46 protein-coding genes (1 of these 46 only partly in view) are annotated in these 43,757 nt (G+C 65.3%); 19 read left to right on the top strand and 27 right to left on the bottom strand.

Annotated features, from left to right (window positions below):
• Positions 1-624, bottom strand: a 624-nt coding sequence (locus G8O24_RS02585) for a DnaB-like helicase N-terminal domain-containing protein (RefSeq protein WP_283815485.1), incomplete at its 3' end; no start/stop codon positions are given.
• Between the two features lie 760 nt (positions 625-1,384).
• The gene (locus G8O24_RS02580) at positions 1,385-2,635 is read right to left on the bottom strand and encodes a cyclopropane fatty acid synthase (RefSeq protein WP_188096162.1); all 1,251 of its coding nucleotides are present in this window, start codon (positions 2,633-2,635) and stop codon (positions 1,385-1,387) included.
• 274 nt (positions 2,636-2,909) lie between these two features.
• On the opposite strand from G8O24_RS02580, the gene G8O24_RS02575 reads away from it, so the two are divergent.
• From G8O24_RS02575 to G8O24_RS02565, 3 genes are all read left to right on the top strand, one after another.
• Positions 2,910-3,902, top strand: coding sequence for a PspC-like choline-binding domain-containing protein (locus tag G8O24_RS02575; protein ID WP_188096160.1), 993 nt, complete (start codon positions 2,910-2,912; stop codon positions 3,900-3,902).
• Positions 3,903-4,006: 104 nt separating this feature from the next.
• A complete protein-coding gene (locus tag G8O24_RS02570; protein ID WP_188096158.1) occupies positions 4,007-4,618 on the top strand; it encodes a TetR/AcrR family transcriptional regulator in 612 nt (203 codons plus the stop codon).
• Positions 4,615-5,082: a PaaI family thioesterase gene (locus G8O24_RS02565; protein WP_188096156.1), complete on the top strand. Its 468-nt coding sequence runs from the start codon at positions 4,615-4,617 to the stop codon at positions 5,080-5,082. Before G8O24_RS02570 ends, G8O24_RS02565 begins: the two co-directional genes overlap by 4 nt.
• 38 nt (positions 5,083-5,120) lie before the next feature.
• Here G8O24_RS02565 and rplI read toward each other — a convergent pair whose 3' ends face one another.
• The 4 genes from rplI to rpsF all read right to left on the bottom strand — a co-directional run bounded on the left by rplI (position 5,121) and on the right by rpsF (position 7,625).
• Positions 5,121-5,720 (bottom strand): 50S ribosomal protein L9, encoded by a 600-nt coding sequence (gene rplI / locus G8O24_RS02560; protein WP_188096154.1) that lies wholly within the window; start codon positions 5,718-5,720, stop codon positions 5,121-5,123.
• A 50-nt stretch (positions 5,721-5,770) separates the two neighbouring features.
• The gene (locus G8O24_RS02555) at positions 5,771-6,739 is read right to left on the bottom strand and encodes a DUF2232 domain-containing protein (protein ID WP_188096152.1); all 969 of its coding nucleotides are present in this window, start codon (positions 6,737-6,739) and stop codon (positions 5,771-5,773) included.
• A gap of 143 nt (positions 6,740-6,882) precedes the next feature.
• Complete coding sequence (gene rpsR / locus G8O24_RS02550) at positions 6,883-7,122, bottom strand: 30S ribosomal protein S18 (RefSeq protein WP_007592020.1); 240 nt, start codon at positions 7,120-7,122, stop codon at positions 6,883-6,885.
• A 5-nt stretch (positions 7,123-7,127) separates the two neighbouring features.
• The gene (gene rpsF, locus G8O24_RS02545; protein WP_188096150.1) at positions 7,128-7,625 is read right to left on the bottom strand and encodes a 30S ribosomal protein S6; all 498 of its coding nucleotides are present in this window, start codon (positions 7,623-7,625) and stop codon (positions 7,128-7,130) included.
• Between the two features lie 349 nt (positions 7,626-7,974).
• Between rpsF and G8O24_RS02540 the strand changes: the two genes are divergently transcribed.
• The 9 genes from G8O24_RS02540 to gmk all read left to right on the top strand — a co-directional run bounded on the left by G8O24_RS02540 (position 7,975) and on the right by gmk (position 16,688).
• A complete protein-coding gene (locus G8O24_RS02540; protein ID WP_188096148.1) occupies positions 7,975-8,679 on the top strand; it encodes a TetR/AcrR family transcriptional regulator C-terminal domain-containing protein in 705 nt (234 codons plus the stop codon).
• Between the two features lie 3 nt (positions 8,680-8,682).
• Positions 8,683-9,708, top strand: coding sequence for a fatty acid desaturase family protein (locus G8O24_RS02535; protein WP_188096146.1), 1,026 nt, complete (start codon positions 8,683-8,685; stop codon positions 9,706-9,708).
• 188 nt (positions 9,709-9,896) lie between these two features.
• The gene (gene fabD / locus G8O24_RS02530; protein WP_188096144.1) at positions 9,897-10,856 is read left to right on the top strand and encodes an ACP S-malonyltransferase; all 960 of its coding nucleotides are present in this window, start codon (positions 9,897-9,899) and stop codon (positions 10,854-10,856) included.
• Positions 10,857-10,926: 70 nt separating this feature from the next.
• Entirely contained in the window at positions 10,927-11,664 is a 738-nt protein-coding gene (gene fabG, locus G8O24_RS02525) for a 3-oxoacyl-[acyl-carrier-protein] reductase (RefSeq protein ID WP_188096142.1), read from the top strand.
• A 311-nt stretch (positions 11,665-11,975) separates the two neighbouring features.
• Positions 11,976-12,215, top strand: coding sequence for an acyl carrier protein (locus tag G8O24_RS02520; protein ID WP_008130699.1), 240 nt, complete (start codon positions 11,976-11,978; stop codon positions 12,213-12,215).
• Positions 12,216-12,323: 108 nt separating this feature from the next.
• Entirely contained in the window at positions 12,324-13,589 is a 1,266-nt protein-coding gene (fabF, locus tag G8O24_RS02515; protein WP_188096140.1) for a beta-ketoacyl-ACP synthase II, read from the top strand.
• Between the two features lie 125 nt (positions 13,590-13,714).
• Complete coding sequence (gene mltG, locus G8O24_RS02510) at positions 13,715-14,992, top strand: endolytic transglycosylase MltG (protein WP_188096138.1); 1,278 nt, start codon at positions 13,715-13,717, stop codon at positions 14,990-14,992.
• Positions 14,993-15,137: 145 nt separating this feature from the next.
• On the top strand, positions 15,138-16,025 hold the full coding sequence (locus tag G8O24_RS02505; RefSeq protein ID WP_188096136.1) for a YicC/YloC family endoribonuclease: 888 nt from the start codon (positions 15,138-15,140) through the stop codon (positions 16,023-16,025).
• A 3-nt stretch (positions 16,026-16,028) separates the two neighbouring features.
• Positions 16,029-16,688, top strand: a complete 660-nt coding sequence (gmk, locus tag G8O24_RS02500) for a guanylate kinase (protein WP_188096134.1) — start codon at positions 16,029-16,031, stop codon at positions 16,686-16,688.
• Here the strand turns inward: gmk and G8O24_RS02495 are convergent.
• The 14 genes from G8O24_RS02495 to lptF all read right to left on the bottom strand — a co-directional run bounded on the left by G8O24_RS02495 (position 16,621) and on the right by lptF (position 29,937).
• The gene (locus G8O24_RS02495; RefSeq protein ID WP_188096132.1) at positions 16,621-17,823 is read right to left on the bottom strand and encodes a hypothetical protein; all 1,203 of its coding nucleotides are present in this window, start codon (positions 17,821-17,823) and stop codon (positions 16,621-16,623) included. The two genes, gmk and G8O24_RS02495, sit on opposite strands and share 68 nt — an antisense overlap.
• A gap of 153 nt (positions 17,824-17,976) precedes the next feature.
• Complete coding sequence (locus tag G8O24_RS02490) at positions 17,977-18,471, bottom strand: hypothetical protein (RefSeq protein ID WP_188096130.1); 495 nt, start codon at positions 18,469-18,471, stop codon at positions 17,977-17,979.
• A 25-nt stretch (positions 18,472-18,496) separates the two neighbouring features.
• On the bottom strand, positions 18,497-19,843 hold the full coding sequence (locus G8O24_RS02485; RefSeq protein ID WP_188096128.1) for a caspase family protein: 1,347 nt from the start codon (positions 19,841-19,843) through the stop codon (positions 18,497-18,499).
• 118 nt (positions 19,844-19,961) lie between these two features.
• Positions 19,962-20,210 carry a hypothetical protein gene (locus G8O24_RS02480; RefSeq protein WP_188096126.1) on the bottom strand — a complete coding sequence of 83 codons (249 nt, stop codon included), beginning with the start codon at positions 20,208-20,210 and terminating at the stop codon, positions 19,962-19,964.
• A 58-nt stretch (positions 20,211-20,268) separates the two neighbouring features.
• A complete protein-coding gene (locus G8O24_RS02475) occupies positions 20,269-20,445 on the bottom strand; it encodes a hypothetical protein (RefSeq protein ID WP_188096124.1) in 177 nt (58 codons plus the stop codon).
• A gap of 36 nt (positions 20,446-20,481) precedes the next feature.
• Complete coding sequence (locus G8O24_RS02470) at positions 20,482-20,688, bottom strand: hypothetical protein (protein WP_244645698.1); 207 nt, start codon at positions 20,686-20,688, stop codon at positions 20,482-20,484.
• Positions 20,689-20,921: 233 nt separating this feature from the next.
• Entirely contained in the window at positions 20,922-21,149 is a 228-nt protein-coding gene (locus G8O24_RS02465) for a hypothetical protein (RefSeq protein ID WP_188096122.1), read from the bottom strand.
• Between the two features lie 73 nt (positions 21,150-21,222).
• Positions 21,223-22,281 (bottom strand): alcohol dehydrogenase, encoded by a 1,059-nt coding sequence (locus G8O24_RS02460; protein ID WP_188096120.1) that lies wholly within the window; start codon positions 22,279-22,281, stop codon positions 21,223-21,225.
• A 25-nt stretch (positions 22,282-22,306) separates the two neighbouring features.
• Complete coding sequence (rsmA, locus tag G8O24_RS02455; RefSeq protein ID WP_188096118.1) at positions 22,307-23,161, bottom strand: 16S rRNA (adenine(1518)-N(6)/adenine(1519)-N(6))-dimethyltransferase RsmA; 855 nt, start codon at positions 23,159-23,161, stop codon at positions 22,307-22,309.
• A complete protein-coding gene (pdxA, locus tag G8O24_RS02450) occupies positions 23,161-24,186 on the bottom strand; it encodes a 4-hydroxythreonine-4-phosphate dehydrogenase PdxA (RefSeq protein WP_188096116.1) in 1,026 nt (341 codons plus the stop codon). Before pdxA ends, rsmA begins: the two co-directional genes overlap by 1 nt.
• Entirely contained in the window at positions 24,186-25,118 is a 933-nt protein-coding gene (locus tag G8O24_RS02445) for a SurA N-terminal domain-containing protein (protein WP_188096114.1), read from the bottom strand. The genes pdxA and G8O24_RS02445 overlap by 1 nt, the downstream gene beginning before the upstream one ends.
• A gap of 69 nt (positions 25,119-25,187) precedes the next feature.
• Positions 25,188-27,674 (bottom strand): LPS-assembly protein LptD, encoded by a 2,487-nt coding sequence (locus G8O24_RS02440; RefSeq protein WP_188096113.1) that lies wholly within the window; start codon positions 27,672-27,674, stop codon positions 25,188-25,190.
• Positions 27,674-28,771 (bottom strand): LPS export ABC transporter permease LptG, encoded by a 1,098-nt coding sequence (gene lptG, locus G8O24_RS02435; protein ID WP_188096111.1) that lies wholly within the window; start codon positions 28,769-28,771, stop codon positions 27,674-27,676. Before lptG ends, G8O24_RS02440 begins: the two co-directional genes overlap by 1 nt.
• Entirely contained in the window at positions 28,768-29,937 is a 1,170-nt protein-coding gene (gene lptF, locus G8O24_RS02430; RefSeq protein WP_188096109.1) for an LPS export ABC transporter permease LptF, read from the bottom strand. The genes lptG and lptF overlap by 4 nt, the downstream gene beginning before the upstream one ends.
• A 342-nt stretch (positions 29,938-30,279) precedes the next feature.
• On the opposite strand from lptF, the gene G8O24_RS02425 reads away from it, so the two are divergent.
• From G8O24_RS02425 to G8O24_RS02415, 3 genes are all read left to right on the top strand, one after another.
• Positions 30,280-31,779, top strand: a complete 1,500-nt coding sequence (locus G8O24_RS02425) for a leucyl aminopeptidase (protein WP_188096107.1) — start codon at positions 30,280-30,282, stop codon at positions 31,777-31,779.
• A gap of 6 nt (positions 31,780-31,785) precedes the next feature.
• On the top strand, positions 31,786-32,238 hold the full coding sequence (locus tag G8O24_RS02420) for a DNA polymerase III subunit chi (protein ID WP_188096105.1): 453 nt from the start codon (positions 31,786-31,788) through the stop codon (positions 32,236-32,238).
• Positions 32,239-32,403: 165 nt separating this feature from the next.
• A complete protein-coding gene (locus G8O24_RS02415) occupies positions 32,404-32,898 on the top strand; it encodes a hypothetical protein (RefSeq protein ID WP_188096182.1) in 495 nt (164 codons plus the stop codon).
• Positions 32,899-32,930: 32 nt separating this feature from the next.
• Here the strand turns inward: G8O24_RS02415 and G8O24_RS02410 are convergent, their stop codons facing one another.
• Complete coding sequence (locus G8O24_RS02410) at positions 32,931-33,623, bottom strand: class I SAM-dependent methyltransferase (RefSeq protein ID WP_244645697.1); 693 nt, start codon at positions 33,621-33,623, stop codon at positions 32,931-32,933.
• 85 nt (positions 33,624-33,708) lie between these two features.
• Between G8O24_RS02410 and G8O24_RS02405 the strand changes: the two genes are divergently transcribed.
• A complete protein-coding gene (locus G8O24_RS02405) occupies positions 33,709-35,175 on the top strand; it encodes a YncE family protein (protein WP_188096103.1) in 1,467 nt (488 codons plus the stop codon).
• A 28-nt stretch (positions 35,176-35,203) separates the two neighbouring features.
• Here G8O24_RS02405 and G8O24_RS02400 read toward each other — a convergent pair whose 3' ends face one another.
• The 3 genes from G8O24_RS02400 to G8O24_RS02390 form a co-directional block, all read right to left on the bottom strand.
• Entirely contained in the window at positions 35,204-37,066 is a 1,863-nt protein-coding gene (locus G8O24_RS02400; RefSeq protein WP_188096101.1) for an ABC-F family ATP-binding cassette domain-containing protein, read from the bottom strand.
• A gap of 46 nt (positions 37,067-37,112) precedes the next feature.
• Positions 37,113-37,286 (bottom strand): hypothetical protein, encoded by a 174-nt coding sequence (locus G8O24_RS02395; protein WP_188096099.1) that lies wholly within the window; start codon positions 37,284-37,286, stop codon positions 37,113-37,115.
• A 214-nt stretch (positions 37,287-37,500) separates the two neighbouring features.
• Positions 37,501-37,758 (bottom strand): sulfur globule protein precursor, encoded by a 258-nt coding sequence (locus tag G8O24_RS02390; protein WP_188096097.1) that lies wholly within the window; start codon positions 37,756-37,758, stop codon positions 37,501-37,503.
• Here G8O24_RS02390 and G8O24_RS45095 point away from each other — a divergent pair.
• From G8O24_RS45095 to G8O24_RS02380, 3 genes are all read left to right on the top strand, one after another.
• On the top strand, positions 37,757-37,879 hold the full coding sequence (locus tag G8O24_RS45095; protein WP_283815484.1) for a hypothetical protein: 123 nt from the start codon (positions 37,757-37,759) through the stop codon (positions 37,877-37,879). The two genes, G8O24_RS02390 and G8O24_RS45095, sit on opposite strands and share 2 nt — an antisense overlap.
• Before the next feature lie 189 nt (positions 37,880-38,068).
• A complete protein-coding gene (gene ndk, locus G8O24_RS02385; RefSeq protein WP_128965856.1) occupies positions 38,069-38,491 on the top strand; it encodes a nucleoside-diphosphate kinase in 423 nt (140 codons plus the stop codon).
• 39 nt (positions 38,492-38,530) lie between these two features.
• A complete protein-coding gene (locus G8O24_RS02380; RefSeq protein ID WP_188096095.1) occupies positions 38,531-39,388 on the top strand; it encodes a TerC family protein in 858 nt (285 codons plus the stop codon).
• A 3-nt stretch (positions 39,389-39,391) separates the two neighbouring features.
• Here G8O24_RS02380 and ppx read toward each other — a convergent pair whose 3' ends face one another.
• From ppx to G8O24_RS02365, 3 genes are all read right to left on the bottom strand, one after another.
• Positions 39,392-40,894, bottom strand: a complete 1,503-nt coding sequence (gene ppx / locus G8O24_RS02375; RefSeq protein WP_188096093.1) for an exopolyphosphatase — start codon at positions 40,892-40,894, stop codon at positions 39,392-39,394.
• Between the two features lie 15 nt (positions 40,895-40,909).
• Complete coding sequence (locus tag G8O24_RS02370) at positions 40,910-43,099, bottom strand: RNA degradosome polyphosphate kinase (RefSeq protein ID WP_188096181.1); 2,190 nt, start codon at positions 43,097-43,099, stop codon at positions 40,910-40,912.
• A gap of 154 nt (positions 43,100-43,253) precedes the next feature.
• A protein-coding gene (locus G8O24_RS02365; RefSeq protein ID WP_188096091.1) for a P-loop NTPase family protein crosses the window boundary here: on the bottom strand, positions 43,254-43,757 show its 3' portion. The gene runs 174 nt beyond the window's last position; only the last 504 of its 678 coding nucleotides appear in the window; the start codon falls outside the window, past its right edge; its stop codon occupies positions 43,254-43,256.

Below are 43,757 nucleotides of genomic sequence, written 5' to 3'. Positions count from 1 at the left end.
GTCGCGCATGCCCGTCGAGATGCCCGACAGCTTGCCGTCGCGCTGGAACGCCTTGGCCGCGAGATCGACGGCGACAGCCAGCGCCTGCGAGAACTTCTGAAAGCCGCCGTCATAGCGGCCGGACTCGGCGAGTTCGTAAAGCTTTCGCTCGGCGTCCTCGATCTGCGCCCGTGGCTGGAAATCGACCGGGGCGTCGTAGGCGACATTGACCATGTCCTCGCCGATGCCGATCAGGTCGCGACGCAGCGACAGGTCGTAGATGGTACGGCCATAGTCCTGCGCGTTGATGATGGTGGTCGCTTCGGCGGCAAGACGCGCAAGATATTGTCCGATGGTCATGCCGCCGACGTCGGTATCGGCGGGCAGGAACGTCTTCAGCGTCACGGGCGTGGCGATCTTGCCCATCCGGATCAGGCTGCCGGCGGTCTCGAAAATGGTCTGGTGCAGCGGCTCGAAGAAATGTTTTGCCTCCAGGAAGTCGGAGACGCGGTAGAAGGCATCGTTGTTGACCAGGATCGCGCCCAGAAGGCTCTGTTCCGCCTCGATATTGTGCGGCGCGCTCCGATAGGCGGGAGTTCCCGGTTCGGGCGCAAGTTTGAGGACGTTCGAATCAGTCAGGGCCATGGTCGGACGTGCTTAGCAATTTTCATGGGCGGATGCGGGGCCGGGATAAAGCGCCGCCTTACGCCAAAGCGGAAGCAAAAGCTCGCCGCTATCAACCGATCTTAAAAGCGGTGGATGATTAGCAGCCGCAGCACGCGCCGCGCTTGACGGATTTTCACGAAACGCAGGCTGAACCGGAAGTCACCGCGGTCACGCCACGGAAAAATCCGGACGGGGTGAACCTAATGGATTGCGAGCAGACGTATTCAAAAGCGCGCGAAACGGCGCGCTGGCGCTTCCGGGACCGCTTTAGACCAGCAGGAGGTAGACCAGCGCAACCAGCGCAGCGCCGACGCCGGTGGCGATCAGGGCGTAATCGGTGCGGAGGTCGTCCTGCACGTCGAATGAGGTCTGGGTCTTTTTGCTCATGTCGACGGTCTAAGGCAGGGCCGTCGAGAGGAATGTGAACCAGATCACATCTCCCCGGATTCTTTCGGGAGTAGGACTGGGAACAGGCGGGCGGGCCGGGGATTGTCTCTCGCACCCGGCAACAGGGAACGAGGCGAGCGATGCGGCCAGAACGGCAGCACCAGATTTGGCGAAGCGAGGCGGCCAGCCGACTTTGGCTGTCCGGGCTGATCGCGGCCATGCAGCACGCCGAACGGCCCGAAAGCCGGCGTCAGCCGGTCGCACCCGAGGTCATTATGGAACTGCGGGCGCAATTGGCGTTAACGGCGTCTTACCGCACAACGCAAATCTCGACTCTGCGCCACTAGGGCCTCTATTCGCCGGCGAGCTTCAGCTTCGGCCGAGCGCCACCCTCCAGGGCGCGGAGCCGGGCTTCCTCGTGCGCGATATAGTCGCGGGTCATCGGCACCACGCCCTGGCGTTTGGTGAGCTGGATCTGGAAGTTCATCATGCCTTGCTTACGGAACGTCATCTCGCAGGCGGCAAGGTAGAACTCCCACATCAGCGCGAAGCGCTCGTCATAGAGCTGCACCGCTTCCTCGCGCCTCGCCATGAAACGTTCCCGCCACGCTTTCAATGTCTCGGCATAATGCAGGCGCAGGATCTCGATGTCGCAGACCAGCAGCCCGGCCCGCTCGATCGCGGGCAGCACCTCCGACAGCGAAGGGATGTAGCCGCCAGGGAAAATGTACTTCGCGATCCACGGATTGGTGGAGTCAGGGACCTGCGAACGGCCGATCGAGTGCAGCAGCATGACGCCATCGTCGCTCAAGAGCTCGGCGCAGCGCTGGAAATAGGTGTCGTAGAACCTGGCGCCGACATGTTCGAACATCCCGACCGAGACGATCCGGTCGAACGGGCCTTCGACGTCGCGGTAATCCTGGAGCAGGAAACGGGCCTGTCGCGTCAGGCCCTTCTCGGCGGCGCGTGCATTGGCGATCTGCAACTGCTCCGTCGACAACGTCACGCCGGTAAGGTCGGCGCCCGCGACCTCCGCGAGATAGAGGCCAAGGCCGCCCCAGCCCGAGCCGATGTCGAGCACGCGCTGGCCACGACTGACCAGCAGCTTTGCGGTTATATGCCGCTTCTTGGCGAGCTGGGCGTCGTCGAGCGTGGTGTCCGGCGTCTCGAAATAGGCGCAGCTATATTGCTTGTCGGCGTCGAGGAAGAGCGAATAGAGCCGTGCATCGAGATCGTAGTGATGCGCGACGTTGCTGCGCGAGCGGGCCCGCGGGTTGAACTGCCGCAGGTGCCGCACGAGATAGCGCAGGTGCCACCAGGGTTTTGCCCAGTGCGGCAACAGGTCGGGTTGATCGAGCAAGATCGCGAGGGCATCAGCGATGTTGCCGCGCGCGACCACAAACTCGCCGTTCATATAAGCCTCGCCAAGCCCGAGCTCGGGGTTGATGAGGACTTTCCTCTGTGCGTCGGCCGTAACGAAGCGGACCTCGACCGGCTCGCCGGAGCCATCTCCGACGCTGAATGTCATTCCGCCAGCCGTGGTCACCGTCATCGACCCGCGGCGGATGAATTGAGACAAGAACCTACGCAACAAGCGGTCCATAGACACCAACCTCTCGAGCGAGCCCGAAAAGATGCGACTACCCGGCCGTCACACCGACGCTTGGAATGTGGAAATGGTTCCCATGCGTTCGCATGTAAATCTAGGCAGCCTATTCCCGTCCCGCTATTGCGTTGTGTTCAAAGCCGATATTCGAAAATCGCGTGTTCACATGCTTGCTGAGTGCGCTTCCATTCGCAGCGCAATCGGCTAAAAGGTGACCGCCGCCGCGCGGGATGCCGGCCGTATCTGTCGGAATTCAATGGAGATGATGGGAATGTCGAGCCGAGCGCTCAGCCTCGCCACGGTGCTGTTTCTGATCGGCTTCGGTGCCTCCGATGCCGTCCTGGCGCAGGCGACGAACCTCGAGGCCGGCAAGGCCCCGTCCCAGCTCTTCGCGCAGACCTGCAATGCCTGCCACAAGAGCCCACGGGGTCTGTTGAAGACGGTTTCGCCGAGCGCGCTGCCGGGCTTTCTGCGTCAGCACTACACCACCAGCCCCGACATGGCCGGCGTGCTCGCCTCCTATCTCGTCTCCAATGGTGCCAGCGACACCCGCTACCAGGCCAAGGACGGGAAGGACGGCAAGGACAGGAAGGACGGCGCCAAGGAGAAGGATGCCAGCACGAGCTCAGGGCAGCCCGAGCATCAGGGGCGCCGTCAGCGCCCGCAGGAGGCAGCCCGGCCCGAGGGCGAGGGCGCTCCCCCTGCACCTGAAGGCCGTCAGAAGCGCGCGGCGCGGCCGAGCGAGGAGGGCGTCAAGGACGGCGCCAAGCCGGAGGTCGCCACCGAGCAACCGCCCGAGGGCCGCAAGGGCAAGCGGCTGAGCAAGCGTGGCAAGCCGGCGACGGACGACGCGGCCGCGCCGAAGGTTGAACCCAAGGTCGATTCCAAGACCGAGCCGAAGAACGAGAGCGCCAAGGTCGAGTCCGGTCGCGACGAAGCCAAGCCCGAAAGCGCCAAGCCCGACAGTGCCAAGCCCGCGGAGAAGCCGGTCGAGACCAAGCCAGAGAGCGCCAAGGTCGAGCCGAGCGGCAGCGACGCGCCGGCATTGCGCCCGGATCCGGTGCCGCAAGTCACGCCGGCGCCTGTCGCCAAGCCGGCCGAGCCGGCTGCCTCCAAGCCGGCGGAAGCTGCCGCGTCCAAACCGGCCGAGCCCGCGCCCAGTGCGGAACCGGCAGCCAAGCCGGCGCCGTCTGCGCCTGCCGCAGCTGCCTCGCCAGCGCCCGCCGAGTCCTCCGGTCCGCCGGCTCCGCCGATCTCGCGATAAGCAAAACATCCGGGTGATCAGCGAAGGTCGCGCCCGGCGCGGCCTTCGCATCGTATTGACCTCCAATAGAGTAATACTCTAGAGTGTTACTCTAGGAGGCGCCGATGTCATCCGGTGTGCGCGACGATTTGTTGGCGGCGGGGCTCGCGGTGTTCGACCGGTCGGGCTTCGAGGGCGCGACCGTCGCAGCGATCCGCGCCAAGGCCCGTGCCTCCAATGGCAGCTTCTTTCACGTGTTCGGCTCCAAGAAGGAGCTTGCCGGTGCACTGTTCCTGGAGGTGCTGCGGCATTATCACGCCGCGATGCTCGCCGCGCTCGATCCCGTCCCCGATGTGCAGCTGGGCATCGATCGCCTGATCCGCGCCCATCTCGACTGGGTCGTGCTGAGCCGGCGCGAGGCGCGCTACCTGTTCGAGATCTCGCGCAACGAATGGGGCGATGACATCAGAGATGCCCAGCGCGCGCAGAATGCGCGGCTCGCCGAAGGTCTCGAGCGCTGGCGTGCACCGCTCGTCGCACGCGGTGATCTCCTGCCGATGGCACCGGTGATGTTCGTCAGCCAGCTGATCGGGCCGGCACAGATCTTCTGCCGCGCCTTTCTCTCGGGGCGCGACCGCACCGATCCGCGCAGCGAGGCCGATACGCTGATTGCCTGCGCCATCCGTGCGCTGGTGCCGGCCGGGCGTGCCAACAACAGGGACGGAGTGGCGTCATGAGCAACGAGGCCGATCTCGACTTCATTCCGATTGCGGAGCGCATCCACGCCAATGTCGGTCGCCAAGGCTTCATGAATCTGGTCGGTGCCGAGCTCGCAGAGATATCACGCGGGACCTGCACGATAGCCGTCGAGCGCCGGCCGGAGTTGTTGCAGCAGCACGGCTTCTTCCACGGCGGCGTCACTGCTTTCCTGGTCGACAATGCCACGACCATCGCGGCGGCGACCTCGCGCGGCCAGCCGGCACTGACCGCGGAATACAAGCTCAATCTCTTGTCGCCCGCCGTCGGCGAAAAATTGATCTGCCGTGCCAGGGTCATCAAGCCGGGCCGTCAGGTCGCCGTGGTCGCGGCCGATGTGTTCTGCGTCAGCGACGGCGTCGAGAAGCACACCGCGACAGCGCTCGCCTCGATCGCGATGCTCAGCGAGGATGTCGGTGCAAAGACGAAAAGCCCGGCCGCCTGAGGCAGCCGGGCTTCGATACCTTGCGTAAACGGCGAGGCTTACTTCTCTTCCGCAGCCGGGGCCGGCGCGACGTCGTCGTGCTGGGCTTCCGGATCGAAGAACTCGCCGGCGGCGGCGATCGCCTCGGCGGCCGCGTCGCGGTCCTCGTTGCGGGTGGAGATGTCCTCGCCGCGGTTGATGCGCTCGGCTTCGTCCTGGCTGCGCGCAACAGTGACAGTGATTTCGACCTCGACCTCGGGGTGGACGGCGACGGTGATCGAGCGCTTGCCGATGGTCTTGATCGGCGCGTCGAGCTGGATCTGCGGGCGGGCCAGCGAGATGCCGTCGGCTTCGAAGGCGACGACGATGTCACGCACGTTGACCGAGCCGAACAGCTGGCCGGCTTCCGAGGCCTGACGGATCACGATGATGTTCTTGCCCTCGATCTTCTCGGCGACCTTGGCGGCCTCGCCCTTCGAGGCGAGGTTGCGGGCTTCGAGCTCGGCCTTCATGCCGTCGTACTTGGCCTTGTTGTCCGCAGTGGCGCGCAGCGCCTTGCCGCGCTTGAGCAGGAAATTGCGGGCGTAGCCGTCGCGAACCTTCACGACCTCGCCCATCTGGCCGAGCTTGCTCACGCGTTCAAGCAAAATGACTTCCATATTCGTTCTCCTTTGAAGTGGTCTTGACGTTTTCAGGTTTCGGGGTGGACTTAAGAGGTCGGCAATGGCGGCGGTTGCCGGTTGCGCAGGAAGCGCTCGCGGAAGCCGAACACGGCATCCGCGAGCCCAAGGGCGGTCAGCAGGACAAGGCTCACGCTGAACATGAAGACGATGACGTAGGCGGCGGCGAGCCAGAACGCGCGATTGGCGAGGCCGCGCGTGATCGTGTGCAGAACGGCAAGGCCGACCAGCGCATAGGCCACCATCAAAACGGTGGTGACGATCACGGCGACAATGCCGATCATTCCGCCGAAGAAGCTGAAGGCCAGCGCGATGCAGAGCGCCACGAGGGTCATCGGCGGCAGGCTCGTGCTGCTGAGATCCGGCCATGGCCGATGCAGCCGCCCTGAAACGGCGGCGACCTTGGCCGCGAGCCACAGATTCAGCGTCAGCGTCGTCATCTGCGATGCCGCGAGCAGCACCGGCGTGATCGTGACCATCAGGCTGACGCGAGGATCATTCTCGGTGACGTTCGTCTCGCCCATCAGCGAGAGAACCCTGGCGAAGCCGCGGCGCATCGCCTCGTTGATGGACGAGGCGTCACTTCCCAGCGAAAACAGCGATCCCGCGGTCAGAAGCGTCGCCAGCGCGGCGATCCAGAGCAGGATGCGCCCGGTCGGATACCATTCGACCTGGAGCCGGGCCGCATCGCTGTCGCTGGCGCCGTCCGCCAGGGGCCGTCCGAGCATGGCGAGATGGCCGAGCCACCAGGCCGGTCCTGCGATCGCGAGACCGTAGCCGACGCCAAGGGGTAGGCCGAGCGCGCCGCCGATGAGGAGTGTCGCGACCAGACCACCAAGCGCGGCGCAGAGCGGCCCCCAGGCGATCGCGACCAGCATCAAGGGCAGGGGGGCGAGGCAAATCAGGACGAGCGAGATCAGCGCGCCCGACACGATCGAGGCGAACATCAGGGCCGACGCAGCGCCGGCGATCAGGGCTATCAGTCCAAATACCATCATCAGCTGTCCCGCTCCCTTCGAGCGGTTAGAGGCGCCTTGCCCCAACCATCGGCGACCGGACGACCCGGAAGCCTTATGAGTTCAGAAAGTCGAGTTCGAAAAAGTCGCGGCCGGCGGGGATGTCGCCGCCGGCCGAATTCGTCTTAGCGAATGACGTAGGGCAGAAGGCCCAGGAACCGCGCGCGCTTGATGGCGCGGGCGAGCTCACGCTGCTTCTTCGCGGACACCGCGGTGATGCGGCTCGGCACGATCTTGCCGCGCTCGGAGACGTAACGCATCAACAGCTTGGAGTCCTTGTAGTCGATCTTCGGCGCATTGGCTCCCGTGAACGGGCAGCTCTTGCGGCGACGGAAAAACGGGCGACGTGCACCAGCTTCAGCCATTGTTCTTACTCCCCATCCGTCGTTTCAGCTTCGTCGCGCGGACGGCGCGGGCCGCGATCGCCGCGGAAGCCGCCACCGTCGCGATCACCACCACGGAAACCGCCTTCGCGGTCGCCGCGGAAGCCGCCGCCTTCGCGATCACGGAAACCGCCGCCGCGGTCGTCACGCTCGCGATCACGATCGGCCTTGCGCATCATCGCGGACGGGCCTTCCTCGAGCTCTTCGACGCGGACGCTGAGATAGCGAATCACGTCTTCGCTGATGCGCTCCTGGCGCTCGATCTCGGCGATCGCCGCGGACGGCGCGTCGATGTTGAGCAGCACGAAGTGCGCCTTGCGGTTCTTGTTCATGCGGTAGGTGAGGGAGCGAACGCCCCAATTCTCGGTCTTGGTGACCTTGCCGCCGAGACCCTCGACGATGCCGGTCATCTGCGCAGTCAGCTCTTCGACCTGCTGCGTGCTCGCGTCCTGGCGCGCGAGAAAAACATGCTCATAGAGAGCCATATCAGTCCTTTCCTCGTGTTGGCGCATTGCCCGGCGTCAAGCCCTTAAGAGACCTTCGGAAAGGACTCTGGGATGAAGCTCAGAAGGCGGAAACACGGGACGACGGGCCGACTGGCCCTGCCACACCAAAATCACTGAGGATTTGCTGAGACCGTCCGTTCAGCTCCCGGCCGGGGTCTGCGGATGCGCGCCTTATACGGATTTTGGCCGGCTTTGCAAGGTTTGCGGCCGGCCTTGTCAGCCTGGATGGGTCCGCAGCGCCGCCGCCCGTGGGAACCGGTCCTCCCATACCACATCCAGCTTGATTTATTTGTTTGTATGTCATACAAATAACTGAGAGAGGCGTCTGATGGCAGAAAAGTCGGTCCAGGAGCCGTTTGAGGTGGCAGGCGATCCGAAGCATGCGGCGCGAGCCACCCGCTCGGCCGGTCGCAAGATGCGCTCCCTGTTGCTGGATGCGGCGAGCCCGCTGTTTCGCGAGCGGGGGCTGTCGGGCACCGCGATCACCGACATTGCGACCGCGGCGGACGCGTTTCCGAGCCAGATCACCTATTACTTCCGCACCAAGGAGGCGCTGTTCGTCGAATGCGCCTGCCGCGATCTCTTGTACCTGGCGCGTGCGACCGAGCAGGCGGCGCTGAAGGCGCGTACGCCGCGGGAGTACACCCATGCGCTCGCCGAGACCGTGACCGCAAGCGATTCGATCGCGTTCTTCGCCGAGGCGCTGACGCTGACGCGCCGGCGCCAGGATCTGGCGCCGCTGGTCGAGCGCACCATCGAACGCCTGCACGCCGAAGGCGCACGCGCCTATGCGGGCCAGGTGGCGCGCCATGGCTGGCGCTCGTTGCGCGCCCCTGACGAAAGCTCGCGGCGGTTCTGGGCCGTCGCCATCGGCGTCATTCTCGAAGGTTACGCGATGGGCCGTTCGCCGGAGGCGCTGTGCGCCGAGATGCTGCGTGTGCTCGGCGAGCAGGCGAAATCCACCGGTGAGGCCGCGCGTCTGCGTCTCGTCGACGAGCGCGATGGATCGAGCCATCAGAACGAGGAGGAGTAGGTCATGACCGCGCTTCGCATGCGGGCCCGCGATTTCCTGACCGACGATCAACTCGCCGATGTGCGCCAGCGCGTGACCTGGAAGGGCGTCGCGATGATCGCCCACGCCTGGGCGCTCATCCTTGGATCAATTGTGCTCGTTGCATGGTGGCCCAATCCGCTCACTTACATTCTTGCCGTCGCCATCATCGGCTCGCGCCAGCTCGGGCTTGCGATCCTGATGCATGATGGCGCGCATGGCTGCCTGTCCGCGGACGAGAAGACCAATCTGGCCTTGAGCCAGTGGCTTTGCGCCTATCCGCTGTTTGCGGAGACGCGCAGCTATCGGCGCTATCACCTGCAGCATCACGCGCGCACCCAGCAGGAGGACGATCCCGATCTGGTCCTGTCGGCGCCGTTTCCGATCACCAGGCTGAGCTATCGCCGCAAGTTCATTCGCGACATCACCGGGCAGACCGGCTACCAGCAACGCAAGGCGCAGTTGCTCAATGCGCTCGGGCCGAAGGACTGGCCGTGGCGCCGGCGCGCCGCGCATTTCTGGGACAAGCTCGGCCCGCAATGCCTCGTCAACGCCGCGATGTTTGCTGGCCTCGCGGCGGCCGGGGTGTGGTGGGCCTATCCGTTGCTATGGCTGGTGCCGCTGTTGACCTGGATGATGGTCATCACCCGCATCCGCAACATCGCCGAGCACGCTGTCGTGCCCGATAGCAGCGATCCCTTGCGCAACACGCGGACCACGCACGCCAACTTGCTCGAGCGTCTGTTCATCGCGCCGTACTACGTCAACTATCACCTCGAGCATCATCTGCTGTTCTACGTGCCCTGCTACAATCTGCCGAAGGTGCATCGCCTGCTCAGCGAAAGCCGGCATGCGGGCCGCATGGAGGTGCAGCCGGGCTATGCGGCGGTGCTGCGACTTGCAACCGCGAAGCCCGACCGGGACGACCGTCCGGGGCAAGTGGTGAACAGCGCCCGTCGCGCGCAGGCGGGCGCCGCGGTCGATGCCAACCAGGCCAATGGTGGGTTCTAGGGGCTGCATCCCCCGGTGAATGCGGGTCGACCTTCCCATCTCGGCTTGACATTCCAGCCCCGGACAGTGTCTACGGCCCCCTTTGGTGCATGATCCGGAACCATGGCCCAAGGAACCACGGCCTAAGGCCGCGCGTCATCGGCTGCCGGTTCTCGACAGGGATCACGCCCGACAAGCAGGGAGCGCCGATGACGGCAGCATTCACATTTCCGGGGCAGGGTTCCCAGGCAGTCGGTATGGGCAAGGCTCTTGCTGACGCCTTTCCGGTGGCGCGTGCCGTGTTCGACGAGGTCGACGCCGCGCTTGGGCAGAAGCTGACGGCCACGATCTGGGATGGTCCGGCCGAAACCCTCCAGCTCACCGAGAACGCTCAGCCCGCCCTGATGGCGGTATCTGTCGCCACGCTGCGCGTGCTGGAAGCCGAAGCGGGATTTTCCGTCGGACGGGATGCGGCCTTCGTGGCCGGTCACTCGCTCGGCGAATATTCCGCGCTTGCTGCGGCCGGCAGCCTGACCATCTCAGACACTGCGCGGCTGCTTCGCACCCGCGGTCTTGCAATGCAAAAAGCCGTGCCCGTCGGTGCCGGCGCCATGGCCGCACTGCTCGGCCTCGACTACGACGCGGCCCTGGAGGTCGCCAAGGAGGCGGCGCAGGGCCAGGTCTGCCAGGCCGCCAATGACAATGGTGGCGGGCAGGTGGTCGTCTCCGGCGACAAGGCGGCGGTCGATCGCGCCGTCGAGATCGCCAAGACCAAGGGTGCTAAGCGCGCGATGCTGCTGCCGGTGTCCGCGCCGTTCCACTGCCAGCTGATGCAGCCCGCGGCCGACGCCATGGCCGAGGCGTTGTCCAAGGTCACGATCAAGGCGCCGGCTGCGCCGCTGGTATCGAACGTGCTGGCATCAGCCATCACCGATCCCGACGAGATTCGCCGCCGGCTGGTCGAACAGGTGACCGGCACCGTGCGCTGGCGCGAGTCGGTGGCCTATATGGCGGGGCAGGGCGTCACCCGTTTCTTCGAGATCGGCGCGGGCAAGGTGCTGACGGGACTCGTCAAGCGCATCGCGGACGGTGCCCTCGGCGTTGCGGTTGGCGGTCCGAACGATATTGCCGCCGCCAAGGATGCATTGGCCGCTGCGAAGCAGGCTTGAGTTTGCGCACGATCTCTCCGGAAAACCGCTGCACGCTTTTCCGGGTCGTGCTTAGGAGGAGTTGCTATCGATGTTCGACCTGACAGGCAGAAAGGCGCTCGTCACTGGCGCGACCGGTGGTATCGGCGGCGCAATCGCGCAGGCGCTGCACGCGCAGGGCGCCACCGTCGCGATCTCGGGGACGCGCAAGGACGTGCTGGATGAGCTTGCCGGCAAGCTCGGCGAGCGCACCCATGTACTGCCTTGCAATCTGTCCAAGGCCGATGAGGTCGAGGCGCTGGTCCCGGCCGCGGAAGCCGCGCTGGGCCAGGTCGACATTCTCATCGCCAATGCCGGCATCACGCGCGACAATCTGTTCGTCCAGCTGCGCGACGAGGATTGGGACGAGGTCATCAACGTCAACCTGACCGCGACCTTCCGCCTGGCGCGTGCCGCCACCAAATTGATGATGCGCAAGCGCTTCGGCCGCATCATCGCGATCACCTCGATCGTCGGCGTCACCGGCAATCCCGGGCAGGGCAATTACACCGCGTCGAAGGCCGGCCTGATCGGCATGATCAAGACGCTCGGCGCCGAATACGCCAAGCGTGGCGTCACCGCGAACTGCATCGCGCCGGGCTTCATCAAGACGCCGATGACCGATGCGCTCAACGACAAGCAGCGCGAGACCATCCTGGCCAAGGTTCCGGCCGCCCGCCTGGGCACGCCCGAGGACATCGCGGCCGCAGCAGTCTACCTGAGTTCGAACGAAGCGGCCTACGTCACCGGCCAAACCATCCACGTCAACGGCGGCATGGCCATGATCTGACAGCTCGTTCCGCACTGCCCACATGGCGGGGCAGGATGCGGCAAACGGCCGTTTCCGGAGCGAAATGAGGCTTGTAGTCAAGGCAGTTGAAGTATGATAACCGGACCATCAACGGATGGGCAAAGAACGCCATTGCAGGTTTTTGAAACCCTGTATATTGGCGATGCGGAGCCTTGGCCGTCGTTCGCCGGGCCCTGGATCGGTTTGGATGGGGCCAAATCAAGTTCGTAAGCAAAGGCAAGTAACACGACCACGACGGCTCGTATCGTCCCGGGGGGTCGGGTCTACAGGGAACAACACGAGGTTATGCAATGAGTGACATTGGCGAGCGGGTTAAGAAGATCGTGGTCGAACACCTTGGTGTTGAACCCGAGAAGGTTGTCGACGCAGCGAGCTTCATCGATGACCTCGGCGCCGACAGTCTGGACACCGTCGAGCTGGTGATGGCGTTCGAAGAAGAATTCGGGTGCGAGATTCCTGATGACGCCGCTGAGACGATTCTTACCGTCGGCGACGCCACGAAGTTTCTCGAGAAGAACGCGAAGAGCTAAGGCTCTTCATTTTCGCGGGGACAACATTGAAACCGGACGGGCCGCTTCACGGCGGTCAGCCGGTTTCTTGTTATTGGCCGTGAATCTTTCGATGCGGAGTTTTCGGATATGAGGCGGGTTGTCGTCACTGGTCTCGGCATGGTGTCGCCGCTCGGCTGCGGCGTCGAGCCGACCTGGAAACGCATCCTCAACGGCGAGAGCGGTGCGCGCAGGATCGAGAGCTTCGACGTCTCCGATCTCCAGACCAAATACGCCTGCACGGTCGTCCGCGGCGATGGCAGCAACGACAGCTTCAATCCGGACAAGTGGATGGAGCCGAAGGACCAGCGCAAGGTCGACGACTTCATCATCTTCGGCATGGCCGCGGCCGGCCAGGCGCTCGACGATGCCAATTGGCATCCCGCGACCGAAGAGGACAAATGTGCGACCGGCACCATGATCGGCTCGGGCATCGGCGGCCTCAACGGCATCGCCGACACCGCGATCCTCCTGAAGGAGCGGGGACCCCGTAAGGTATCGCCGTTCTTCATTCCGGGCCGGCTGATCAATCTCGCCTCCGGCTACGTGTCGATCAAGCACGGGCTGAAGGGACCGAACCATTCGGTGGTCACGGCCTGTTCGACCGGCGCCCATGCGGTCGGCGATGCGGCCCGGCTGATCGCGCTCGGCGATGCCGACGTGATGGTTGCCGGCGGCGCCGAGTCGCCGATCAGCCGCATCGGCATTGCGGGCTTCAACGCTGCGCGCGCGCTGTCGACCGGCTTCAACGAGACGCCCGAGAAGGCCTCGCGTCCCTACGACAAGGACCGCGACGGCTTCGTGATGGGCGAGGGCGCAGGCGTCCTGGTGCTGGAAGAGCTCGAGCACGCCCGGCGCCGCGGCGTGCGGATCTATGCCGAGGTGATCGGCTACGGTCTGTCGGGGGACGCCTATCACATCACGTCGCCGTCGCCCGATGGCGATGGCGGTTTCCGCAGCATGTCGGCGGCGCTCAAGCGCGCTGGCCTGACCGCGTCCGATCTCGACTACATCAACGCGCACGGCACCTCGACGCCGCTCGGCGACGAGATCGAGCTCGGCGCGGTGGAGCGGCTGCTCGGCAATGCCGCGTCCAAGGTCGCGATGTCCTCGACCAAGTCCTCGACCGGCCATCTGCTCGGTGCAGCCGGCGCGATCGAGGCGATCTTCGCGATCCTCGCGATTCGCGATAATATCGTTCCGCCGACCATCAACCTGGACAACCCGTCGGTGGAGACCGCGATCGATCTCGTGCCGCACAAGGCGAAGCAGCGCGAGGTCAACGTCGCGTTGTCGAATTCTTTTGGTTTCGGCGGTACCAATGCGTCGGTGATCGTCCGGCGTCTGGCCCAATAGTTTGTGTTTGAAACGAATCCACCGTTTTGCCGTATTCGGCGATAGTCATGTCTGTGGGCGCGTGCATTTGGCTCGGCAAGCGATTGTCAGGCTGCGATTGAACCGGCAGGATTCAGGTTGCTTCGATGAGTGAAAGGCCGCCCATTTCGCCCCGGAGTCCGCGGGCAGCGCTCGAGCCCGAGCAGGTCCCGCCGCCGCCGAGGCGTTCGGAGCGGGCGCGCAACCCCTTCGTCGTGGTCGGCAACGCCATCATCACCCTGCTCCTGATCGGCATGATCGGCGCGGGCGGCGCCTATTATTACGGCCGGCAGGTGCTGGAGTCGCCCGGACCGCTGAAGGAAGACAAGGTCGTCAACATTCCCCAGCGCGCGGGCAAGCGCGACATCGCCGAGACGCTGAACCGGGAAGGTGTCACCGACGTCAATCCGTGGATCTTCATCGGCGCGGTGGCCGCGCTGAAGGCGAGCTCGGACCTCAAGCCCGGTGAATATGCGTTCCAGAAGAACGCGAGCCTGCGCGACGTCATCGCCACCATCGTCGAGGGCAAGGTGGTGCAGCATGCCGTCACGATTCCGGAAGGGCTGACCTCCGAGCAGATCGTGGCGCGCCTGTCCGACAACGACATCTTCACCGGCAGTGTCCGCGAATTGCCGCGTGAAGGTACGCTGCTGCCGGAGACCTACAAGTTCCCGCGCGGGACCCCGCGCGACCAGGTGATTCAGCGCATGCAGCAGGCGCACAAGCGCGTGCTCGCGGAGATCTGGGAGCGCCGCAGCCAGGACCTGCCGGTCAAGACGCCGGAGCAGCTGGTGACGCTGGCCTCGATCGTCGAGAAAGAGACCGGCAAGCCGGACGAGCGCAGCCGCGTCGCCGCGGTGTTCGTCAATCGCCTGAAGCAGAAGATCAAGCTGCAGTCCGACCCGACCATCATCTACGGTCTCGTTGGCGGCAAGGGCACGCTGGGACGCCCGATCAAGCGCAGCGAGATCACGCAGCCTTCGCCCTACAATACCTATGTGATCGAGGGCCTGCCGCCGGGTCCGATTGCCAATCCCGGCCGCGCCTCGCTGGAGGCCGCCGCCAACCCGGCCCGCACCCGCGACCTCTTCTTCGTCGCCGACGGCTCGGGCGGGCATGCCTTCACCGAGACCTACGACGCGCATCAGAAGAACGTCGCGAAACTCCGCGCGATGGAGAAGCAGATCCAGAACGACACGGTCGAGCCGGCCGACGACGCCCAGGCGCCGGCCGCCGCCGCGCCAGCGGCGGCCGGCGATGCGGCGCCGACCGCGGCGACGCCGCCCAAACCGAGCCAGCAGAAGAAGCCGCCGGCGCGGCCGGCAAGCCCGGCGCCTGCCCGCCAGGGCGCCGTGCAGCCCTCACCGCCGGTGATCCAGCGCTAGGCCAGATCGTCAGGCAAGTCCGGCGTCAGTCCCCGCGCAGACCTGATGCGGGACTTTGCGGATTCCACTTTCCTGCAAAATAGTCTTAAGATTCGTGCAGGCTAATGGCCTCGCGAATCCCACGTTTATCGGAGAATTTGACCTGATGGCGCTGTCGTCCATGACCGGCTTTGCGAGATGCCACGGCGCGAGCGGGCCGTATACGTTCGAATGGGAATTGAAGTCGGTCAACGCCAAGGGCTTCGACCTCAGGGTGCGGCTGCCGCAGGGGTTCGACGAGCTCGAGGCCCATGCCAAGAAGCGCGCGGGCGAATTGCTCTCGCGCGGCACGATCTACGCCAATCTCAACGTCAAGCGGGCCAATGCGGCCGCCTCCGTCCGCGTCAACGAGGACGTGCTCAACGCCGTGCTGAAGGCCGCCGCTATGATCTCCGGCAAGGTCGACGCGGTCGCCCCGAGCATCGACGGCCTGCTCGCCATCAAGGGCGTGGTCGAGGTCGCCGAGCCCGAGGGGGACGAGGAGGAGGACAAGGCCGCGCGTGCGGCCGCCGCGGAGGCCTTCGACAAGGCGCTGGCCGATCTCGTCGAGATGCGCAAGCGCGAGGGGACCTCGCTCGGCCAGATTCTGACCCAGCGGGTCGATGAGATCGAGCAGCTCGCCAAGAAGGCGGAAAGCTCGCCGGGCCGCAAGCCCGAGGCGATCAAGGCCAAGCTCGCCGAGCAGATCGCCGCGCTGCTGGATACGTCCGACCGTTTCGATTCCGACCGCCTGATGCAGGAAGCGATCCTGATCGCGACCAAGGCCGACATCCGCGAGGAACTTGACCGCATCGCGTCCCACATCGCGCAGGCGCGCGAGCTGATCGGCAAGGGCGGCCCGATCGGCCGCAAGCTCGATTTCCTGGCGCAGGAGTTTCACCGCGAGGTCAACACCTGCTGCTCGAAGTCGAACGACATCGAGCTGACCAACACCGGGCTCGCCATGAAGAACGTGGTCGAGCAATTCCGCGAGCAGGTCCAGAATCTGGAGTGATCGATGACATCAGGCGGTCACGGAACTGACGGTGTCGAGCGGCGCGGGTTGATGTTCGTGCTGTCCTCGCCATCGGGGGCGGGCAAGACGACGCTGTCGCGGATGCTGATCGAGCGCATGCCGGGCCTGAAAATGTCGGTTTCCGCGACCACGCGGGCGATGCGGCCGGGCGAGGTCAACGGCAAGGACTATTCGTTTGTCGACAAGGCCACGTTCGAGGGGATGGTGAAGGCGGGCGAGCTGCTGGAATGGGCCACCGTGTTCGACAACAGCTACGGCACGCCGCGCGGGCCGGTCGAGGCCGCGCTGTCAGCCGGACAGGATGTGCTGTTCGACATCGACTGGCAGGGCACGCAGCAGCTCCGCGAGAAGGCGCGAGCCGACGTCGTCAGCGTTTTCATCCTGCCGCCCTCGGCGGCCGATCTGGAGAAGCGGCTGCATTCGCGCGCGCAGGATTCCGACGAGGTCATCCGCAAGCGCATGAGCCGCGCCAGCCACGAGATGAGCCACTGGGCCGAATACGACTACATCGTCATCAACTACAATGTCGATGACGCCTTTGCCGAGGTGCAGTCGATCCTGAAGGCCGAGCGTCTCAAGCGCGAGCGGCGGACCGGCCTCGTGAGCTTCGTGCGAGGGCTGCAAGGTCAGCTTCAAGGCTAGGCTCGAAGCTTGGCTGCGTCAGCCGCGGCCCTTCGCTCGCCAGCCGTTCCAGCATCGCCGTGATGACGTCGATGTCCACGGCGTCTTCGTCATCGGCATTGTGATCGCCGGCATTGTCGGCCCGCGGAGTCTCGTCGTGCACGGCGGGCTCTTCGTGCTGGATATGCTCGGCCGCGAGCTGAGGCGCTGCCGCCGCGATCTCGAACTCGCCGTCGAAATAGTCGATCTCGGTCGCATCAATGTGCGGGGCCGCGACCTTCGCGGGACGATCCTGCGCTGCGATCCGGCCGCTCGCGTCGCTGAATGCGTCGATCTGTCGGGCTTGCGAACGCATGGCATCGGAACGCATGGCATCGAAGTCGACCGGAAGCGGCCGGGCGAGGCGCGCCGTCGGAACGGGCTCGGTGCGCCACGGCGCGCGGCTGTCGTCGGGATCCTGCCCGTTGTCCCAGTTGATGCGGCGATCGGCCGTCTGCACGCGCACGCGTCCGCCGGCGAAGCGGTAGATCACGCTGCCAAGCAGGCCAGCCAGCGCGAGCGCCCCGCCGATGACGAGCAGCAATGTCGGGAGCGAGCCGGTCGGCTTCTCCGCCGGCACGTCGGCCGCGGCGAGCGCCACCGGGGCAGGGGATGCGTCCGGCTGCGCCGCTGCGGGTTCGGCCGCCGGCTGCTGCGCAGGAGCTGCCGCTGCGGCATCCGGCCAGCGAGTGGTGACGGCAGGCTGCCCCGGTTCACCGCCTGCGGCGGGCGCGGGTTGAGCGGGCGTCGGGGCTGTTGCTGCGGCTGGCGCGGCGGTGCTCTGCGGCGCGATGTATTCGGCGCGCGCATTTTGCACCGATTGCGGCGGCGGTGAATCGGGCGTGCTGCTCGCCGCTTGCGTGGTCGCCTTGCCGTCCTTGGCGGCTTCGGCACGCAGGTACCAGCACTGCCGCTTGGTCGCGCGCTCCAGCCGGTAGAACCAATGCTGTCCCTGCGGGGCTGCGCCCTTCGGCGAGGTGAGACAATCGCTGGCGGCATTCGTCGTGCTTGCGGCGCTGGGGGGGCTCGGCGCGTTCTGCGAAACAGCGGCCAAGGGTGCGCCGGCAATGATGCTGCCGACCAGCGCGGATATGAATTTTGCGGTGCGGTTGCCCATCCTGGTCTCCCGATTACGCATGACGCAACTCGTTACCTGCCCTTTGTCATCAAAGACTTGGGTGGCAATGAGCCGCAAATCCGGAGAGGATGTGGCCTGAATTGGGCCGGCGCGGCGTTCGTTCCGCCGTCAATTCAGCTGTCTTTCTGGTCGTTATTGCTTGGCCGAGGTCCAGGTTCCGCCGCAGCCGTCGGAGCGCCGCCAGGTGCCCGAACCGCTGCGGCCGGAGAGCCTGCCCGCGCCGGTGAAGGTCACACCCTGGCCCTGGCCTTGCGTACTGACCGAGCCGCTCGGGCTGACCGTTCCGGTGACGCCTTCGCCGATGACCCGGCCCGAACTGACCACGACAGCGCCGCTCGTCGAGCCGCCACAGCCGACGCTGGTGACGATCCAGGCGCCGTCGAAGCCGCCGCCGCCACCACCGCCACCACTTCGCCGCGGCGATGAACGCTCCTCTGCCGCCGGCTTGCTGCGGCGCGCAGGCGCGGCGGGCTCGGCCGAACGATCCGAGCGCGAGCCCGACAGCGACTTCTCGTCATTGCCGATCGAGCCGCCGGCGCTGCCGGACTGCGCGAAGGCGGAGGGTGAAGCGAGGGCGATCGAAAGCAGCGAGGCGAGGGCGAACGTGCGGACGACGGCACTGGTCATGAGCAAAATCCACAATGAAAAGGTATCAGCGGCCGGAGCCGTCGGCGCAGACCGCTCCAATAATGCGGCAAGCTTTGCCAGCCTTGCCGCATTCGTCAAGCGCGGCGTCCTTGGCGCGCTGCACGCCCTCGCGCTGGACCAGCGACCAGGATTTGTCCGAGATCGCGAACGCGCCGCAGCTCCTGCCGTAGAAGGAGAGCTCGACCGGACATTTCGCCCCGCCGCAATTGCCGCGTGCATCCGCCACCGCCGCGCGCCGCGAGGCGTGATTCCACGCGATGCCCCATTTGTTGGTGTCGGGCCCATAGACGATCGAGCCCCATGGCTTGAGATCCTCCATCTTGCGCATCCGCAGCAGCAGGCCCTCGGTCGCTTCACCCGTGGGCGCCATGGAAATGCGCTGTTGAAGTTTCGTGATGGCGCGGGTGAGGCCATCGGGCGTATCCGGATCGAAATTGAGCTCATAGAGCCGCTCGCTCAACTCGCTGAGCAGCGCGGCATCGCGCAGCGGCACGCGGTCGGGATCGGCGCGCAGGCGATCGGCCGGCAGCGGATCGGGCTGCATCGCCGCGACCTGCGGCGGCGCGACTTGCGTCGGTGGCACGAAGTAGAACGTGCCGTCGATCGGCGAGGACGACACCCAGGGCTGCTGCGCGCCTGATGTGGCGCGCTTCACGGCGAGCCCGACCTGATTGAAGGTCTGGAAGACGTCGAGGCCGGCGGTGCGGATCGTTGCCGCCAGTGCCTTGGTGTAGGGGCTGTGGCCGTCGCTGCCATCCTGCGCGACGTTGCCCGGCTGCGTTGCGTAGGAAATCAGCGTGCCCTCGGGCGCGCGCATCTGGGCGAGGCCGCCGTCGGAGGAACGCAGGCCTCGTGAGCCAAAGGGATTGTTGCGGCAGGCATCGAGGATGACGAGATTGAGCCGCGTGCCGGAGCCCTGCATCTGCCGCAGCACCAGGCTGACGTCGGTCATCTGGAAGTCGACATCGGCCTCGCGCGTCGGATTGGCACTGACAGGCACCAGATAATTCGAGCCCGCGACCTGGACGCCATGACCGGCATAGTAGAACAGCGCGACGTCGGCACCCTGCACCTGGCGGCCGAAACTCTGCACCGCGACGTCCATCGCGGCCTTGTCGAGATCAAGCTGGGCGCCGCCGCCGACCAGTGTGAAGCCGAGTGAGCCGAGCGTCTGCGCCATCAGGCTCGCGTCCTTGGCGGGATTGTCGAGCGGCGTGATGTTCTTGTAGGCGGAATTGCCGACGACCAGCGCGATGCGCTTCTCAGCCGTTGCGGTTTGCGTCGCGGCGGCGAGCGCGGACATGGCCAGCGCAGCCAACATCAGGACGCGATTGAAAATTCTCGCGTGCATCGAAATTCCCCAAAGCAATGGCGCCAGTCTAACAGCCCTATGGGGAGGCGAAAAGCGGTGGGATGCTCGTGTCGGAGGCTTCAGCGCGGCAGATTGGCGGCTTGCCACGTCCGCGCAGTCAGCGCGACCTCGCAGACGGCAAGGCTCGCCTCCAAACACTCGCCAGCTTCAGCGCCAGCGCTCCGAGCACGCCGCCGATCAATCCGACCATCGTATAGGACTGCGCGAATACGCCGGTCTGGATGAACACCTGACACGCGATGGCGAAGCACACCGCGGTGAGAAGCAGGCAGCCATAGCCGGCAATGACCGCGAGATAGCGGATCGCTATTACGACGGGTCTGGTGGGTGATGCGGGATCGGTCATGCAGGAACTATGATGCGGCGGACGGGGCGCTGTTCTCCAGCGCGCCAGGGCAAGAGCGTCACTTGCTTGCGCAGCAATCGACCAGCAGACGCCAGATGCGCTGGATCTCGACGGACCTCTGCATCTCGAGCACGTGGTTCTCGGTCGGATGTGGGGATTTGACGTCAGAACGACATTCGCGCGGTGCGACCCAGCGCTCGGAAATCGGATCGTACCATTTGCCGGGAGTGACCACGTTCGTGTCTCCTGTCTGATCCCCCTGGTTTTGCGCCTATCCCATGCGCCGGTTGCTGGTGTTCTGGGTGAGATTGCCGTGGGCGGCCTGCTCACGGATGTTATGCTTCTCGTCGTCGCGATGACCTTTGGTGGTGTCGACAGGAACGGTCGGCACGCTGCCGGGGCCCTTGTGGCTCCGGTTCTCGTCGGGAGCTGCACGGTTTTTGTCAGCGGCTTTGTCATGCAGTTCAGACTCCGTCATTGCCTTGACGAAGGGCCAACGCGCTGGGCGCGCGGGACGTTCCAGACCTGGGTCTGACCTAATTGTGGCAGCGCGATCAAAAGGCGCAGGCAACGATGCGGGCCGTCCTGCGTTGCAGGCTTGCCACGCCTCGAACTCTGTTCTCGGCCGGAGAACCACGGAGCTTTGAGCTGGAGCGGACACTTTGTTCAGGAGTGAACATAGGGCAACCGCGGGAGGGACCTTGCTTGCGGCTAGCCGAGGCGTGTTTCGCGCGCGGCCGACAGCCGGGTCACGTACCGATACGTATCGATGGCTTTGTTGGCGAGCATCAGCGGACGGCGCTCGCCGGTTCTGAGCTGCGCTTCGATCGCGTCGAGAATGATGTTCGCGGAGGAGTCGGGTGGGCCGAGCTCGCCGGTCTTCTCCAGGAAGCTCCAGGCGATGAAGAATGCGCTCTCGACGGTGCAGCGAATGGACATGCGCTGCCAACGCGGTGCGGTCGCAGCCGTTCCGTGTGTGGCGGCGAGACAGGCATCCCGCCGCCGACGGACGTCAGTTCTTCAGCACGATGCGGCCGACCACCTTGCCGGCACGCAGCTCGTCGATCCACTTCTGGACGTCGCCCATCGGCTCCTCGCGCATCGGCGGCGGCTTGATCTTGCCGGCACGGGCGAGCGCCATCAGCTCATGCGCCTCGGCAAGGGTGCCGACCATGAAACCCTCGACGGTGAGGCGCTTGTAGACCCATTGCACCATGGGCAGGGTGAACTGGCCGCCCATCAGTCCGGAGACGACGACCTTGCCGCCGCGCGCCGCGACCGCGACCGCAAAGGCCATCGACTTTTCGTTTCCGGCGAAATCGACGACTTCGTCGAAGCCGCCGTCGGTCTCCTTCAGGATGCGCTTGATCATGTCGGGCTCGGACGGGTCGTAGGCATTGGCGGCGCCGTTCTTCAGCGCGGTCTCGCGCGCGGCCTGCGACAGATCGGCGACGGTGATCGGTTGCTTGAACATGGCTTGCGCGAACGACAGGCCCATCATGCCGACGCCGCCAAGACCGACCAGGAGCAGATTGCGCTGGCGCGGACGGTCGACCAGGCGCTTGAGCGCGCCATAGGCGGTGACGCCGGAGCACATCAGCGTCGCGGCCTGGTTCACGGGCAGGGGATCGTAGTCGAGCAGGTATTTCGCGTCGGGCACCAGCACGTGGGTAGCGAAGCCGCCGTCGATGGAGACGCCGAGGAAGCGCTGCCTGGCGCAGAGATTCTCGTCGCCGTTCTTGCAGTCGCGGCACTGGCCGCAACCGATCCAGGGGAACACCGCCTTCTTCGCGCCGATCAGGCTCGCGGGCACGTCGGGACCGACTTCCTCGACGACGCCGGCGATCTCGTGGCCGAGCGTGAAGGGCAGCGTCATGCCGCGCGTGGTGTCGAGCTTCTTGCCGCCGCCGAGATCGGCATAGCCATCCTGGATGTGCAGGTCGGAATGGCAGAGGCCGCAGCGCTCGATGCGAACCAGCACCTCGGCAGCCTGAGGCTTGGGCGTGTCGACGATGGTCTCGCACAGCGGCGCATCGAACTTGACCAGGGACTGCCGACGCATCAACGCCATTTTCTTTCCTCCGGAATATGAACTGTCACGCTTCGCTGCGTATATCGGCCAATTCACGGGCCATGGCAACAAAGCCGGAGATCGGAATGGTCTCGGCGCGCCGCGTCGCATCGACGGCGGCGGCGGCTGCAAGTCGCGCCGGATCGACACCCAGCGATTTCAGGCTCTGGCGCAGCATCTTGCGGCGCTGGCCGAAGGCGGCGGCCGCGACCTGTTCGAGCAGTTTGCGATCGCAGGGCAGGGGCTCCGCACGCGGCTTGAGGCGCACGACGGAGGAGGTGACCTTCGGCGGCGGCACGAACGCGGACGGCGAGATGTCGAACAGGATCTTCGTCTCGCAGCGCCAGTTGGCGAGCACGCCGAGGCGGCCATAGGCCTCTTCGTCCTCGTGCGCGACGATGCGCTCGCCGACCTCGCGCTGAAACATCAGCACCATCATGTCGTACCAGGGCGGCCATGGCTCGATGGTGAGCCAGTTGATCAGGAGCTGGGTCGCGATGTTGTAGGGCAGATTGGCGACGACCCTGGCGCGCTCTGCGCCGAGCAGCGGCCGCGGATCGAAGGTCATGGCGTCGCCATGCACGATCTCGAGCCTGCCAGGGTAGCGCGCCGAAATATCATTCAATGCCGGGATCGCGCGCTCGTCATGCTCGATGGCGATGACACGCCTCGCGCCGAGCGCCAGCAGCGCGCGCGTCAGTCCACCGGGCCCGGGGCCGACCTCGACGATGACGCTCTCTTCGAGCGGGGCTGCCGCCCGCGCGATGCGCGCTGTGAGATTGAGATCGAGCAGAAAGTTCTGACCGAGCGATTTGCGGGCCGACAGGGCGTGCTGGCGAATGACCTCGCGAAGCGGCGGAAGGTCGTCGATCGCGCTCATCAGCTGTTTGCAGCCGCCATGCGGCTCGCAAGCTTGAGCGCGGCGATCAGGCTCGCCGGATTGGCCTTGCCGGTGCCGGCGATGTCGAAGGCGGTGCCGTGGTCGGGCGAGGTGCGGATGAAGGGCAGGCCGAGCGTGACGTTGACGGCATCGTCGAACGCCATCGTCTTGATCGGGATCAGCGCCTGATCGTGATACATGCAGACCGCGCAGTCATAGGTGCTGCGCGCAGCCTCGTGGAACATGGTGTCGGCGGGCAGTGGGCCCCTGGCGTCGATACCGTCGTTGCGCAGGACCTTGAGCGCCGGCGCGATCACGGTCTGCTCCTCATGGCCGAGCGAGCCGTCCTCGCCGGCATGCGGATTGAGTCCCGATATCGCGATGCGCGGACGGGCAATGCCGAAGCGGGATTTCAGCTCGGTCGCGACGATGCGCACCGTCGAGATAATGAGGTCGCTGGTGAGCTGGGCGAGGGCGTCCCGCAGGGACACGTGGATCGTCACAGGCACGACGGCGAGCCGCGGCGACCACAGCATCATCACCGGCTGCGGCACGCGGCCGTCACTGGCGGCGAGCTCGGCGAGGAATTCGGTGTGGCCGGGATGGCGGAAGCCGGCGCGGTAGAGCACGCTCTTGGCAATCGGGTTGGTGACGACGGCGCTGGCGAGCCCTGCGCGCACGTCGCTGACGGCCTGGCGGATCGAGGCAAGCGCGGCGGGCGCGCTCGAGGCGTCGGGCTTGCCCGGCGCGGCGGTCGCCTGCTCGCCGGTCGCAACCACGGGCAGGGCGTCGGCAAAGGCGGTTGCGGCCTCGCCCGGGCTCACCGTCGCGATGGTGACGTCGGCGCCGAGCACTTTTCCCAGCGCCCTGGCACGCTGCGCGATCAGCGCTTCGTCGCCGAGCAGATAGAAGGCCGGCAGGTCGAGCTCGCGGCGCCTCAGCCAGGCTGCGATCGTGATGTCGGGGCCGATGCCGGCGGGCTCTCCGAGCGTGAGCGCGAGGGGCTTTGCGGGAACGGTAGCCATCAGCGGTTGCGATATTCGATCATCGCCGCCTTGCGGATCTCGTCGAGATAGGCCTTCTGGGTCTTCTCGTACTTCTCCTGGTACATCTTCTCGCGGATCTCGCGCTTCTTCGGCGTGTCGATCGTGGTCGGCTTGCGCGCGCACAGCACCACCATCTCGATTCCCGCCTTGGTCACTTCAGGCGCGGTGAGATGGCCGATCGGCGTGTCGTCGAGCACCTTGCGCAACGCCTCCGGCAGGTCTGCCGTCGTCTTCGTGACGGTCTCGCGGATGGTGGCGTTCGGCGTGGAGCGGAACAGCGAATTGGCTTCCTCGCAGCTCGCGACGCGCGAGCGATATTGCTCCGCCTCCTTCATGCGCGTCTCCTGGAAGGCTGGAGAGGAGCCGCGGGGCACGATCAGCACGATCGGCTGCATCTTGTACTCGGTGCCCTCGATCTGGAGCTTGTCGTTGCCTTCGGCCCGCACCTTGTCGGCGACGTCCTTCTCGCCGACCATCAGCTTCTCCTTGTAACGGCCGCGCACGAGGCTGGTCCAGACCATCTCGGCCTTCATGCGGCCCTTCAGGGTCTCGGGGCGCACGCCCTTGGTCTCGAGCGACTTGGTGAGCTGGTCGGGCGAGATGCGCATGCGCTGCGCCATGCCCTCATAGGATTGGTTGATGTCGGAGACGCCGGGATCGACGCCGTATTTCTTGCCTTCCTTCAGCTTGATCTTGTCGTCGATCAGCTCGTTGATGACGTCCTGCCGGTTCGGGGTCTTCTGCGTCGTGAGCTGATCGAGCTTGGAGCGCTGCTCGATGTCGAAATCGGTGATGGGATCGCCATTGACCATGACGACGATGTTCTGCGCCCTCGCCGGGACGCCGGCCAGAACCAGCACGGCAGCGAGGACGAGAAGGGGAAGGCGGAAGACAGGCAATGAGATAGTCATGGTTGTCGCTCGCATGTCAGCCGCGGTGATCCTGCGATCGGGAGCGCGCGGCCGGCATTTTGGACGGGGTCACTGGAGGCCGGCGGAACTGCTGCTTCCCGTCGAGTTCGCCAGCGTGCGCAAGCCGATCTGGAACATGAACGCGTGGCTCAGCACCGGCGGCGTGGTGCCCGCGGAATAGCTATAGGAAGTTACATAGTTCGCTGCCAGCACGAAGCAATCGTCGACATAGCCGGCGCCGAGCACATATTGGTTGATCTTGTTGGCTTCGAGGTCCCAGCGCGCCGAACCTGTCACCACCCAGTTGGCGGCGACCTTGATCGAGCCCGAGGTCAGGATGCCCTCGCGGCGCGTCAGATAGCCGAGCTCCGGCTGCGGCGCGTAATTGCCGTACATCATGCTGACCGACCAGCGATTGAAGTTGGCGCGGCCTTCGGCCTCGAAGCGCTGCACGTTCCAGGTCTGCTCGTCCATGCGGGAGCGGACGCTGAACGTGTAGGTGCTGTTCGGCGAGTAGGCGACGCTCGCGACGTAGTCGGAGCGCGGCTTGTCGAGCCCGGAATCGACGCCCGTATTGATCGTGTCCTGGACCGCATAGGAGTTCATGCCGAACAGCTGGTACGACTGGCCGAACAGCACCTTGACGGCGCCGCCACGGTCGAACTGCGTGGTGGCCTGCACGCCGACATTGGCGCGGCCGCCGCCCTCGACGCGGTCATAGCCGGAGAACTTGTCGACGCTGAACAGGTTCGAGGTATCGAACACCATGCTCTGCGCATCCTCGTTGGGAAGCTTGCCGGCATAGGTCTCGTTGGGACGGATGATGATCTGCGCGATCGGCTCGATGGTGGTCGAGCCCCAGGGCTGAACATTGATGAAGGGATAGCGGTATTCGAGGCCGACGGTCGGCATCAGGCGGAACGCCTGGGTGTCGCCGACGGGCAGGTAGTTCGACACGCCCGGCTGGTTGGAAACGTCGGAGTTGATCGCGTCGGCGCGCAGGATCGCGAACGGCGTCCAGATCTCGCCGAACGGATCGGTGAAGGATTTGCGCCACTGCGCCTCCGCCGTCAGGCGGGTGTAGGTGCCGGGGAAGCCGCGCAGCAGGCACTGCGACGGCGTACGCGCGAGCGGATCGGCCGACGCCGTCGTGCACAGGCTGTTCGTATTGGCGAGCGTCGTGATCGGGTCGAAGACGGCGTCGTTGCGCGACAGATTGACGAAGTTCGTCTTGTAGGAGAACTCGCCGCCGAAGACCGGATAGTTGAGCACGTTCGAGTAGTCGATCACGGGGTAGACGACCGGGACCTGCTGCTGGTTGCCCGAGTAGCTCAGCCAGTACATCGTGCGCGCGTCGAAGAAGCTGCGATTGCCGACGCCGGTCAGATACAGCTGCGACAACGCATCGGTCGGTAGGTACAGGAACGAGCCCAGCGGATCGCGGTATTGCGACAAGCGGTAGTCCGAGAAGAAGTAGTAGTCGGACATGACCACGCCGTCCCAGCCCCAGACCCATTTGTCGTTCAGCGCGAACTGACCCTTGGTGTCGACGGCGCCGCGGAACTGGCGGTCGCCGGGCTGGCCGGCGAGCGCGTTCCGGTCGAGCTGGTCGATGCCGTAGACGCGCACCTGGTAGGCGCCGTCCTGCAGACGCTGGCGGAACTCGGCTTGGAACAGCACGCCCTGCTTGGAGGTGATGCGCGGGCTGAAGGTTGCGTCCATGTCGGGCGCGATCGCCCAATAGAACGGGATTTCGACGCCATAGCCGAACGGCGTGTTCGACGTGAAGCCCGGCATCAGGAAGCCGGTCTTGCGCTTGACGGTCGGGTCGGGCGTCGAGAAGTAGGGCATGTAGGCGATCGGCACGCCGAAGAACTCGAGCTGTGCCGTCTCGAAATACAGCATCTTCTCCTGCTGGTCGTGGATGATGCGGGCGCCCTTGACCTGCCAGAGCGGCGGCTTCTTCGGATCGTCCTTGCAGGGCGCGCAGGCCGTGTAGACGCCGTTCTCGAACACCGTGTAGTTGCCGCTGGAGCGGTCGGCGCGGGTCGCGGCCATGCGGGTCTGGTCGGCGGTGTCCACGCGCAGCGAATCGACGAAGCCGTCGCGGTAGTCGTCGGAGAGGTCGAGGATCTCGGCATAGGTGATCTTGCCGTCGGCATCCGTCATGCGGATGTTGCCTTCGGCATGCAGCCGCTTGGTCTTCTGATCGTAGATGACCCGGTCCGCTTCGACGCTGGTGCCGTTGTAGAACAGCTGGACGTTGCCGACCGCGGAGACGCGCGAATTGTTGTAGTCGTAATCGACCTCGGTCGCCTGCACGAGCATCTGCCCGTCATTGGCGGCCTTTGGCGGCGTCGGACGTGGCGGCCGCGGATTGTAGGTGTAGCTCTGGGCGCCGGCAGGTGCCACCGCGGCAACATCCATCATGCCGGCGAGCGATATGGTCGCGACCAGTGCGAGCAGGACCCTACGGACAGACAAGCCATATCCGTTCGCGCGCACGCGGGTGCGCAACGTCGATCCAGACGCTGGTCCTCGACGGACGGCAGTCACTAACCGTCCTCCTGATACAGCAAGGCCAAAAAGCCGGTGAGGCCGCCCACCACCACGGGCAACCACGCCGCAGCGATCGGATGCATCAACTCAGCCTTGCTCAAGTCTTCAGTCACTTTCGACAGAACGTAGAGCAGAAAGCCTGCGCCCACGCCACTCAAAACCATCTTCTGTACGCCGCCCATCCGGAAGAAGCGCAGCGACACGGAAGCCGCGAGCATCACCATGGCGGCGAGCAAAAACGGCTGTGCCAGCAGCTTGTGATACTGGAGTCGATATCCCGCTGTCGCGAACCCAGAGCTCTCGGACGAGCGGATGTAGCTCGGTAGTTGCCAAAAGGACACAGTCTCGGGTGTGGAAAAGCTGTTGCGAACCTGGGCCTCGGTCAGTGTCGTCGGAATTTCCAGGCTCGCCTGGTCGACCGGCGGGGAATCCAGCGTGAAGCGGCGGACGCCCTTGAACAGCCAATGACCGGCCTCGAGCGTCGCCTCGCGTGCCTCGACCCGCTCCTTGAAGTGTTGCTCTGTATCAAACCGGAACAGGGTGAGCCCGGTGAGCCGAACACCCTGCTGCTCGCTGCGCGCCGCGTTGATGATGGTCTGGCCGTCGCTGGTCACCTGGTTGAGCCAGAAGCCGGAGGCGTCCTGGATGCCGCCGCCGGGCGCCGAGCCGAACAGCTCGGCTTCCATGCGCTTGGAGAGCTCGCGCAAGTTTGCCGACATCGGATTGTAGGCCGCGGTGGCGATCACGCCGATCAGGAGCGCGCTGCCGAGCGCGGGCGAGATGAATTGCCAGGCCGAGATGCCGGCGGCGCGCGCCACCACGAGTTCGAGCCGGCGGGAGAGGGTGAGATAGCAAGTCATGGCGCCGATCAGCATGCAGAACGGCGTCAGCTTCTCCAGCAGTTGCGGTACGCGGAACAGCGAGGTCTCCGCCACCATGACTGCGGACGCGGATGCAAGGCCCGAGGTCTTGCGCACCATCTCGATGTAATCGACCAGCACCAGCAGCAGGAAAATGCCCAGGAACACGCCGAGCGCGTTGACCACGAAGCGGCCGGCGAAATAGCGCCCGAGTGTGTTGGTGAGCATGCTCATGCGGCGGCCGGCCGTCCGAACAGCCGCGCGATGCGCGCATTCGATCTGTTGATGGCTTCCATGAGAGCCGGCGGCGGCTCGACCACGATGCCGCCGATGATCATCCACAACCCGACGCCGATCGCGCCGAGCACCATCACGTACTGAAACAGCACCGGACCAGGCGACTTCACCGCCATCACCGAGCAGGCGAAACCCGCCATGCGCAGGCCGAACACGGCGAGCACCGAGCCGCCGATCGAGAAGTTGCGGCTCTGGCGCGTGGTGCGCGGCGCGCCGAGGAAAGCGAAGGTCAGCACGGCGAAGGCGAAGGGATAGATCGGCGCCAGCAGGCTGTCATGCAGCGCCGAGCGGAACTGGCCGGGAATCTGCTTGTAGACCGGATCGTCCTCGGACGGCGAGAACAGCTCCCACAGATAGCGTTCGCGGATGCCGAGGGTGACGTCGTGGCCCTGGTTGCCGAACTTCGACATGTCGAAGCCGTAGCGGCCGAACGCCACCAGCGCGGGATCGCGCTTGCCGGCCTCGAAGCGCTGCAGATTGCCGTCCTTGAGCACCAGGAACGACCCGTTCTCGTTCTTCACGACCTCGCCATGCTCGGCGACGATCGAGACGCGCTCGTTCGCATCGCGACGGTCGTCGATGAAGATGCCGGCGAGGATGCCGCCGGGCAGCCGTTCGCGAATCCGGATCGTGAGGTTCTTGTCGAGCTGGGCGAAGCGCCCCGGCTGCAGGATGTTGGTGAGCACGTCGGCGGTGATTTCGGCGTCCCACTGCTTGATCCGCCGCATGCCGTCGGGCGCGAGATAGGCGGCGATGAAGGCGACCAGCAGCGCCACCACGCAGGTGGCGTAGAAGAACGGATAGAACAGCCGGAACGGCGAGAAGCCGGCGGCATTCATCACGATGATCTCGGAATCGGTCGCGAGCTTGTTCAGCGTGTGCGAGATCGCGATCATCAGCGCGATCGGCGAGATGATCAGCACCAGCGCCGGGATCACGAGGCTGGTGATGCCGAGGAAGGTCATGATGGTCTGACCCTGGCTCGTCATCAGGTCGATGCCGCGCAACGCCTGCGTAATCCAGATCACGCCGGTGAGGCTGACCAGGACCAGCGCAAACGACGCCAGCGTCGTGCGGAAAATATACCTATCGATCGACCCCATGCGCTACCGCACGAATCCCACCAAGTCCCCAACGCGCGCACCGGAAGCCGGGCTGTCCGACCAATCCCCTGACAGGGATCCCCAAGGCCGGCCAATCACCTCTTCCGGAGGCTTACTTTCTCACTACCATCCCTTTGATCCGTCAACAAAATGGCTGCCCCATGGCACCCTCATAATATGGTTAATATTTCCCTCGCTGTGGATTCCCGGCCACGGGCGGTGCTTGGCATCGACCGCCGATCTCGCCCATAGTGGGGCGCGACCAGTGAATCGCCGTTCAGCTCCGGCCTCCGGCCGCGCCGGTTGAACGACAAAAGTCCCATGTTTTTCGAGGAGTTACCCATGTCCGATGCCATCAAGGTCGGCTTTGTCCCGCTCGCTTCTGCCGCCCGTGGCATCCTGGTCGTGTTCTGTGACGAGACTCTGAAGGTGGGGCCGGCAACGGCCAAGGCGCTCGGTGGGGCAGCTGAGCTCGTGAAGCGGGCGGCGGCGGCGGCCGCATTCAAGGGTAAAAGCGGCGCGGCCCTGGACATCCTCGCCCCCGAAGGTGTGAAGGCCGAGCGCCTGATCGTGATCGGGACCGGCAAGGCCTCGGGCCTGAAAGGCAACGATTTCCTCAAATTCGGCGGCATGGCGGCGAGCAAGCTCAAGCCGGGTTCCGGCAGCATGACCATCATGGCCGAACTGCCTGACGGCGCCATGAGCAGCGAGCAGGCGGTCGCGATCGCCTCGGGCCTGCGCTTACGCGCCTACAAGTTCGACCGCTACAAGACCCGAAAGAAGGACGGCGAGGAGGGCGCGCTGCGCGCCGACGTCTCGCTGGCGGTCGGGGATGCGCCCGCCGCGAAAAAGGCTTTTGCCTCGGCCGGCGCGGTGGTCGACGGCGTCATCATCGCGCGCGATCTCGTCAACGAGCCGCCGAACGTGCTCTACCCCGAGGAATTCGCGCGCCGTGCCAGCCAGCTTCGGAAGCTCGGCGTCAAGATCGAGGTACTCGACGTCAAGGCGATGCAGAAGCTCGGCATGGGCGCGCTGCTCGGCGTCGGCCAAGGCTCGGCGCGGCCGAGCCGCACCGTGATCATGCGCTGGGAGGGCGGTAAGAAAGGCGAGGCACCGGTCGCCTTCGTCGGCAAAGGCGTCTGCTTCGACACCGGCGGTATCTCGATCAAGCCGGCCGGCAGCATGGAGGACATGAAGGGCGACATGGGGGGAGCGGCCTGCGTCGTCGGCCTGATGCACGCGCTCGCGGCGCGCAAGGCCAAGGCCAACGTGGTCGGCGCCATCGGCCTCGTCGAGAACATGCCGGACGGCAACGCGCAGCGCCCGGGCGACATCGTCACCTCGATGTCGGGCCAGACCATCGAGATCATCAACACCGACGCCGAAGGCCGCCTCGTGCTGGCCGACGTGCTCTGGTACGTGGCCAGGAAGACCAAGCCGAAATTCATGGTCGATTTGGCGACGCTGACCGGCGCCATCATGGTCGCGCTCGGCACCGAGCATGCCGGCATGTTCTCCAACAATGACGAACTCGCCGAACGCCTGCTCGCGGCCGGCATCGAGGTCGGCGAGAAGGTCTGGCGCATGCCGCTCGGCCCCGAATACGACAAGCTGATCGATTCCCAATTCGCCGACATGAAGAACACCGGCGGCCGCCACGGCGGCTCGATCACCGCGGCGCAGTTCCTGCAACGCTTCGTCGACGGCACGCCCTGGGCGCATCTCGACATCGCCGGCACCGCGATGGGCGCGCCGAAGACCGATATCAATCAGAGCTGGGGCTCGGGCTATGGCGTCCGGCTGCTCGACCGTCTGGTGGCCGATCATTACGAGCGCAAATGACGCGAGATGACTGAAGTCCTGTTCTACCATCTGCAAAACATGACGGTTGAGAACGTGTTGCCGCCGCTTCTCGAGAAATCGCTCGAGCGCGGCTGGCGCGTCGTGGTGCAGTCGACCTCACCGGAGCGCGCTGACGCACTCGACGCGCATTTGTGGACCTATCGCGACGATTCCTTCTTGCCCCATGCGACGTGGCGGGTGAACGATGTGGCCGAGCAGCCGATCGTGCTGGCGATCGAGGCGGACAATCCGAACGGCGCCAATGTCCGCTTCCTGGTCGACAACGCCGCCTTGCCCGCGGATGCGGAAGGCTATGAGCGCATGGTGCTGCTGTTCAACGGCGACGACCCGGACGCGCTTGCGGCGGCCCGCAGTACTTGGACGGATTGCAAGACGCGCGGATTTGAGGTCACCTATTGGCAGGCCGACGAACGGGGCCGGTGGCAGCGGCGGAATTAGCGTCCCGCCGAGTTAATGATAATTTGGACTTTCGCAGCTACGCTGGGTTTGGCCACCTTCGTGCCGCAAAGTGATGTTGGGACAATCGCTTAGGGCTGCTCCTTCATGCGGGGATTTTAGTTTATCGTGCGACATCAAAAGCTTCCAAAGTCGCTCATAGTTGCGCTGGCCGCCGTCGGGCCGCTGCTTGCGGGCTGCTCGGGCGCGACCGATATGCTGGCGTCCGCCAAAGACGCCGAATGGTTCAACAAGCCGAGCCGCCTGTTCATCAAGAACATCTCGATCGAATCGCCGCCGCTGACCCCCGACAAGCCTGTTGGCGCCGAGGATCTCGTCAGCGCCGACGGCGCGTGCCCCGGCATGGCGCCGCCGCCAGGACCTGCGGACGCCAATGCGTCCACGACGGCGCCGGTGGGCGGCACGGTTGCGCTCGGCCACACCGAGTGCGACGTCGTGCGCGGCATCGGCGCGCCCTCGAACGTCAATCTCTCCAGCGATGCCGCCGGCCGCCGCGTCGCGGTGGTCACCTGGACCACGGGTCCGCGCGCGGGCATCTACACCTTCACCTCGGGGCGCCTGTCCGCGATCGAGGGCAACCCGGAGCCTCCGGTCGTCGCCAAGCCGGTGAAGCCGAAGGCGAAGAAGAAGGCGGCGACGTAACGCGTCATCGGCCGTTCGCCTCTCCGAGATCGTTACGCGGCCTTGCGTCCCTTGATCGCAGTGGCCGAGGCGTGAACGGTGATCGCGCCGGACGCGCTTGCCGGCAGTCGCGCCTGCAGCCGGCGTTTCAGCTCGGTTTGCTCGGCATCCGACAGCTTTCCAACGATTCCACTTGGGCTGCTGACGACCATCGAGAGCCAATAGTCGTCGAAGTCCGCAAAAGTCCGCTCGACGACCAACTCGCGGGTTTCGATCTCGCGCAGGCCGAGCTCCGCCCAGAGCGCCTTCAGCGCCTCGAAGCGCGAGATGTCCGCGCTCGGCGGACGCGCTGCGGGGATGCCGAGGGCATCCAGCTCTTCCCACAGCGGCTGCGTCGGCGTGCCGCCGCGCAGGACGTCCCAGGTATAGGACGCGATCAGGCCGTCGGGCTTGGTGACGCGCACCATTTCCGATGCGCCCTTGCGCGGGTCGGGAACGAAGAACAACACCAGCGCCATCACCGCGACGTCGAAGCGATTGGCTTCGTAGGGAAGGGCCATGGCATCGCCGATCGACAGCTCGACCGGCTTTGCCTCGAACTTCTGACGTGCTGTCGCAATCTGCGCGTCGGAGGGATCGATCGCACAAACCGACGACGGGGCGGCTTTGCAAGAAGGAGCTCGGTGAACGCGCCATTGCCGGCTCCGACATCCGCCCAGGCCAGTCCCGAGCGGGTCGCAAGCCAATCGAGGAACAGCGTCCCGGCCGACCGGCTCCAGGGCGCCATGAAGCGCTCATAGGCCGCGCCGTCGGTGAACTTGATCGGTTCGGGTGACGACATCTGCTGTCTCCTTCAAAATTGCCTATTCAAAATATCTTTGGTCGAAAAATCGGTGCGTGCTTCGTAGCACGAAGCCACGGAACGTGCGATGTACCGCAGAAAATTTTGCCTGTCCGATATTTCCCGTTGAAGCACGGCTTGTATCTATCAAACGCTGCGCTACCGCACACCTGGTCGAGCCACAGGACGTTTCGCCTGCGTCAGCGCGGGTCATGGTTGCATGCCATATAGGCCGCGAGGTACGGTGGAGGAACGAGCTCGTCCATAAGCGAGCCGGGTGGGGAGAAATCGTCATGGACTTACGCAAGGCTCTTTGCGCGACGTGCCTAGTTTGCCTCGTTGCCGGCGGTTCGGCAACCGCTGGCACCAATGACATGCTGATCGGCCTGGACAGCAAGGTCACCTTTGGTCCTGAAGGCCAGATTAACGTCGCGCCAGCGACCGACGCTGTGCTGGTGGTGGACATTTCCGACCCGGCCAAGCCCAGGATTCGCGCCAATCTGCCACTGACGAACTCGCTTTTGGGTCCGCCGACGAACCTGCAGATCACGCCGGACGGCAAGCTGGGCCTGGTCGCGAATTCCGTGACCAACGTTCAGGATGGGAACGCCTGGAAAGCCGTCCCGGACAACAAATTGTACGTGATTGACCTCACCGCGGAGCCGCCAAAATTGATCGATACGGTCGCGGTCGGGCGGCAACCGTCCGGTCTGTCGATCTCGAAGAAGGGCGACCTTGCACTGATCGCCAATCGTGACGGCAAAAGTGTTTCTGTTGTCTCGATCCGGGGTACGACCGTCAAGGCGGTTGCCGAAGTGCCAGTGGAGCAGCAGGCTGCGGCAGTTGTTATCGCACCCGACGGCAAGCGCGCCTTCGTCTGCCTGAACCTTGCGAACAAGATCGGCGTGTTGTCGATCGATGGTGAGACGGTCACCTACGACAAGTCGCTCGACATTCCGTCGGCATTCAATCCCTACAACATCGACATCACGCCAGACGGCAAATACGTCATCGCCTCGAATACCGGCGCAGGAAAGAACAATGCCGATGCCGAAGTGGTCATCGAAGCGACAGGTCCGCATCCCCATGTGGTCGACGTCATGAGCCCCGGCGTCGGACCGGAAGGTTTTGCCATCGCGCCCGACGGCAAGACAGCGGCAGCTCCGCTGCTCCTCGGCACCTCCGCCAAGGACAGCGACTGGTTCAAGACCAAGACTGGCGAGCTGGCACTACTGTCGATCGGAGAGGGCGGTAAGCTGACGGTCGTCTCGCGAGCGCCGCTTGGCGGCCTGCCGGAGGGCGTCGTCTACAGCCCGAACAGCGATTACCTCTATGTCGGCAATTACATCGACCAGGATCTGCAGGTATTTTCGCTTGCTGGCGGTAAGCTGACCGAAGTCGGCACGAAGCTGAAATTGCCGGGGCAGCCGGCGTCAATGCGCGGGCCGGTGCGATGATAGTGCGTCTCGATCCGCCGATGATTAGTTAACCCGTCGCCTCGTCGAACTGCGCGCTCGCCTCGAGCCATTGTTCCTCCGCCCGCGCGAGCGCGTCGGCGGCATTGGCGCGGGCCTTCGACAGTTGCGCGGCCTGCTTGGGATCCCGCGTGAAGATGTCGGGCAGGGCGAGCGCGGTGTCGATCTTGGCGATGATGTCGCTGACGCGGGCGATCTCGGCTTCGGCGTCCGCGATGCGCTTCTTCAGCGAGCCGCGATTGTCCGACTTCGGACGCTGCGGCTTTTCGACTTGAGCGCTGCGCTCGCGCGGGGCGGCATCCGCATTGCGCGAGGACAGCACCATGCGGCGGTACTCGTCGAGGTCGCCGTCGTAATTGGTCACGGTACGATCGGCGACGATCCAGAGCCGGTCGGCGCAGGCCTCGATCAGATAGCGATCGTGCGAGACCATGATGATCGCACCGGGAAACTCGTTGATGGCTTCGGCCAGCGCGGCGCGGCTGTCGATGTCGAGATGGTTGGTCGGCTCGTCCAGGATGATCATGTTGGGGCCGAAGAAGGTGGCGAGCCCGAGCAGCAGCCGCGCCTTCTCGCCGCCGGAGAGCTTGCCCGCCTTGGTGTCGGCTGCCTTGCCGGAAAAGCCGATCGCGCCGGCCCGCGCCCGCACCTTGGCCTCGGGCGCATCGCCCATCAGCTTGCGGACATGGTCGTAGGCGGAGGCATCCTCGTTCAGTTCGTCGAGCTGGTGCTGCGCGAAATAGGCGATCGACAGCTTGTCGGCGCGCGTCACCTTGCCGGAGAAGGGTGCAAGTCGGCCGGCAAGCAGTTTGACCAGTGTCGACTTGCCGTTGCCGTTGGCGCCCAGCAGCGCGATGCGGTCGTCATTGTCGATGCGCAAGGTGACGCGGGTGAGCACCGGCGTCGCCGGATCATAGCCAACCGAGGCGTTGTCGACCGCGATGATCGGCGGCGACAACAGCTTCTCCGGCGCGGGAAAGGTGATCTCGCGCACGTCCTCCGTCACCAGCGCGGTGATCGGCTTCAGCCGTTCCAGCATCTTCACGCGTGATTGCGCCTGCCGGGCTTTCGAGGCCTTGGCCTTGAAGCGGTCGACGAAGGCCTGCAGGCGGGCGCGCTCGGCTTCCTGGCGCTTGACGGCCTTGGCGTCGAGCAGCTCGCGCGCAGCCCGCTGTTCTTCGAAGGAGGAATAGGTGCCCTTGTAGAGGGTGAGCTTGCCGCGCTCCAGATGCAGGATCTGATCGACCGAGCTTTCCAGCAGGTCACGGTCGTGACTGATCACGATCACCGTGCGCGGATAGTGCGCGAGGTGATCCTCCAGCCACAGCGTGCCCTCGAGGTCGAGATAGTTGGTGGGCTCGTCGAGCAGCAGCAGGTCGGGCGCCGCGAACAGCGTTGCGGCCAGCGCGACACGCATGCGCCAGCCGCCGGAGAACTCGGCGCAGGGGCGCAGCTGGTCGGCGGCGGAGAAGCCGAGGCCGGAGAGGATAGCCGCGGCCCGCGCGGGCGCCGAATGCGCATCGATGTCCACGAGCCGGGTCTGGATTTCCGCGATCCGGTGCGGATCGGTGGCACTCTCGGCTTCGTGAAGCAGCGCATCGCGCTCCAGGTCGGCCTTGAGCACGACGGAAATCAGGCTCTCCGGGCCGTTCGGGGCTTCCTGCGCGAGGCTCCCGACGCGCCAGCGTGGCGGCAAGGTCACCGAGCCGTGTTCGGCTGCGAGCTCACCGCGGATCACCTTGAACAGGGTCGATTTGCCGGTGCCGTTGCGTCCGACCATGCCGACGCGCGAGCCGGGCGTGATCTGCACGGAGCTGCTGTCGATCAGGAGGCGTCCGGCAAGACGGACGGAGAGGTCGGTGATGGTGAGCATGCGGCCTTGTCACCGCAGCCGGGATCAAACGCAACCCGATTTTTCGTCAATGCGACTCGCGATCGCGCCGCTTCAGCTCGTTGAGCAACTGCTCAAGATGCGTGGGAAGCCGGGGCTCGGGGCGAAGGCTCTGCTGAAGCCGCTCGCCCACGGCATCGCAAATCGAGCGGCTGGTGCGCCGGTCGATCTGCTCGGTGTCATTGGCGGAAAGGCCAGCCATTTCGGGGTTCCGTGTGTGCAGATTAACGACACGGTACCAAGTCACAGGCCCCCAAAATAGTTTCGCCGAGGGTTGGCAATGCCCGGCATTCTAGTAAAAATTGTATGAATTCGCCGTATCTGCCCAAATACAAGGCCCCGGCGGGGGGAGCGCCGGGGCCTCTCTTGGAAGGTACCGCAGGGGGGAACGGTACCTCAGGAAAGTGCTTCAGGGATCAGTAGCAGCGGTTGATCAGCCGCCAGCGGGGTCCCCAGGGGGTTGGGACCAGCCGGCGCACATAGCAGCCGCCGTAGCCGTAGCCGTAAGCGACGGGCGCGGCGTAGAAGCGCGGTCCGCCCCAGCCCCAGCCATGGTGCCAGCCGCCACCGTGCCAGCCCCAGCCGCCATGCCAGTGAGCGGAGGCGGAGGTGGGAGCCAGCGCGGCACCCAGGGCGACCGCGGCGACTGCAGCGAGCGAAAGTTTCCTCAACATGATGATCTCCTCAAAACTGTCGGCGCGGGGCTATCGCGTCGATGGAAAGGCCGCCGAAACGGTCCGCCTCGACAAGGAGGCTTTGGTTTCGATGGCGCTGACGTTACGCCCGCAAGGCTGAACCGAACCCTGACGGAGCCTTCAGATTGGGTTCATCTGGGTGAAATCGTTGTAATCCATGATGGAATCACCACTTGGACCCTGCGGCGAAGCGTCCGTGGGGCGTTCCGGCGGTCGCTTGCCGGATCGCGAAGGCGCCGATATAAGCCCCGCAACTCCGAACCACCATTTCCTCTTCAAGGACAAGATCATGGCCATCGAACGCACTTTCTCGATCATCAAGCCCGACGCGACCGCGCGTAACCTGACCGGTGCCGTCAACGCCGTGATCGAGAAGGCGGGCCTGCGCATCGTCGCGCAGAAGCGCATCCGCATGACCAAGGATCAGGCCGAGACCTTCTACGCCGTCCACAAGGCCCGGCCGTTTTTCGGCGAGCTGGTCGAGTTCATGACCTCCGGCCCGGTGGTCGTCCAGGTGCTGGAGGGCGAGAACGCCGTCGCCAAATATCGCGACGTCATGGGTGCCACGGATCCGTCCAAGGCGGCCGACGGCACCATCCGCAAGCTCTACGCCAAGTCGATCGGCGAGAACTCGGCCCACGGTTCGGACGCTCCGGAGACCGCCGCGATCGAGATCGCGCAGTTCTTCTCGGGCAACGAGATCGTCGGCTAGCAGCCGACAGGCAAAGTCGACGGGGCGAAAGGACTCATTGTGAACTGGCTCTGGCAGATCTTCGATCCCGCCACGATCGGGGCATTCTTCACCCAGTTCCGCAATGAGATGGCCGAACCGACCTTCTGGATTGCGGTCGGCAAGATCATCTGGATCAACATCCTGTTGTCCGGCGACAACGCGCTGGTGATCGCGCTCGCCTGTCGCGGCCTCAAGCCGCGGCACCGGCTGTGGGGCATGGTGCTCGGCGCGGGCGCTGCGGTGCTGCTGCGGATCATCTTCACCGGCATCGTCGCGAGCCTGATGGAGCTGCCCTACCTCAAGCTGGTCGGCGGCCTCGCACTGATCGTGATCGCGGCAAAGCTTTTGGTGCCGGAAAACGAGGACGAGGACGGCGTCGAGTCGGCCTCGCATCTGTGGCAGGCGGTGCAGATCGTCGTCGTCGCCGACATCGTCATGAGTCTCGACAACGTCATCGCGGTTGCCGCTGCCGCCAATGGCAGCGTGCCGCTCTTGGTGCTCGGCCTTGCCATCTCGGTGCCGTTGATCGTCGCCGGCGCGGCGCTGATCATGGCGCTGCTGTCAAAACTGCCGATCCTGGTCTGGGCCGGTGCGGCGCTGCTCGGCTGGATCGCGGGCGAGGTGATCGCGACCGATCCCGGCGTTGCGCCGAAGCTGCACGGGCTGGCCGAAGGTCCGCTCGACGCCTCGCTGGACCGCATGCTCGGCACTCTGCACATCCCGCCGCAATTCGCCCATGGCGGCGGCGCCGAATATCTCTGCGCCGCGCTCGGTGTCGTCGTCGTTCTGGTGGTCGGCGGGATCTGGCGCCGGCGCAGCCTGCATGCCGCCGCGTTGGAGGCGTCCGAGCAGCACGCGAAGGCGTCGGCGGAATAACCTCTAGCGCCGGACGATCGAACCGGATCGCCCGATCAGGCGGGCGAGCTGCTTGAAGCGGCTGCCGACGCGGTCGGCGACGAGATCTCCGAGCCTGTGCTCGAACACCAGCATGAGGTTACGCCCCTGGCTGCGGAAATGCGTCGCCGGCAGCACGCCCGGGCGCGCGGCCGAGATCAGATGCGCGACGCGGAACGCCGCACCCAACAGGCGGGCCCGCTCGAGCTGCGCCGGCGTCAGCAATTCCTGCATGGTCAGCGGCGGCTGGTTCTCCTCGCTGAGGCCGGCATAGCGATAGAACACCGACAGTCCGACGAAGGCGCGCTCGCGATGGTCGATCGCGCCGAAATTGGCATTGACCACGAGGCTCAGCGTCTGCTCGCCGCGATGATCAGGGTGGACGCGCCAGCCGATGTCGGACAGCAGGCAGGCAGTGTGGCGCAGGCGGCGGTCTTCCTCGGTCTCGCGCAGCTTCACGACGCGCGCGAGGCGATCGGTCCAAGCCATCAGCTCACGAGCATGTTTCGCCGAGCGCGACAGCAGCTGGTTCAGCTCCTCGGCGGCGCAGATCAGTCCGTCCTTGTTGCGCTCGGTCGCCGGCAGCTTCTCGTGCAGCAGGCCCTCGCGCACGCCGAAGGTCGAGAACACGATGGTCTTCGGCTTGGCGACCCGGATGATGTGCTCGAGCACCAGCGCTGCATAGGTCAGGAGAGGGCGGCGCGCATCGGCGACGACCTCGATGTCGGCCAGCATGTCCGCGGCGGCGAGGCGCCGCAGGCGGCGGGCGAAATCGAGCGCCTCGGCCGCGGCAATGGAATAGCCGTGCATCACCTGGAGCGGATAGCCGCTCTGGATGATGTGGATGCGCGCGAGCGCTCGCCAGGTGCCGCCGACGGCGTAGAAGGTGCGGCCGCGACCGGCGGCGAGCAGCTCGACCTCGTCGATCGCCTCGCGCACGATGCGGTCGGCACGCTTGAGCGATTTGTGGGCGAGGTCCTGCAGCGCCAGGCCGCCGAGCGGCAGCGTCACGCCGCTGCGCACGCTGTTCCTGCGCACGTCGATCAATTCCAACGAGCCGCCACCGAGATCGCCGACGATGCCGTCGGGACTGTGAATGCCCGAGATCACGCCGAGTGCCGACAGCTTTGCCTCGCGCGGTCCCGACAGGATCTCGATCTTCACGGCGCAGATGCGCTCGGCTTTCGCGATGAAGTCGGGCCCGTTGGAGGCGTCACGGCAGGCCGCGGTCGCGATCGCGAACACGCGGCCGACCTGCATCACGCGGCACAGCGCGCGGAAGCGCTTCAGCGAGGTCAGGGCCTTGTCGACGGCATCAGGCGCGAGCAGACCCGTGCTCTGCACCTCGCGCCCGAGGCCGCACAGTGTCTTCTCGTTGAAGATCGGGATCAGGCTCCGTGCCAGCGCCTCGTAGACGACGAGACGCACCGAGTTGGAGCCGATGTCGATGACCGCGACGCTAGCGCCACGCTTGCGCGGGCGTTTCACGGCAAGGATCTCCGGTCAGGACTGATGGCGTTCGTTCCGGCGCGTGAGACGCCGCGGCGAGGATTCCTTGAGCGACTTTCCACGGCCAGACAGACTCGGATTTGTCATGAAGTAGTTGTGCACGTTGAAAGGCTCCTCGCCCTTCGCGGCCTTCATACGCGTTGAGGACCCGTCCGGCAACAATTGCCAGCTCTGCTCATTGTCCTTGAGATTCGCGACCATGATCTGTTCGAGAACCTGCTGATGGACCGTGGGATTTTGCAGCGGACACAGCACCTCGACGCGGCGGTCGAGGTTGCGCGGCATCATATCGGCCGACGAGATATACACAGCCGCTTTTGCGCTCGGCAGGCCCTGGCCCATGCCGAAGCAGTAGATTCGGCCGTGTTCCAGGAAGCGTCCGATGATCGACTTGACGCGGATGTTCTCCGACAGGCCGGGGATGCCGGGACGCAGGCAGCAGATACCGCGCACCACGAGCTCGACCTGCACGCCGGCCTGTGAGGCCTCGTAGAGCGCGTCGATGATGTCGGGGTCGACAAGCGCATTCATCTTCATCCAGACCGCGCCGGGCTTGCCGTGACGGGCGTGCTCGGTCTCGCCCTGGATGTGCTCGATGATGCGCTTGCGCAGGGTCAGCGGCGATACCGCCATCTTTTCCAGATCGCTCGGCGCGGCATAGCCGGTGATGAAGTTGAACACGCGCGCGGCGTCGCGGCCGATGGTTGGGTCCGAGGTGAAGTAGGACAGGTCCGTGTAGATACGCGCGGTCACGGGGTGATAATTGCCGGTGCCGGTATGAACGTAGGTGGTGAGGCTGCCACCCTCGCGGCGGACCACCATCGAGAGCTTGGCGTGCGTCTTCAATTCGAGGAAGCCGTAGACGACCTGCACGCCGGCGCGTTCGAGGTCGCGCGCCCAGCGGATGTTGGCCTCTTCGTCGAAGCGCGCCTTCAGCTCGATCAGCGCGGTGACGGATTTGCCGGCTTCGGCGGCTTCCGCCAGCGCGCGCACGATCGGCGAGTTGTTGGAGGTGCGATAGAGCGTCTGCTTGATCGCGACGACATCGGGATCGCGCGCGGCCTGCTGCAGGAACTGCACGACGACGTCGAAGGATTCGTAAGGATGATGGACGATCAGGTCCTTTTGCCTGATCGCCGCGAAGATGTCGCCGCCATGCTCGCGCACGCGCTCGGGATGGCGCGGCACGTAAGGGGTGAACTCGAGGTCGGGCCGGTCGAGGCGGGTGAGCTGCGACAGCTCGTTCATGGCGAGCACGCCGTCGACCAGGAACACCTCGTCATCGGCGGCGGAGAGCGCGTGCTGCACGAAGCTGCGCAGCTCCTCCGGCATCTTGGCGTCGATCTCGAGCCGGATCACCGATCCGCGGCGCCGCCGCTTCAGCGCGGTCTCGAACAGGCGGACGAGGTCTTCGGCCTCTTCCTCGATTTCGAGCTCGGAGTCGCGAATGATGCGGAAGGCGCCCTGGCCGTGGAGACCGTACCCGGGGAACAGGCGGTTGATGAACAGGCTGGTGGCCTGCTCCAGCGAGATCAGCCGGACCTTGCCGTCGGCCGGCAGGCGGATGAAGCGGTCGATCTTGCCGGGCATGCGGATCAGGGCGTTCATCGGCTTGCCGTCGGCCTCGCGCGTCAGCTGGAGCGCGATGGTGAAACCGAGGCTCGGGATGAACGGGAAGGGGTGCGCCGGATCGATCGCCAGCGGCGTCAGCAGCGGGAACACGTTGTTGAGGAAATAGTCCTCCAGCCAGGTCCGTTCCGCCCTGGTGACCTCCTTGCCGTCGAGCAGCACGATGCCGACATCGGCCAGTGTGCCGCGCAAATCGCGCCAGATCGCCTGCTGGTCGGAGGCGAGCTGCGAGACGGTGCGGTTGATCAGCGCGAGCTGCTCGGACGGGGTCAGGCCGTCAGGGGCACGTTCGGCGATGCCCTCGCGCACCTGGGCCTTGATGCCGGCGACGCGGACCATGAAGAACTCGTCGAGGTTATTTGCCGAAATCGACAGGAATCGCACCCGCTCCAGCGCGGGGTGACTGGCGTTGACCGATTCCTCCAGAACGCGCCGGTTGAAGTGCAGCCAGGACAGCTCGCGATTGATGAATCGCTCTGGGCTCGAGGCGATCGCCGGCAGGCTCTCGGCTTCCGTCGTTTTTTCTTTTGCTTCAACAGCTTGCGCGGAGTCCATGAGAAGTCGGTCCATCAAAATTGCCCCAATTTGCGACTTACACGCAAAACCGGCCGGAGCATGTGTTAGTGCGATGACGTTTCGATGACATTGATGTTCCGCCTCGGCACGGCGTCAAGCGGCCTTAAGGAGAGATTGAAGGGAGCACCGGTTGTCAGGCGTCCCGGAGCAGCTCGGCAGCCAGCGCCCTCGTAACGGGGCGGCCGAGCCGCAGCGCCTCGCTGTCGAGCTGTTCCACCGCGCGCCGGGCGGCGGCCGATGAGCGCTCCAGCCGGGTTGCGAGGTACCCCACTACGCTCTCGTCGACGGTGAGCTGCCGATCGGCGCAGAATTTGACGATCAGGCCGCGGAACAGCTGGTCGTCCGGGGGCAGCAGCGAAATCACGGGAATGGTCCGAAGCCGGGAGCGCAGATCGCGAAGCTCGACTTCGATCGCGGCCGGCGCCTCGCGGCCGGTGAACAGCACATGGGCGCCGTCCTCGCGGGCGAGGTTCATCAAATGGAAGAGGGCGCGCTCGTCAAAATCTCCGGCCTTGAGATCCTCCACCACCAGCGCGCCGGTCGCGAGTGCGCCGGGGACGCTGGCTGCGGTCAGCGCATTGGCCGCGGTCGAGCGGGCGCCTGATACCTCGGCCCAGATCGCGGCCAGATGGCTCTT

This window comes from Bradyrhizobium campsiandrae (assembly GCF_014529705.1).
Lineage (GTDB): Bacteria > Pseudomonadota > Alphaproteobacteria > Rhizobiales > Xanthobacteraceae > Bradyrhizobium > Bradyrhizobium campsiandrae.
The sequence above is the reverse complement of the archived record's forward strand: the minus strand, read 5'-3'. Positions and strand labels throughout refer to the sequence as shown.

Coding starts and splice junctions, on each gene's coding strand:
- G8O24_RS02580 (WP_188096162.1), bottom strand. CDS start 2,635: ATGGACCGCTTGTTGCGTAGGTTCTTGTCTCAATTCATCCGCCGCGGG.
- G8O24_RS02575 (WP_188096160.1), top strand. CDS start 2,910: ATGTCGAGCCGAGCGCTCAGCCTCGCCACGGTGCTGTTTCTGATCGGC.
- G8O24_RS02570 (WP_188096158.1), top strand. CDS start 4,007: ATGTCATCCGGTGTGCGCGACGATTTGTTGGCGGCGGGGCTCGCGGTG.
- G8O24_RS02565 (WP_188096156.1), top strand. CDS start 4,615: ATGAGCAACGAGGCCGATCTCGACTTCATTCCGATTGCGGAGCGCATC.
- rplI (WP_188096154.1), bottom strand. CDS start 5,720: ATGGAAGTCATTTTGCTTGAACGCGTGAGCAAGCTCGGCCAGATGGGC.
- G8O24_RS02555 (WP_188096152.1), bottom strand. CDS start 6,739: ATGATGGTATTTGGACTGATAGCCCTGATCGCCGGCGCTGCGTCGGCC.
- rpsR (WP_007592020.1), bottom strand. CDS start 7,122: ATGGCTGAAGCTGGTGCACGTCGCCCGTTTTTCCGTCGCCGCAAGAGC.
- rpsF (WP_188096150.1), bottom strand. CDS start 7,625: ATGGCTCTCTATGAGCATGTTTTTCTCGCGCGCCAGGACGCGAGCACG.
- G8O24_RS02540 (WP_188096148.1), top strand. CDS start 7,975: ATGGCAGAAAAGTCGGTCCAGGAGCCGTTTGAGGTGGCAGGCGATCCG.
- G8O24_RS02535 (WP_188096146.1), top strand. CDS start 8,683: ATGACCGCGCTTCGCATGCGGGCCCGCGATTTCCTGACCGACGATCAA.
- fabD (WP_188096144.1), top strand. CDS start 9,897: ATGACGGCAGCATTCACATTTCCGGGGCAGGGTTCCCAGGCAGTCGGT.
- fabG (WP_188096142.1), top strand. CDS start 10,927: ATGTTCGACCTGACAGGCAGAAAGGCGCTCGTCACTGGCGCGACCGGT.
- G8O24_RS02520 (WP_008130699.1), top strand. CDS start 11,976: ATGAGTGACATTGGCGAGCGGGTTAAGAAGATCGTGGTCGAACACCTT.
- fabF (WP_188096140.1), top strand. CDS start 12,324: ATGAGGCGGGTTGTCGTCACTGGTCTCGGCATGGTGTCGCCGCTCGGC.
- mltG (WP_188096138.1), top strand. CDS start 13,715: ATGAGTGAAAGGCCGCCCATTTCGCCCCGGAGTCCGCGGGCAGCGCTC.
- G8O24_RS02505 (WP_188096136.1), top strand. CDS start 15,138: ATGGCGCTGTCGTCCATGACCGGCTTTGCGAGATGCCACGGCGCGAGC.
- gmk (WP_188096134.1), top strand. CDS start 16,029: ATGACATCAGGCGGTCACGGAACTGACGGTGTCGAGCGGCGCGGGTTG.
- G8O24_RS02495 (WP_188096132.1), bottom strand. CDS start 17,823: ATGGGCAACCGCACCGCAAAATTCATATCCGCGCTGGTCGGCAGCATC.
- G8O24_RS02490 (WP_188096130.1), bottom strand. CDS start 18,471: ATGACCAGTGCCGTCGTCCGCACGTTCGCCCTCGCCTCGCTGCTTTCG.
- G8O24_RS02485 (WP_188096128.1), bottom strand. CDS start 19,843: ATGCACGCGAGAATTTTCAATCGCGTCCTGATGTTGGCTGCGCTGGCC.
- G8O24_RS02480 (WP_188096126.1), bottom strand. CDS start 20,210: ATGACCGATCCCGCATCACCCACCAGACCCGTCGTAATAGCGATCCGC.
- G8O24_RS02470 (WP_244645698.1), bottom strand. CDS start 20,688: ATGACGGAGTCTGAACTGCATGACAAAGCCGCTGACAAAAACCGTGCA.
- G8O24_RS02465 (WP_188096122.1), bottom strand. CDS start 21,149: ATGTCCATTCGCTGCACCGTCGAGAGCGCATTCTTCATCGCCTGGAGC.
- G8O24_RS02460 (WP_188096120.1), bottom strand. CDS start 22,281: ATGGCGTTGATGCGTCGGCAGTCCCTGGTCAAGTTCGATGCGCCGCTG.
- rsmA (WP_188096118.1), bottom strand. CDS start 23,161: ATGAGCGCGATCGACGACCTTCCGCCGCTTCGCGAGGTCATTCGCCAG.
- pdxA (WP_188096116.1), bottom strand. CDS start 24,186: ATGGCTACCGTTCCCGCAAAGCCCCTCGCGCTCACGCTCGGAGAGCCC.
- G8O24_RS02445 (WP_188096114.1), bottom strand. CDS start 25,118: ATGACTATCTCATTGCCTGTCTTCCGCCTTCCCCTTCTCGTCCTCGCT.
- lptG (WP_188096111.1), bottom strand. CDS start 28,771: ATGAGCATGCTCACCAACACACTCGGGCGCTATTTCGCCGGCCGCTTC.
- lptF (WP_188096109.1), bottom strand. CDS start 29,937: ATGGGGTCGATCGATAGGTATATTTTCCGCACGACGCTGGCGTCGTTT.
- G8O24_RS02425 (WP_188096107.1), top strand. CDS start 30,280: ATGTCCGATGCCATCAAGGTCGGCTTTGTCCCGCTCGCTTCTGCCGCC.
- G8O24_RS02420 (WP_188096105.1), top strand. CDS start 31,786: ATGACTGAAGTCCTGTTCTACCATCTGCAAAACATGACGGTTGAGAAC.
- G8O24_RS02400 (WP_188096101.1), bottom strand. CDS start 37,066: ATGCTCACCATCACCGACCTCTCCGTCCGTCTTGCCGGACGCCTCCTG.
- G8O24_RS02395 (WP_188096099.1), bottom strand. CDS start 37,286: ATGGCTGGCCTTTCCGCCAATGACACCGAGCAGATCGACCGGCGCACC.
- G8O24_RS45095 (WP_283815484.1), top strand. CDS start 37,757: ATGATGATCTCCTCAAAACTGTCGGCGCGGGGCTATCGCGTCGATGGA.
- G8O24_RS02390 (WP_188096097.1), bottom strand. CDS start 37,758: ATGTTGAGGAAACTTTCGCTCGCTGCAGTCGCCGCGGTCGCCCTGGGT.
- ndk (WP_128965856.1), top strand. CDS start 38,069: ATGGCCATCGAACGCACTTTCTCGATCATCAAGCCCGACGCGACCGCG.
- G8O24_RS02370 (WP_188096181.1), bottom strand. CDS start 43,099: ATGGACTCCGCGCAAGCTGTTGAAGCAAAAGAAAAAACGACGGAAGCC.